The organism is Paracoccus beibuensis, assembly GCF_026162625.1.
Taxonomy (GTDB): domain Bacteria; phylum Pseudomonadota; class Alphaproteobacteria; order Rhodobacterales; family Rhodobacteraceae; genus Paracoccus; species Paracoccus beibuensis.
On the sequence record NZ_JAOTBD010000018.1, the window covers coordinates 1 to 55,861 of the forward strand.

Consider the following 55,861-nt stretch of genomic DNA (forward strand, 5'->3'; position numbering starts at 1 on the left):
TGTTCCTTGATCATTCCGATGATCTGCGCCTCGGTGAAGCGGCTCTTCCTCATGTCGTCTGCTCCTTCTTGATGAAGCAAACTCTACATCAGAGCGAGGGACGTTCCGGGGGGCAGGTCAGCGGGAATGGGGTTTCATCGGCGACCGGAAATTGCAGGGTTTCTGGCAAAAGCATACGAAACCCTGCAATTCAAAGCCAACAAAACCGCAGCTTCAGCACACAAAATCAATGCAGTAGAAGTTGTTCAGGCCGGACTAAAGAGAGCGGCCCTTTGCGGACGATCGAGAACGCGCCGACGCCGCGACCCGCCTTTTCGGAAGCGGCCGTTCAGTCCTTGGAGGAGAAATCCGCAGGCAAAAGTCGCTGGTGCGGACGCTTCTGGCCTTTGGCTTACGTCCAGGATGCCGCGCGAGCTGCCATTCCCGCGATCCCAGCCCTTCGGCAGCCAGCCGTGCAGCTAGTAAACGCGGAAGCCGAATTCAGCCCTCACTTCCTCACCTCGAAGGAGACATGGATTTCGTACTTATCTTCATCTCCAATCGTTGCTGGCCGATAGGGGGCAGGGTGCTGTAGTAGGTCGGATACGACTGGAAAATGGGTCGGATAAAAGTTCTTAAAAACAAACCTTGAGAAAGTATCCCAGCACATCGATAGCGCGAGGGGAATTCTCGATGACGAGGGCCCGATATGGACATGGCTTAGGGGGTGCCCCTCGCCGGCTTGCGTGGGATCAAGCTCAAACCTAAAGGGTGCTCTGATACAGAGCCTTTCTTTCAGTTCATCCTGCGAGAGTTCGCCGATGAAGTCTTCAAGAGGGTATAATTCGCCACCAACTTCAAGCTCGGATTTTTCAAATCGCACTGGGCAGGGTATATAGTAGAAGCGACTTTCAACAATCACGTCTTCTTCGAACGTCGCCGACACTTGAAGAATGCCGCCATCCATTAGGAGTAGAGAGAAATCGCCAGACCGAATGCAGTCTAGATACTCTTGCAAGTCCAGATCGTTTACGCGACGAAACTCCCTTGCGCCAGTCGACGCCCAACGCACTAAGTACGAATTTCTGCCGACTTGCCGCGTGACATGAGACGATATATTGAGCGCCAACCCCTCAGTGAGGCAGTGCGCACAAAAGCTATCCAAATTTCGGGCGAAGGCTGCTGCACTCATTACTTTTGGTCTCGAGGGGCGATCTTCATTAATGCCTGAAGAAAATCTTCTGGCAACGCGTCTGTTGAAAGCTCTCCTCGGCTAATTTGCTCAAGAACACCCGCGAAGTCAGAAATACTGCGACTTAGCTCTTTTTGCTCCGCTTCAGAACGGTCACGGTGTATGCGCCGCATCTTCGTGATATCAGCTGCGCTAGGGTATTCGAACGAGAGACGGAAATCGTCGCCCCGTATCCGCTCAAACTCAGCGGCGAGACGCTGGCTGCTGCTTCCAACACCACACACACGCACCCACGCGCGTGACCGCGTAATGGCCGTGAACAGCGTATTGCGCTTCTTCGCAAGTTCAAGACCAGTGAAGCACTCATGCGAGTTGACGACGTAAACCATCGCGGCCTCATTGCCTTTCGCACGGTAGATATGTGTTACGGCTATGCTATCGTCGACAAAAACTTCGTCTCTGCTGGAGTTGACACCAACCAGATGCGACTGAATTCCGCGTTCAAGCAGAGCCCGAAAGATAATGGAAAATTGGCTCTTTGATGTATAAGCGCTCGGAAGAATGATCAAGATGTCTCGGGCGAGCAGTTCGTCATGCTGAAGGTTTTTCTCTATCTCCGCAGCAATCCAAGCTGCTTGCTTTTCAGTGTCGTCGAAGCTCATAAACTGAACAGCGTCATCCGGCGCAATCAGAGCCTTTGCTGGATCTACGAAGAACGGGGGAGAGCATTCTGGCTTACGCTTAAGTGACACGTGTTGACCCAGCGCCAAATTGCCATTTGTGGCCTCATAGCCGATTTCTCTCCAGAGTTCCGGCTCGTCAAATATTTGAACTAGGCCTGAGACCGAACCGGGAGGAGACTCACGCGCGATGCCGAAGCCAAGGCCGTGTGCGACCGTCAGAGCCCATGGGGTGTTTCTGTAGCAGACTGGCAGGACGATATCCTGTGGTGGTCTATTTGGGTCTCTCCGAAGTGTGACCAACGGTTGGCCTTTGCTATCTTTACCGAACAGGGCTTCGGGAGATGGCATGCTGTATTCGCCCAGATTCTGAAGCTCGTCGTAGGCCCAAACAATGCGTTTTGGGCTCTTGCAAAGATCGTAGGCAATACGAAAGAACGATACCGGTAGATCTTGCGCTTCATCGATAAGCACCGCGTCGAAGAGCTCAGCAGGGCTGGAACGCTTTTGCATGATCGAAAGAAGTTCAGTGCAGGCTCCGTCGAAGCTTTCGCGACCATACTTCTGATCTGCGGCCTTCCAAGTCATTGGCTCGACGTCATATGCCCGAGCGGCCTGCGCATAGAACCCAGGTTCAGACCTGCTACCCCAGCAATGAAAGATCTGAATTTTCGACCAATCTGGCTCGTCTTTCTTGGTTTCATACATAAAACGTCGAACCAAGTCTTTAAATTGCTGCTGCAGCGAACGACTATAATAGGTTACCGCGATGTTCCAGTCTGGGTGACGTGCATGTAGATAGGCGGCCTTCAGCGCCAGGACGATAGTTTTCCCTGAGCCTGCCAACCCTCGAATCCTTTGCGGTCCTTCCGGATAAGCAATGGCCGACTTCTTTTGCCACGAGTCGAGGTTGGCGATTCCGGACTCGATCTTTTTTAGGATAGCTCCGCGCGAGTCCTGGCGGCCAACGTTTAGTCTCTTATTGTTTGGCTTGATGGTCGTTACACGCTGAATCGTGGCATTTAGCGCTCTTTCATGGGGTTCTGAAAGAGGGGCAAGGCCAGCAATAATGCCGTTCAAATTATCTGGGGTTGCGAATGGAACGAGATTTGGATCAAGGCCAGGGTCATTGGCAAAGTATGTTACTATCTGAGGCTTCAAAACAAGGTCGCGGCGATGCACGAGGTCTTTATTGTCAAAAAGTTTCGAACTGATGTTCCGATAAATCTCGTCTTGTCGATCAAGAAGCGTTTCTTGCCATTGATCAATAGGGGCACCCGCGCGAGGTGGCGCGCTTAGATCAAATAGCACAAGCCCGTGAGCCTTTGTTACCAAGAGGGCATCAGCACTTACCTGTCCGTCCGCGCTATCGAAAAGCGGATAGGCGAAGTAAAGAGTGCCGTCGAGTCCTGATCGGGAAAGGGTTTCGCGCAGGCTGGTTTCTGCCGCAGTTTGACCGGCCGATCCAAAAACTATATCCAGCATCCATATACTCCCCGGTTGGCAGGTTCTGGCGCTTTTTCACCAGTTACACTTGCGGAGGCGCGCCGCCCGCCTAGCATTCCCTCCCCTATAGCAATGCGTCTTCTGCCGGGCCAGAAGGAACGCTTGATTCTCACTCTTTGCCGACTGTGGGTGCCTAGAGGTTTTGGTCGGTCCTTGACTGAATACCTAGCGGCGAGGTTACCGCCCTCTGCGCCTGCGCCTGCGCCTGCGCCTGCGCCTGCGCCTGCGCCTGCGCCTGCGCCTGCGCCTGCGCCTGCGCCTGCGCCTGCGCCTGCCCCTAAGCGACGGGCGAAGCCCCACTTCCCCTCCACAGGACACGGATCCCCACACCAGCTTAAGATCAGTTCTGGGTATCGCTCCTGTGCCCGAAGGGCGGCTGTTACCAAATACGGCGGATGAGATGCTGCCGCGCTGTATGTCGGCTCTCCGCCCGTTGCGACGTTCAAGCTTTTAGATTACGCCAAGACTCGGAAGCCTCAGACCGTCTCAACGCTGACCCGCGCCCGTTCCCCGCCCAGGGCCGCGAAGGCCCGCTGGCGGCAAGTCAGGACCAGGATCTGCTGGTCCTGGGCCACGCGGTGCAGGGCGGTGAACATCGCCTCGATCCGGTCGTCGTCGCTGTGGACCAGGGCGTCGTCCAGGATCACCGGCACCTGGGTGCCCGCCCGCGCGAACAGCCGCGCAAAGGCCAGCCGGGTCAGGATCGCCACCTGTTCCCGCGTTCCCCCCGACAGGATGTCCAGGGCCTCGGGCTGGCCGTCGCGGGTCAGCACGGCGGGCAGCAGGGTCTGGTCGTCCATCTCCAGCGTGGCGCCGGGATGGATCACCGCCAGCAGAGGCTGCAATTCGCGCAGCACCGGCCCGAGATAGGCGTCCCGCGCCTGGCGCCGCGCCTCGTCAAGCGCCCGGCGCAGGCGGGTCAGCGACTGCACCTCGGCGGCATAGCGCGCGGCGCGGGCCTCGGCGTCGGAAAGCCTGCCGCGGACCTCGTCCAGGCGTTCCTCGATCCCTTCCTCGGCCAGGGTGCCGATGGATCCGTTCAGCATCGCCAGATCCTCGCGCAGGCGGTCGCGCTGCGCCTTGGCCTGGGCCGCGACCGACTGGGCGCGCGACAGGGCGGCGCGGGCCATATCCAGGTCGGGGGCGGCCCGTTCCAGCCGCGCGCATTCGGCCTGGGCATCGGCCAGCCCGGACTGGTGGCCCGTCCGGGCGTCGCGCAGATCGCGCAGCCGGGCCGTCAGCGCCGCCGGATCGCCGGCCTCGGCGGCCGCGGCCTCATGGGTGCGGCGGGCGGCGGCAAGCGTGGCGGCGGCGGCGGCCCGGGCCTCGGAGGCGGCGCGCAGAGCAGACTGGGCCTCGGCCGCGGCGGCGCGGGCCCCATCCTCGGTGGCGGTGGCGGTGGCAAGGTCCGCTTCAAGGGCGGCGGGGTCGCCCGCGTCCTCAGCGCCCGCACCGGCTTCCGCGACCGCCTGCGCATGGGCCTGGCGCAGCGCGTCAAGGCCGTCTGGCGCAAGTTGGGCCAGAAGGCCCTGGGCGCTGCGCAGGCTGTCGTCCAACCGCTGCGCCTCGACCAGGCAGGCGCGGGCCTGGGCCAGGTCCTCCGCCCCGCAGGCGGACAGCCGCTGGGCCAGCGTGGCCGCGGCCTTGTCCAGTTGCGCCCGGTCGCCGCCGGTCTGGATGCCGGGGTCGATGCGCATGGTGCCGATGCCGGGCAGATCGAAGTCGCGCGGGCCGGTCAGGCGATGCGGGCCCTCAGACAGGTCGGCCCCATCGGCGCGGACCCGCGCGGCGCCGCTATAGGCAAGGGACAGGCTGACCGATTGCGCGTCCAGGCGGGCTTCGGCCCGGTTCAGCTCGTCGGCGGCCTGTTCGGCGGCGGCAAGGGCCTGCGGCGTCACCACCAGCAACCCGCGCTGCGCCCGCTGTGCCTCGATCTCGGCGCGCAGGCGCTCGGCCTTGGCCAGGCTGCGGGCCAGGTGCGTGGCGCGGTCCTGCGCGGCGCGGGCAAGGCGCGCCCGCTGCGCCAAGGCCAGACGGTCGCGCAGGGCGCGGGTGGCGGCCTCGGCATCCCGAAGGGCGGCGGCGGTGTCGCCTTCGGCCTGGGACAGGGTGGCTGTGCGGCTGTCATGACGGGCCGCATCCTCGGTCGCCGCGGCCAGGGCCTGCGCCGCGCGGGCGGCGCGGTCCGACAGCGTTTCCAGCCGCTCGATCTCGGCACGGGCATTGTCGTCGGTGGCCTGTGCCAGGGCCAGGGCGCGCTGCGCCGCCCCTAGCCGGTCGGCATGGGCCTCGGCCTCGGCCAGGGCGGCGCGGGCAGCAGCCAGGGCCTTGGCGCGGCGCCGGTCCTCGGCCGGGTCGTCCAGGGCGGCAAGCTGGCGCTGCGCCTCGCTGCGGCGGGTCAGGTCGCCTGACAGCCGCGCGGCCTTGGCGGCAAGCTCGGCCTCCTCTGCGCGCAGGGCCTCGGCCTCGGCCTCGGCCCGGGCCCATTCGCCGCCCGCCTTGGCCTTGCCGGTCGCGGTCGCAAGCCTGCCAAGCGCGTCGCCGACCTTTGCCGCCACCCCGTCCAGCCGGCGCCCGCCGGTCATCATGTCGATCTCGCCCGCGACCGAGGACAAGAGATCCCGCCGCGCCGACAGCGCCCGTTCGCGGTCGGACTTGTCGCTGGCCGAACTGCCTTCGGGTTCCAGTCCCAGCAGGCCTTGGCGCACCCACAGAAGGCCCGACGGCCCCGACAGCCCCGCCCCCAGCATCCGGTCGATCCAGGCCTCGGCCTCGTCGTCCTGGGCCACGGTCCGCCCGTCGCGCGACACCCTGGCCGAGGCGCGGGTCAGCCACCGCTTTTCCACCCGATAGCGCCCGTCGGGCAACTCCAGATCCGCCGCCACCTCGGGCGCGCCGCCGACATGGGGTTGCAGCGCCTTGATCCCTGCGCGGGTGGCGCGGTGGCGTTCGAAGAACAGCGCGTGGATGGCGTCGAAGAAGGTGGACTTGCCGAATTCGTTGGGCTCGCACAGCACGGTGATGCCGTCGCCGATCCCCTCGATCCGGGCGATATGGCCGGCGAAGCGGCGCACGTTGGTCAGTTGCAGCGCGCGGATCTTCATGCCCCCACCTCTTGCGCGAGGGCGTAGAGCCGCGTCAGCGCGGATGCGGCCACCGCGCGTTCGGCGGCGCTGCGATCCCCGTCGCCCGCCTCGGCCAGCAGCGCCTCGGCCGCCTGGCGCAGCGCACCCGCGCGATCGATCCCGTCCAGGTCATCGGGCCGCGCCTCGGTCGCAAGGCCTGACAGGTCGTGGCCGAACCAGCCGAAGTCGGGGGCGGCCGCCTGCGCCGCCGCATCAAGCGCGGCCCGGTCGGACAGGGGCAGGCGGCCGGTGGCGACAAGCCGGACCAGCAGGTTGCGCCGCAGCCTCAGTGGGGGCAGGGCCGCGTCCAGCCGGGCCAGCGGATCGTCGCCGGGCAGCAGGTCCAGCGTGACGGTCTGCCAGCCCATGCTGCCGGTTTCGACCGGGCGAACCCGCACCGTCCCGTCCAGCGTCACCAGCAGCGCGCAGCAGGCCGCAGAGTGCTTGAAGCCGTCGGCCTCGGGCGTGCCGGAATACCAGGTGGACCCGTTCACTTCCATCCGGCCGTGCCAGTCGCCAAGCGCCAAGTAGTCAAGGCCGCACCTTTGCGCCCGGTCCGGCGCGATGATGCCCGCCACGCCGTCTTCGCCCGAGAAGTCGGCGATGGCGCCGTGCCCAAGGCCGATGCGGAGGCAGCCCTCGGGTGTGGGCGCGGCCATCGCCTCGGTCAGGTCGCGGCCGGGGCGGCGCTGCGTGCAGGGGGCAGGCAGGAGCATCACGCCGGGGGCCAGTTCGACCGGGTCGGGGCTGGTGATCGCGCGCAGGTTGGCCGGCCCGTCCTGGGCGATGCGCCGCCACAGTTCGGTGGCGGCCAGGCTGTCATGGTTGCCCGGCAGCATGATCCAGGTGATGTCGGCCTCGGCCGCCATGGCGCGCAAGGCATGGCGCAGCGTGTCGGGCGCGGGGGTCTCGGCGTCGAAGGTGTCTCCCGCCAGCAGCACTGCGCCGGCGCCCCCGTCCCGCGCCGCCTGCGCCAGCCGGGCGATCGCGCCGTGGCGGGCCTCGCGCAGGCGGTTGCGGATGGCTTCGGGATAGGTGCCGAAGGCCTTGCCCAGGTGCAGGTCGGACGAATGCAGGAAGCGGAACATCGGCGGCGGGATCCTTTGGGTCGGCACTGTCGCGGATCGAGAACAGAACACGCACGCTGCTGGTTCGGCAAGCCCAAAGAGGCGTTGCGCGCTTTGTCCTGGCAGCCTGTCGACCCGCCTGTCCTGCACCGCCTGCCACAGAGAGCCAGAGGTCTGGCGGACTGTCCGTGACGGGTCGAGGGCTGGAGGAGAGGCCTCCGGGGCCCGTCGCGGAGGACATTCCAATGTCTGGACCAAAGCGAGCCCGAGCGACAGATCCTGCAAGCGCCGGTCAATTCGGAGGGTCCCGTCGCTCCCGGGGAACTGTCCCACCATCTCGCGGGACACATCCTGAAGCGCGCGCTGACATCTACACGCGCGTTACCGCAGAAATCATTGCGGCCCTCGAGCATGGTGTCGGTGAGTGGCACGCCCCGTGGTTCCATGACGGTGCCCATGCCGCCCGCCCCACCAATGTCTCATCAGGCAAGCGTTACCGGGGCATCAACACCGTGGCCTTGTGGGTCGCGGCCATGACATCGGGCTACGGCGATGGCCTGTGGGGCACCTACCGGCAATGGCAGACTGCCGGTGCTCAGGTCCGCAAGGGTGAGCGCTCGACCACCGTGGTCCTGTGGAAGCAGATCGCCTCGCGCGAGGAGACAAAGGCAGAGGACGACGGCAAGGACGATGGCGGTCGCGCCCGGATGGTGGCGCGGGCCTTTTCGGTGTTCAACCTGGCCCAGGTGGACGGATACGAACGCCCTCTGACACCGTGCCTGCCCGAGAGCGAGCGTCTGGCACATGCGGAAGCCTTCATCGCCAACCTTGGGATAAGAACCGTGTTTGGCGGCTCAGAAGCCTTCTACCGTCCCTCCGTGGACACGGTGTTCATGCCCGAGTTTACGCAGTTCCGTGACGCTGCCTCGTTTTATGGGGTCTGGCTGCATGAGCATGGCCACGCGTCGGGGGCAAAACACAGGCTTGATCGCGATCTCTCGGGCCGGTTCGGTTCGGAGGCTTATGCGGCAGAGGAATGCTGTGTCGAGATCCTCAGCGGCCTCGTGCTTGCCGATCTCGGCATTGCCCATCATCCGCGGCCCGACCATGCCGCCTACATCGCCTCGTGGCTCAAGGTCATGGCTGCAGACCCCCGCGCGATCTTCACAGCTGCCGGCAAGGCGCAGCAGGCCGCCGACTGGATGCATGCGCAGCAGCCCGCTCTCACACCACCCGGCGCACCCGATGAACCGGAGGATGGCCACCCTTGGTCTCCCGTTGTCGTCGGCACCGTCTAGCAAGCTCGCCTGAAGACGTGTCAGCGCAACGTGGGCTTTTTGCCTACGATCAAACTGCCAAGTTCGGGAGCCATCGCCCTCTGGCAAACGTCTTAATTCTGACAGCGCGCCAGAGGCGGCTTGCGGAGAGCCAGAGGAGGGCTGGGGTGTTCGTGACGGGTTGAAAGCCAGGGAGAGAGGCTCCCCGGCGCCCGTCGTGGAGAACACGGCCATGGCTAAAGCCAATTCCCCCATCACCCTCGCGTCCGCGCGCGACATTCCCTTCGACAAGCTGGTCCTCAGCCAGTCCAATGTCCGGCGGATCAAGTCCGGCGTTTCGGTCGAGGAGCTTGCCGCATCCATTGCCCGGCGCGGCTTGCTCCAGTCCCTCCACGTGCGTCCCGTCCTGGACGAGGACGGCCAGCAGACCGGTCTTTTCGAGGTGCCCGCCGGCGGCCGACGCTTCCGGGCGCTTGAACTGCTGGTCAAGCAGAAGCGTCTGGCGAAGACCGCGCCCGTGCCCTGCATCGTCTCGGGGAGCGGGTCCGATACGGATGTGCTCGTGGCCGAACTGTCCTTGGCCGAGAACATCGAGCGGGCGCCGCTCCATCCGCTCGATCAATTCCGCGCCTTCCAGACCCTGCGGGAGACCGGCATGACAGAGGAAGCCATTGCCGCGGCCTTTTTCGTCGACGTGAAGGTCGTCAAGCAGCGCCTGCGGCTGGCCTCTGTCTCGCCCGCGCTGCTCGAGGTCTACGCCGAGGACGCCATGACGCTCGAGCAGTTGATGGCCTTCACCGTCTCGGAGGATCATGCCCGCCAGGAGCAGGTCTGGCAGGCCGTCAGGGACAGCTGGTCGAAGGAGCCCCACACCATCCGCCGGATGCTGACCGAGACCACGGTGCGGGCGTCCGACCGGCGGGCGCTCTTCGTGGGCATTCCCGCCTACGAGGCGGCCGGCGGCACGGTGCTGCGCGATCTCTTCGAGGGCGACGATGGGGGCTGGCTGCAGGACGTGGCCCTGCTCGACCAGCTGGTCGCGGAGAAGCTGAAGTGTGAGGCCAAGGCGATTGCCGCGGAAGGCTGGGCCTGGGTCGAGGTAGCCGCGAGCTTTCCCTATGGCCACGACCGCGGGCTTCGGCGGATTGCCGGCACCACCATCGACCTGACTGACGAGGAGCGCGCCGCGCGCGAGGCCCTGCGCGACGAGTACGACCTGCTCGAGGCCGAGCATGCGGAAGCCGAGGAACTGCCCGAAGATGTGGACCGGCGGCTGGGAGAGATCGAGGCGGCGCTCGAGGCTTATGAGCACAGGCCGGTGGTCTTCTCGCCCGAGCAGATGGCGCGCGCCGGGGTATTTGTCAGCATAGGCGCCGACGGCAGGTTGATGGTCGATCGTGGCCATGTCCGGCCCGACGATGAGGCCGGGCACGGGGCTGAGGACGGTGCGGCTGGGGGATTGCCCGATGCGACGGGCGGCGTCACGCCCCACGACGCCGGACAACTCGCCGCCATCACGATGGCGGGTGAGCCAGGCACCGGGGAGGATAGCTCCGAGGACACCGACACCCTCAAGCCCTTGCCCGAGAGCCTGGTGGTTGAGCTGACCGCATATCGCACCTTGGCGTTGCGCGACGCCCTGGCCGCGCACCCGCATGTCGCGCTGACAGCCCTTCTGCACCGGCTGGTGCTGGACTGTTTTGTCAGCCGCGGCTGCGGCGCGGCCTTGGAGGCCTGTGTCCGGACCGTCTACTTTCCCGTGCAGGCCCCGGGTCTGGCCGACAGCCTGCCCGCGCAACGGATCGCTGCGCGCCATGCGGTGTGGCAGGCCGACCTGCCCGATGCCGAGGATGACGACCGGCTCTGGTCCTGGCTCGAGAGCCTCGACGACGCAAGCCGACTGGCACTGCTGGCTTACTGCGTCAGCTTCGGGGTCAATGCGCTTGTCGAGCGGCCCGGCTTCAGCGGCGGCACGAGCGTGAGCCAGGGGGGGTCTCGAGCGGCGCCTCCGCGAGGCCGACCGGCTGGCCCGGGCGACAGAGCTCGATCTCGTGGAGGCGGGCTGGCGGCCCACGATCGAGAGCTATCTTGGCCGGGTGACCAAGCCGCGCATCCTTGCGGCAGTGCGCGAAGGCGTCGGGGAGGCAGCGGCGCAGCGCATCAATCACCTGAAGAAACCCGACATGGCGCGGGAAGCCGAGCGGCTCCTGGCGGAGACCGGCTGGCTGCCCGAGCCGCTGCGGCTGGGAGACGCCGACAGCGGAACCATCGGCGTCGAGGTTGCCGGGTCAGCTTGCCTGCCGACCGACCCGACCGGCGAGGCCAATAACGCGGAACCAGACGACGCGGACGATCCCGCACGGGAGCCTCCGTCCGGAGCAGGCGAAGACGGCACTGTCCGCGTGGAGGAGGCCAATCCGCAAGGCATGGCCGCCGAGTGAGGATGGGAGACGGGGCGGCATAGCCGCCCTGTCTCCCGCTCTCCCGGTTCACGACGGCTTGGTCGTGTCGCGCTGACCTGAGGCCGGAGCCGTGAACAGCACCCTCCCTTATCAAGAGGCAGAGCCCGGTGGGGGAGGGGACAAGCCCGGCGCGAGGAGGGAGAGCCGCGCCGTGGCGTTCCTGTCATTCCCCTCTCCCGGAGGACCTTTCCATGACCAATTCCGAACATGCCGGCAAGCCGGACCTCGACCTTGCTGCAAGCATCGCCCGTGTTCTTGCCGAACACGATGCTCATCAACAACGCGCAGCCGCGCTGCGCCCGGCCAACAAGGCCGCGCTCTTCGATGCCCTGGAGGCCGCCGGGATCACCACCGTCACGGTGACCTTCGACGGCTACGGCGACAGCGGCCAGATCGAGGATGTCACCGCGCAACGCGGCGAGACCATTGTCGACCTTCCCGCAGGCCAGGTTGCGCTGGCGTCCGCTACGTGGAACTCGGACGATGTGTCCACCGCCCAAGTGGAGATCGGGGCCGCCCTCGAGCAGCATTGCTATGACCTGCTCGAGCAAAGCCATCCCGGCTGGGAGAACAACGACGGCGCCTCTGGCGCGTTCGTCTTCGACGTGGCGGCCCGGGCGATCACCCTCGATCACAGTGAGCGCTATACCGCCACTGAAACCTACAGCCACGTGTTCTAAGGAGGAGACCATGGCACATCCTTATCATCACGCCCTCTCCTCGGTCCGCAGCTGGGGCGGCAGCATCGAGGAATACCTGGCCGTCCATGCCTGGTTCGATGGCAGCAAGGAGATCCTTGCCGACTTCCGGCACCGGGCGCTGCGCCATCATGCCGAGGGCATCTTCATGTCGGAACGGCTGTTCGGCACCACGCTCACCCTGGCCTCGGGGCGGCAGATCCCCACCCGGTGGATCGGCGAGCAGCATGTCCGCGAGGATCTGGGCCATATCCCCAGCTTCGCCGACTGGGCCAGGGCGATCCGCCCGGAGCCGTGGATGGGACGGAGCCAGGCGCTCGACCTGGTCGTCGATCCCGCCTTGGCCACACGAGGCGGAAGATCCTGATGTTTGCGGCCTCTCTGGCGGGTCACCGCCGGAGCGTCGATCAGGCCGACAGCCGGGCAGCAAGAGACAGAGGAAGGCTGGGAGAAGGCTGCGCCTGCCGGAGCTAGAGAGCGACATGGCAGGCGCATCCCCGTATCTCATAACCGGAGATCTCCGCCATGAGCCTCACCGCACCCTCATTCTCCTCTGCCATGCCCGTTCCCGAGGAGCGCCGCATGGCCTTTCTGCCTCGGCTGTTCGGCGCCCGTCTTCTCCTTGTCGGCGAACACACCGTCTTCGGCTTCATGGAAAGGCTGAGCCCGACGGACTACACCGGCGGCATGTGGGACTTCCTTGAGCGGGCAGGCGAGCCCCTTTATCTCGCCCCGACCTGCAGGCCGCGCTTCCATCTCGTCTGGGACGGTAACGGCTATGAAGGCGAGGTATCGGCTGACGCCGCGGGCATCATCGCCACGCTCTTTGCCTTCTCCCACCTGTCGTTCCGCCATGACGCCCCGGAACTCTCAGACGGCTTTGCCCGCCTTTACGCCCATGCCGCGGATCATCCCGAGGCCCGCGAGATTTTCCAGGCCATCGACTGAACCGTGCAAGCGCCCTGCTTTACGGCGGGGCGCTTGTTTCCTGCTGGCTTTCGCCATGGCGCCGCAGGAGGGCGGCTCAGACGGCAAGCGAGAGAAGCCTACCTCCTGGACACGCGCCGGGATCTAGGGCCGAGGAGAAGATGCGCATCAGGTCGTTATCCTTGGCAGAAGGCGGTCCGATCAGCAGGCGCGTGGCTACCAAAACGGCCCCTGTCGAGCGGCTTGGCTGCAATCTCGTGCTGTCTTGCCGAGCAGCCCACCTTGGGGTTACCGGATGATCATGGCCGTGCATGCAAGGCGGACCCCACGATGGAAGAGCGCACAACCCGCGATGAACGCCTGGATGACTTGGCGCAAACCCTGGCGGACATGCTCGGTGTCAACAAGACGGAAGCCATGCGCCTGGCTCTCCAAAACGAGATCGAGCGTCTGCGGTCCACACCCACCATTGATGACCAGATTGCGACCTTGCGCGAGACGGTGAAAAACTACGGCCGCAAATCGACGCGCATGGTGCACCCGTCAAAAAAGCGCTGAGGGTCATACCAACGCTTTCGTCTGACCGCCTTGCGCGCTGTGCGCACAGAGGCATCCGCTGTCACAGTTGACGCCGCTTCGTCACATGACTGCGGGTACTTGTCGCCGACCTGTGCCTTGAAGCCCAAGACCCTGCTTCCGCCAGCAGACCAGGGGATGGCCATCGGGGAAGGCTGTGAGGGTGTGCCGCCCGGCCGTGGTGCGGTGATGGAGACCGCCGGCAAAGACAGAGGGGGGTCGGGGCAGGAGGGTGAGCCGATGCGGTCGAGAGAGTCCCGCGAATTCGTGCTTTCTGCCCCCGGGAAAACGCCGCGACCGAGGGTCCGCGGTCCGGACCCCGGAGGCGGCAGATGCCCCAGCACACAGGAGATCCTCTGATGCCCCATCGTGACGCGTCCGATCTGGCGATCCGTCTTGGCCGCGAGGCCGAGGCGGTCTGCCGCCATTACCTGTCCTCTGGTCGAAAGACCGGCAACTACTGGCTGGTCGGCGATGTGAGAAACACTCCCGGTCGCTCGATGTTCGTGCGTCTGGCAGGCCCGGAAACCGGCGGGGGTGCTGCGGGCCGCTGGTCTGATGCCGCCACAGGCGAGCACGGCGATCTGCTCGATCTGATCCGCGCAGCGACGGGCCTTCTCGACTTCAAGGATGTGGCTGCCGAGGCACGCCGGTTTCTTGCGCTTCCCCATCCCGATCCGGCCTCGGTCCAGACAGCAGGTGGCGGGACATCCCGCAGGGCACCCGGCTCCCGACAGGCGGCACGGCGGCTCTTCGCCATGGCCGAGCCGATCGGCGGCACGCTCGCGGCAACCTATCTGGCCGGGAGGGCGATTACCTGCCTTTCCGGCACGGGTGCGCTGCGCTTCCACCCCCGGTGCTACTACCGGCCGGACGAGCATGGGCCAACGGAGACCCGGCCGGCGATGATTGCCGCTGTCACCGATCTCGCCGGCCGCCAGACGGGCGCGCATCGCACCTGGCTTGCTGCCGATGGGTTGGGCAAGGCCCCGATCGCCACGCCGCGCCGGGCCATGGGGGAGCTTCTCGGCCACGGCGTCCGCTTCGGGGTGGCCGATGATGTGTTGGCCGTGGGAGAGGGCATCGAGACTGTGCTGTCGCCCCGCCAGGTGCTGCCCGGCATGCCGATGCTGGCAGCCCTCTCGGCTGCCCATCTTGCTGCCGTGCTCTTTCCTCCCACGTTGCGCCGCCTGTATGTCCTGTGCGACCGTGACCCCGCCGGCGACAGGGCGCGCGACAGCCTCCTAGCTCGAGCGGCCAGCCTCGGCATCGAGGCGATTGCCCTTGTGCCCGTCGGAGGCGACTTCAATGAGGACCTGCGGCACTTCGGGCTGCAAGTCCTGCAGGCGGCGCTGAAGGACGCGCTGCATCCTGACGACCGGCACCGTTTCCTGAAGGGGTGAGGGCAGGCTCGGGGGTGCAGGGGTGCCAGCCTCTGCCCTTTGGCCGGGTCCCTCCCTGTCCCGGTCACCTCTCCTTCACGCGCGGAGATCCGCGTTCCGGGCCTTCGAGGGGGGCAATCGGCGCACAGCCGGCCCGTCGGGCAATGGCGGCGGCCGACTATTTTCCGCCGCGTCCTGCGGACGCTTTGCATCGCGAAGCAAAATAGCCGGCCTTGGCCATCAAGGCCCTCGCGAGGCGCGAGGGCTGCCCGTCCGTCCCGCCCGTGCGCGTCGATGCCCGCGAAGGCCGCGAGAAACGTGCGCCCCGCCCCATCGAAGGAGAACGCGATGACACAGGATCCCGACGACCAGGCCCCCGAGCCGGTCCACACCGCCTCCCAGACCGACCACGTCCTGACCGAACTCCAGCTTTACGGCTGGCGCCCCTTTCAGGACGAGCCCGACCCCCGGCCGCTTCCGGAGGCGGACACCGTCTCCAGCGCCGTGTCCGACATCTTCGACGCCCTGGTGGCGAGCCTCAGTGACACCCGGCTCGAGCCCGATCTCGAGGAACTGCTCTGGGGCACCGTCAATCTCTTCCACCGTGCCGCGGCCCGCGTCGAGCGCGAACTCGACAGCAACGAACAGGCGCAGCGCCGGCTGCAGCGCGAGCAGGACGGCAGCGAGGTGAAATCCGTCGAACTCGAACGCCTCACGGCCGAAGGGCAGACCTTGATCGAACGGCGCGCCGGCATGGAGCTCTTCCGCGACCTCGCCACCGAGGCCTTCGAGCACCACACCGGCAGTGCCTGGCGGCCACGCACGGGCTCGATGGTCAGCCATCGCCATCTCACGGCGGCAATGATCGACAGCCGCGACTTCCTGGCCGCCAAGCGCCGGGCCGAGACGGAGGTGATGCTGCCTGCCGGGCCAAAGGTGGCCCTGACCGGCGGGGTGGACTTCAACGATCACCGGCTGATCTGGGCCAGGCTCGATCAGGTCCATGCCAAGCACCCCGACATGGTCCTCCTGCATGGCGGCTCACCCAAGGGCGCGGAACTCATTGCCTCCCGCTGGGCCGATCACCGCAAGGTGCCCCAGATCGCCTTCCGTCCCGACTGGACGAAGCACGGCAAGGCCGCACCCTTCAAGCGCAATGACGCGCTGCTCGATGTCCTGCCGGTCGGTGTCCTGGTCTTCCCCGGCACCGGCATCCAGGAGAACCTCGCCGACAAGGCCCGCAAGCTGGGCATCCCGGTGATGAAGATCGAGGGCGGCGCGTAAGCGCCGCTTCCCCACATCTTTCCTCCACCAGGCAACCATCGGCCGTCACGGCCGGCAGCTGTCGCCTGGTCGGCCGGGGTCAGGCAAAGGGCGAGGCGGAGACTGCAGCGCCGTGCAGGGGGGATTCGGTCAAGCCGAACGCCCCCTGCAGGACAGCATAGCGCCTGGCCCGCACCGGTGTCGGAAGGGAAGGAAGAGGGGAACCGCCGGTTCCCCCGGCAACCACAAAATACGGCGCCTCAAGGGGGCACCCCCATCTTCCGCGCCGCCAGGTGGCGGCTTGTGCAGACGGGGCCCCCTACCCTTGGGGCTTGATTTTGCAGTTGCCGGGCCCCCCTCCCGCCCTCGCCGGGAGGCAGCCCAGGAAGGTGAGACGCGCCCAGAGGCGCGGCTCGCCTTCCTAGTCCGCTCCCATTCTTGAAGAAGGGCAAGGCCGGGAGGGGATCGCCAGATAAAAGGAGGGTATTCTCATGACGCGGTATCGATGCATCTCCTGCGAGGCCACCCAGATCACGGCAGGCATCCGTCCAGACGCTTGCCGCCATTGCGCGGGGCCGGTCTTCGATCTCGACCGCTACGAGGCCGCATTGGCCGAGGCACGGATCATCGGGGCACAGAACGACGCCTTCCGAGCAGCCCTTGGGCAGACCGAATGGCAGGGCGAGACTCTGCGCGGCCGGGTGGTTGTGACGTGCGGGATCGTTGCCCGGGGCCGTGACTTCGTGGACGCGGCCCTCGACCGGGTGCGCACGGACGCGTCCGTCGTGGACGATCATGGCACCGATGGCCTCCGCAGCTTCGGCATGCCGGATGTGCCGCACGGAGACGAGACCGTGCGCATCTACTGGAAGATCGACCTTTACGACACCGACGGGCTGATGGGACCGGAGCAGGAAAGCGATCCCGCGCAGACGATCCGTGTTCTCACCTTGTGTCTGCCCGACGAATACTGATCTCGCACGGGCGGCTTCGAAAGCGGGGCCGCCTGACTATCGCACATAGTTTGTCCGGGATTATAAGGCGTCAGGAGAGCTGGACTGCGACGTCCGAGCACCCGCTTTGACGCGCATCCTAAGGCCGCTCGCACCGGACCTGGGGACAGTGCCTTGCCGATGTCCCGAGAGCTTCTCAAGCCATTCGGCTCCACCTGATACAGGTCCCGCGGCGTGACAGTCATCCCAGCACTCCTGGGGTGAGAACAGGGTGCCGATGGTGCCGAGGGCGTCAGGTCAGACATCGCCTCGTTCCGAGACGTCCGCGAGTATTTCGTTTTTGTCAATTGCTGGCCCCTTATGAGCAGAAGGATCGTTGTTTCTCCTCATCCCCTGAGGGAGGGCAGCACATGACCGACGCGACACTCTCGCTAGACGGCCTTGAGCCGATCAGTGGCACCGTTGAAACCGGGGGCGACTATATCCGGTTCAGCGCAGACGCGGCTCTCGACGAAGGTCAGATCAACGGGCCTCATGAGGGGCAGCTTACCCTGGACGGTGCCGACGAACGGGTCGTCGTTGAGAGCTATCACGTCCTTGAGGGCGGCGGCTGCGAAATAACCCTTCGACGCATTACGCCAACTGCGTCCTGATAAGGGTCAGTCATATTGGCAGATGCAACCAAATGGCTCTTGGTCATGACCTCGGCTATTACTCTAACGTTGTAGTCAGCATTGGCAAAGGCGGGACCGCAGCAGGTTTACTCTGCCGGCCCCCTAAGAAATCTCTTGCTGCGCGGTTGAACCCTATGCCAAGCAATGGCTTGTTGCGCAGCGGAGAGGGACGATGGCACGCGGGACAGTCAAGTGGTTCAACACCGACAAGGGTTATGGCTTCATTGCGCCGGAGACCGGGGGCGGAGATGTGTTCGTCCATATCACGGCCGTTCAGCGCGCCGGGTTGGACACGCTGCGGGACGGGCAGAAAGTCTCCTTTGAGCTGGAGACCGGCCGCAACGGCAAGACGAGCGCGGTTGATCTGCAGGCCGTCTGAGACGCCAAGGGGGTCGCCGCCCTGCCGCAAACGTGCTGCGGGTGAAGGTTCTTTCACAGAATCTGCTGGCACCGTCCCGCCCTGTTAACGGCTCCTTAACCGGGTTTGCCTTATGCAAATAGCGCATAAGAGGATCGGGCATGAGCTACCGGATCACCACCTACAGCGCCTTGCAGGCCAACCTGTCGGCGGCCAACACGGCCGTAATGCTGTGCCGGGCCAACATTGGTCGAATGCCTTTGTCCGACCAGGAACGCGATGCAACGATCGACCGGATCAGAAAGCAGATCGGCGAATTGGAGACGCTCATCCTGGAGCTTGAAGGACCCGGTGGCAAGCACGCCGCGCCCTTCATCCGGACGCGCGTCAGAAAAGCACCTCCGCCCCGCCGAGCCAGCACCCTGTCGGACAACAGGACGTAACAGCGGATCCCGATATCAAGGACCCAGGCGAAGGCGCGCCCGTGCTTCACGGAAGGGTCCCGGAGATCTTTCCCGCCCCCGACACCGATGGCACCACGCCTCACGGATGGGGGATCTCTCAGCCGGGCGGGAACACTCTGAAACCAACCACACACACCCGCTCGGCTGATAACACCTTTATGTCTGCGCCGGGCTTCAGGGGATAGTTGTTCTTTCGGGCAGGGGGCAGTGCCGTTAGGCATCTGCTCCGGGCGGCTGCGACTTACCCGCTGTGACCTGTCGCCCACCCCTCTATTCAGCAGGGACCTGCCGGGGTAGAGCAGTGCGGTTACGCGAAGACGGCGAAGCCGAGAAGCGCAGCTTAGGTCGGCCTCAGCGGTGACCCAGCCATCGGGCTGACCACCTCCTGAGAAGAGGTCAGACGCTTGCGGGAGGTGTGGGGGTGATCTCCTCTCTGTGCGGGACAAAACCCGTGACAGATCCCCCAGAATGTGGCATGGTAAGAAGAGTAGGCGTGGCAGGAAATGCACGATGTCTACACCAGTGGACAGGAGCGCCCGATGGCCCTTCGAGACACGACCCAGACCCTGGCAGACACACCACGCCCTGGCGATGACGAGCGATTGACTGCAAAGCGGCGCGTCCGCTCCCAGCCTGCCGCAACGGCGAACACGAGCCGGCCCCACCATAGCCGGGAAACCGCCACCACGGAGGGCAAGCCCGTCTCGGCGCGGCTGTCGCCTGCCGAGAGGGAGGCGCTCGAAGCCCTGAAGGCGCGCCATGGCCTTGGCTCGACCTCGGACGCGCTTCGCGCCCTGGTGCGCTCTGCCTCGGGCCTGCTGGAGGCGGAGCCGGCAACGGCCAGCGGGCTTGAGGCGATCCGTGCCGAGCTGCACGGGATCGGCGTCGCCGTGAACGCGATCGCCCTGGCGGCGGGCCAGGGCCGGATCGATCCGGCTCATGAGCACTGGGCGGCACTCAGTACCCTGCGCCAGGCCCTGCCGGAGATGCGCTCCTATCTGCGGGCGGTGGTGGACGAGCAGCGCCGGCGCGGCATCCGGCTGTTTGCCGAGTTCAGGGAGGCCGAGCATGGCAAGCCTCGCGGATGACCTGATCGGCGAGATCCGGCTGCGCCGCCTCGGCGGCCGCGTGGCGCGGGACAGCGGGTTTGGCAAGGCGCGGGGACGCCGGTCGGGGGCAGGGGGGTCGTCCTTCTCGGCGCGAGCCCGCAATCTGTGGCGGGTCGGCCAGGGCTCGAACGCCGCGGTGCTGAAGAAGATCGCCCGCGGCGGCACGCAGACGCCGGTCCGGCTCAAGGCGCAGCTCCGGTATCTCTTCACGAAGTCCGAGGCCGTGTTCGGCAACACCATCGGGCTTGATCCCGACGCGGAGGGGCTGACGGCCGATCAGCGCCGCGCGATCGCGCTCGAGTGGTCGGACGGCTGGCGGGGCGAGCCCAAGAACGGCCACACCACGCATCTGCTCCTCTCCTTTCCTTATGATCTCTCGCCCAAGAAGGCCTTGCGGATTGCCGAGGCCTGGGCCTTCGAGATGTTCCAGTCAGGCACCCATATGCAGGATGAATGGGCCTATGTGGCGGCGCTGCATACCGACCGCTCGCATCCGCATGTGCATATCGTGGTGAACAACCGCGGGCTCGAGGAGGGCACCTGGTTCTTCATGGCGAAGGACCATGCCTTCAACCTCGCCATCATGAAGGAGCGCCTGGTCGAGATCGCGGGCGGAATGGGGGTGGAGCTTGATGCCTCCTCGCGGCTCGAGCGGGGCATCCTGACCTATGGGCCGAGCCGCGCCGAGATCGAGGGGGCCGCGCGCGAGCATCGCCCGGTGCGCGAGCGGGCGCTGCAGGGCCCGGCGCTTGAGGAGGGGCTGGCAGTGGTCACCCGCAGTGCGGCCACGCTCAGGACGCTGGCCGGGATCGCCAGCCTCGCCCGGCTGGAGGACGTCAAGATGGGCATGGAGCGGGCTGCCGCGATCCTCGAGACCGGCGGCATCGTGAGTTCGAAAACCCTGGAGGGTGAGATGATGGATGTGCAGAACACGGATAGCCCGCGGACCCGGCAGGATCTGGACCGGGTCTTCTCGGGCTGGCTCGACCGGGTCGAGGGCGAGATCGCCACGTTGGGACCCAAGGACCGGCGCAAGATGCGCCACGAACTGGCCAAGGTCACGACCGCGATCCTGCGCGATCTGGGCGATGCGCGCGGGGCCGAGCTGGTGCAGGAGCCGCCGCGCTCGACGCTTTACCGGACCGAACTGGACGGGGACGCCATTACCCGGGGCAGCGCGACACGGGTGCTGAGTGGAGAGACCACCCGCGAGATCCGCGCGGCAGTCGTGGCGGCGGCCGAGGCGGTGGGCATCGAGCGCGGCGCAATGGAGCGGCGGCTCGAGCATCGCGCCGCGAATGCCTGGCAGGAGCGGGAATGGGTCAAGGCGGATCTCAAGGCCGTCTCGGCCGCGCAAGGGCTCGATCTGGAGGACGCCAAGGGGCGCGCGCAGGCCGCAGATCTTCTGGACCGCTTCCATGCCCGGGCCACGACAATCCTGGACGGGGCCCTGGGGATCGGTGCGATCGAAAGGACCGCGCACCAGCAAGACGACGACCGCCTGGTCCGCACCCTGGAGACGCTGGCCACGGTGCACCACCGGCACGGCCGGGTGGAGTTCGAGCGGGAGGATCATGCCGAGCGCTTTGCCACCGACCTGAAGGAGCGCTACGGCGAGACGATCATGGCGCAGATCGCTTCAGGCGATGATCGGGCCTTGGCCTCCGACTTCCCCGAGCCGGTGCAGCGGCGCGAGATTGCCCGTGCCCTGGTGGCGGCGGCCGAGAGCCACGAAAGCATGGGGCTGTCCCGGCGGCAGGCCGAGCTGGCCCGGGAACGGCTCCTGGCGCGCGAACACAGCCGTGAGACACCGCAGCACGAGCTGCGCCGCAAGGATCACGATCTGGATCTCTGAAAGGGCGGCAAGCGGCGTTTGATCGGTCGGGACGTGCCTGACGACGCTGTCGCTGGCGCCACGACATGGGAGCCAAGAAAGTACCCGATGTTGCGGATCAAAAGTGTGACTTGATAACTGTTATGAATGCTGCCACTTTGGTTCCAGCATAAGGAGCAGGACATGCTGAGTGCCGAACTTGGACCGAAGCTTGAAGGCTATGTGGCGGAGCTTGTCGAAAGCGGCCGCTACAACTCGAAAAGTGAGGTCGTGCGCGAGGGCATCCGCCTGATCCAGGAGCGCGAGATGCGCCTGGCCGTGCTGGACCAGGCTCTGGCGCGTGGCATGGCCGATGCCGACGCAGGGCGGGTGCGGCCAGCTGCGGACGTGGCGGCCCGGCTGGAAGCCAGATACGAGGCATGGCCGCGCGGCACGGAATGATCGTCGAGATCACCGCCACGGCCGAGGCGGACCTGGAGGGGATCGGCGATTATATCGCGCGCGACAATCCTGCCCGCGCCGTGACCTTCATCCGGGAGCTTTACCAGTGCTGCATGGACTTGGCGGAGATGCCGCTGGCGTGGCCAATCGTGCCCCGCCATGAGCGCCACGGCATTCGGCGCCGGGTGCATGGGCGCTATCTGATCTTCTATCGCGTCACCCCTGAGCGGATCACGGTCCTGCATGTCGTGAACGGCGCCATGGACATCGAGGCGATCCTGTTCCCGGACGGGTGACGCCGCGGGGCACCAATCCCGAGCCGGATCGAAGCCCCGGGGACACCGGCATCGTGCCCTTGCTCACGACAAGTCGATCTCAACGGCAGCGGCCTTCGTTTCCCGCAGTTGGCGATCGAAATCGTCCATCCCGGCCTGGACTGCTGCAGCAACGTCATTGTCTACGACATCGGAGCCCGCCGGGACATCCGCCTCCTCCAGGACCGTCTGCGCCAGATGCCCGGTTGACGCCGCGGGCTCCCTTGCCGGATGGGGAGGTCGTCTCGAAGAATAGACGACCCGGGCATCGCGCAGCGCGGCCATTTCCGCCCGGAGGGTGTCGAGTTCGTCCCGCAGGGGATCGGGATAGGGCAGCGGTCCCTTCTGGGCGTCGACAAGGGCTTTGAACCGGGCGTCCTCATAATAGACGATCCGGTCAGCCAGAATGGGGTTCTGCCGCTCGGGGATCAGGATGACCTTGTCCGGGGCGAGCCTGCGGATCTCGTCGGGTGTCATCAGCGGACGCTCCTCGTTGCGCCGCGAGACCGACCGCTTCAACAAACCCTTGCCGTCCTGCGAGTAGCTGTCGCTCAGCGCCAGCCGGGTGGTCTTGCCCAGGGCCTCGGCCACCTCGCCGGCGGTCTTTTTCTCGTTGGGCGCGATATAGAGCTTCATCCCGGCGGCCGCCTCGATCGACAGCCGCTCGTTCTCGGAGTAGATGCTTTCCAGCCCCGGCACCGACTGGGTGATGATCGACACCCGCGCGCCATGACCGGCAAGCTGCTTCAGCGATTGCACGATGATCGGCATGGGGCCAAGCTGGTCGAACTCGTCGAGGATGATCTGCACGGGCCAGGGCTCCAGCTTCGGGTCAGGGATGCGCGCCCGCATGGTGGCGATCAGTTCGCCGAACATCAGCCGCAAGAGGGGCGCGAGTGTGGGGACGTCGTCCGAATTGGCGACAACATAGATCGCGTGCGGGCTGCGGCGGATGTCGTTCCAGGAAAAGTCGTTGACCGCCGTGACCTTGTCGATGCGCGGGTTCAGCCACAATCCCAGGCCCGCCCCGTCGAGGACCGAGACATAGGAGGACAGCGTCCGGTCCGAGTAGCCCGAGAAGTTCAGAAAGATCGTGGCCGAGGGAGCGTGGCGCGTCTCGCCCGCAAGCCTGCGAAAGGCGATCTCCTTGTTGGCGGTATCGAAAAGAAGACGGGCGATCGCGCCGATGCTGGCCGTGCCACGCTCGATGGCCAGCATCCCGGCGGCCACGAACAGCTGGCGCGCGCCTACGATGAAGTCCGACGCGCCGCCCTTCTCGGTCTTCGGGATCAGGAAATAGCTGGCGAGCTTCGAAAGTTCGGTAAAGCGTTGATCGGTGTCGGCGATGCGGGCGATCCGCTCAAGGGGATTGTAGCGGTGGGTCGGATGGTCGAAGTCGAAGGGCGCGATGCGAAACACCCGATCGCCCCCGCCCTGCCGGTGCCGGGCGGTCGCTTCGAAGATCTCGCCCTTGACGTCCATGATGACGCAGGAGCCGGGAAAAAGGAGTGTGTTCGGGATGACATAGCCTACCCCCTTGCCCGAGCGGGTCGGCGCGGCCACCAGGGCATGCGGAAACCTGTCATAGCTGCCGCAGACGAAGCGGCCCGTCCTGTGCGGTTGCCCGAACTTGCCGAACACCAAGCCCGAACCCAAGGGTTGCACGAGCCCGTTCCGCCGGACCTCGCGGCGGCTCTGGAAATGCGCCTTGCCGTAGGTTGTCAGCCGCCGGGAAACGGACAGGAACGCCGCCACAAGTCCCAGCAGCACCGTGCCCGCCAGAACGATCCCATAGGCCGATCGCCACGGCTCCCGTCCCGCCGCCCGCAGGCCCGGGAAATCGGTGAGGAGCACGAACGGATGCCCGGCGTTGGGGTTCATGCCTGATTGCCACTGCAGCCAAAGGCCGCCGATCATCAGGCCGACAAAGGCCCCGGTGATCAGCCCAACCGGAACGGCAACGCTCAGGCGGGTCATGGCCTTTCCCCATCGAGCCCCGGAAACCACGTCTCCAGGATGCCGCGATCAGTTCCGATCCGCCCGGTCTGCACGACGACATCGACGGACTGGAGAACATAGTCGCGGATCTCCGATAGCGTCAGCGGCATGCCTGCGCGCATCACTAGGAAGGCTAGCCTGTTGACGGCCTTGCGCGCGCTTGTGGCATGGATGGTGGTGACGCTGCCCTCGTGACCGGTGTTGATGGCCTCGAGGAAGGTGACCGCCTCGGTCCCACGGAGTTCGCCCAGGATGATCCGGTCGGGGCGCAGGCGCAGGGTCATTTCCAGGAGTCTGTCGGTCGAGCGCGCGGAGGCCTCATTCCGTTCGGCGATCAGGCTGACGGTGTTCTCCTGGCCGGGAAGCAGTTCGGATGCATCCTCGATCAGGGCCAGGCGATGCTCGTCTTTTACCATCCACAGGAGCCGCCGCGCCAGTTCGGTCTTGCCCGAGGAGGTGCCCCCCGAGATCACGAGGTTCATGCGCGCCTCGACGCAGGCCCGCAGGAAGGTGTCGGGATCCTCATCTTCGAGCGCCATCCGGCGGATCGCGCGCAAGAGTTCCAGCCGCTCTGCTTCCAGCGACACGGTCTGGTCGCGCAAAAAGTGGAAGGGCCGGGGGGCAGTGCCGGCTTCCCTGCGGCGGAACACCCGAACCGAGATCACCGTGCCCCCCGCCGAGGCGGGCGGGATGATGGCTTGGCAGCGCAGGGCTGCTCCGGTAACCTCGACAGTGGTCGAGATCGCGGGCTGGTTGTCGGTCAGGGTCAGGCGCTGCTTGTTGGCGATCAGACCCGCCAGATCCCTGACCTCGACGGGCGGGAGGATGATCCCGGCCAAGGACATATGACTGTCGCCTGCACGCTCGACCCAGACCCGGCCGTCGGCGTTGATGGCGATCTCGATGGTGGCCTCGTCGCCGATCAAGGGCTGCAGGATGCCAAGCCGGGTTTCCAGGTGGCCCACCTCCGTCATGGGAGCATTTCCAGGTCGGCGTTCACCATGACCATGATCACGGCGCCCTGATCGACGCTGATCGTGGCAGGGATGTCGATGTAGTCCTTGATCACCCCGCCGATCGCATCGCTGGCGTTGCTGCCAATGTTTTCCGCAGTGTCGCGGGCGATCCCGTCGTCGCTGCCCTCCTCGACGGCGGCCGCGAGCACCGCAGGGGCGGCGCCGATGATCGACACGGCTGCCGCCGCCGAAAAGCGTGCCAGGGTGCGGGTGTTGACCCGGCCCGTCACCCCTGCTCGGCCCACGCGGTCCGTCCCGTAGGCGGCAAGGTCGACCGACTGCCCGTCCGGCGTCACCACCCGGTCCCAGGCCACCATGATCCGCCGCTGGCCTTTCTCGATGGACGAGCTGTAGCGGCCAAACAGCCGCGAGCCGCGCGGGATCAGGACATTGGCCATGTCCATCGACCAGACGTCATAGCTGACCGTGGCCGCGACATTGCCTTCAAGCTGGCTGGAGATGGCGTTGGCAAGCGTGGCCTCGATGAGCGTGCCCTGGACCACGGTTCGCGAGGGTTCGGAAATGACCTCCGACTGGACGGCCTCGGAGCGGCCCGCGCGCCGGAAGCGCTCGGCGGCGTCAGACCGCTCGTCGGTGCCGCCCGCCCCGCTGTCTTCCCCTGTCCCGCTGCCGCCGCCGGCACGATAAGCGACCATCGCCGACTGCGTGCGGGCTTGCAGCAGGGCTTCTTCCTCGGCACGGCGCGCTTCCATCTCGGTTCGGCGCCGCTCAAGCTCTGCCAGCTGCTGCGCTTCCAGATCGGCCTGCACCTGCGTCTGGTTGGCCAGTTCGGCAGCAAGGTCCAGATCGGATTGCAGGCGCAGGTTCTCGCGGGTCAGCTCATCGAGCGCCTGGTCCTTGCCGGCCATGTCGACCTTCAGCTGGTCCAGCTCCGCGCGCAATGCCTCGAGATCGGCGGCGGAGGTTTCCGGGTTGGCTCTGGCTGCGGCCAACTCGGCCCGGACCGCCGCGAGTTCAGCCCTGGCCCGCTCCAGGGCCGCGCGCGCTGCCGCCGCATCAGCCGGGGCCTGCGGATCGGCAACCGTTCGTACCTCGGTGCGCGTGTCCGGCAGCGCTTGCGCAGGGTTTGGCTCGTTCTCGGTCAGCGTGAAGCCGTCAAGTCCGCTGTCGTCTTGGAACTCGCGAACCTCCGAGGTCGGCAGGGGAGACGGAGCCGGATCTCCCGATGGGACCACCGTCGCCACATAGGCGCCCCCGGCAAGTCCCGCCGCCAGCATCCCCGCAGGCAGCGCCAAGCGCCGCCACAGGGGCGGCCTGGCTGCCGGTGGCTGCATCCGGCGCAGCCGTTCCTGCAGGGGATCGGCTTCTGCCATCAGCGCGTCCTCTGCCCGGCACCAGGCTTCGTGCCCTCCACGCAGACATGGGCGTCGCCATGGCGCAGTACCCAGCGTTCCGAGCGCGCGCCGACGGTGATGACGGTGCCGTTCACACTGGTGTTGACGCTGTACTCCCGGCCCCTTGCATCGGCCCGGAAGACCGACGGGATCGGCGCGCCCGGCGGGATCTGGAACAGTGTGCGCTTGCCGTCATCCGAGATCCCGATCGGCGCGAACTCCGCGGCACCCCTGCGACTCAGGACGCGGTAGGTCATCGGCACCTCCGCCGGGATTGCCGCTGCCGCGGCCGCCCCGCGGGAACGAGACCCGCCGCTGCCCGGCACGGTGAACTTCACCGACCAGTGGGGCGTGGCCCGCGAGGACTCCACGGCATGGATGAAGTAGAAGCGCCGGTTGGTCTCAACCGTCAGATTGGTGCTGACGCCGTCGAGGACGGGCTTGACGGTAAAGACGTTGGAGCCTTCAAGCTTCTCGACTTGAAAGGCCTCGCTGTCGCCGATGGCAATCGAGCGGATCGTCTCGCCATCCCCAAGTTCGACCAGAGTGACGTTCCGGACCCGGGTGTTGATGGTATAAACCTGCCCCTCCTGAAAGGTGGCATAGGTCAGGCGGCTGTCATTTCCACCCGCGCGGGGGCGCGCTTCCGCATAGGCCAGGGCGGGCAGGGACAGCGCGAGCAGCGCGACGATGGTGACGGAGCGGATCATGGCCGGACCTCCATATCCTGAGCCTCAAAGCTTTCCGCCGTGATGCGGTAATCAGTGACGGTGAAGCCGAAGGGGTTCTCCCAGACGAGTTCCACCGCACTCGCGGTCGTGGGCTCGAAGGCATAGCGGACCGTGGCATAGAACTTGCCGATCCTGTCCGGCTCGCCGGGCTTCTCGAGGCGCTTGGTAAAGCGGACCTGGGCGGTGTTCTCGGCGACCGGCGTGATCGAGAGCACATCCACGACGACCTTGCCGCTCGCGCCATAGATCAGCGGCGGATAGTTTGGGTTCGTCTTGTTCCATTGTGCCTTCAGCGCCGCCTGCACGCGGGTCGCGGACATGCGGTAGACGCGCAGGATGCGGGCCTCGTTGTCGGCCTCGTCATAGGTCTCGCGGTTCTTGACGTAGTTGTAGAGGAGCGACTGCTCGACAGCGGCACCCTGCTCGACACCGGCCGCCTCGATCCGCACCGCGCGCTCAGCCAGACCGGTGTCCTTGTCCACGATGGTTACGAAAGCCTGTGTTTCCTTCAGGGGCAGCGTCAGCCCTGCGACGGCGACCCCGCCAAGGCCCACCAAAACCCCGCCGATGGCCACACCCCATGCCAACCGCTCGCGCCGGCGGACACCGAAGATCAGTTCGGTTTCCAGGATCGTCCTGCTGTCAGCCTCGCCGTCCTTCATGGTCTTCTCCAGAACTTGGATGCCTCATTGGCTGCTGTCACCCTTGCCCCGCATGATGTTGATGCCGCGCAGCTTGGCGCGCAGATCGGCGCCCTTCTCGGCCCATGCTCGGTCCCGAGCACGGGCGGCAAGCATCGGCGTCTTGCCCGTGACAACCCCGGATAGAAGGGCCTCCCCACGGGCCTTGAGCGCCTCTCCTCCCCTGCGTATCCCGGCTCCGGCCGCAGTTGCAGGAAGCAGCACCGGACGCCCGACCAGCCGCACCGCCTCGGGGGCGAAGTTGGCCAGATTGAAGTTGCCGGTGATGTTGGCCGCCGCAGTCGGGATCGCCAGCAGTGCGAAGATGCCCACAAAGGCGACGCACATAAAACCGAGGATCATGGAAAAATCCCGCACCTCGGCTTGCGGTCTGAACTGCGCTTCGGCCATTGCGACAACCGCGCCAATCACTGCAGCTGCCGCAATGGGGTAAAGCAGGTATCCTACGAACGAGGTGAGCCAAGCTTCGAAGAGGCTCTTGGTGCGCTCGAACAGCGTGGCAATCATCGCTAGCGGTGCCACACCCAATAAGAACGCGATCATGATCTTCGAGAAGCCGACGATCAGCACATAGGCCGCCATCAGGATCGACAAGATGATGAACAGGAACCCGGCGATCACGCCCCGGGCGATGGCACTTTGAGCCGCCGCGGCCCCGTCCGCCACATCCGACATCTGCACCGCGAACTTGTCCATGGCCGCCTCGGGCGTGGCTGCCCCGCCGTGAAAGAAGCTAAGGGCAAGATTGCCCGCGCCTGAAGAGAGCGCATCATAGATCGTGCCGAAGTTCGCCCAGGAGCGGGCAAACAGGAAGACCAGCACGATCCTTGACACGACCTGCCAAGCATCGCGCATGGACAGCCGATAAGCCCCAAGCGCCATGTTGACCCCGACCAAGGCGATCAGGAGCGTGGTCACGATCGTCAGCATGGGGTCGAGAGCATCGGCAGTCGACGTGAAGTATGTCTCGCCAACGTCGAGGACTGCTGCGTCCAGGTCGCCGAGAATGGTTTCCACCAAGGCCATCAGTATTCTCCACACATGGCGTCGACGATCTTGATCTGTCGTTCGTAGGCTTCGTAGAGGCCGCGGGTGTGGTCAGGCGTAAGGACATCCACGTCCAATTCCTTGCGCAACCGATCCTCGAACCTGACCACCGTCTCGTGTGGGATGATTTTTCCGGCACAGGTGCAGTCCTGTGTTGCGATGACATTCGTCGTTGAAAGATAAACCGCAATGTCTCGGTAGGCGCGATCGCCAGGCTTATTGGATCGGCGCAGATTGGCATTCATCTCCGGTGTAGGCTCGCAGGTCCGGTTCGGTTGGTTCTGATCTGCGCTTGGCACCCGTTCGACACTCGACACGTCAACATCGGATGACAGGTCGAGGTTCAGGAAATCCTCCTCGGCTTTCCGTTCCGCCTCGCTCATTTCGGCCTGTTGGTCCAAGAGTTCCTGCAGTTCCGGCTCGGGGAGGTCAGGAGGCGCTCCGGAGGTTTGCGCCAGGCCCATCGTGCCAATGCCCAGGATCACCAGCCCGCTCAGCAATGCCGTCCGTCTCATGGTCAGTCCTCCAGCTTCATGCGCAGGTACCTTTCCTCGTCGGCCGCGGTTGCCGCGTCCATGACGCCCATGTTACCCTGACCGACCGTCTGGATCGCCTCCATCGACCAGACATTGGCAAGCGCAATGCCAAGCTCGGCGGTGACCCGCGTGTTGAGATCGATGGCTTCCTTCAGCCCGGCCGTGTCAGGGATGGTCTGCACGAGACCATCGAGCCGCGTCAGGCTGTCCGTCGCCGCCTGTGCCGAGCTTTCCGCGGCCACGCTCATGAAGGCATTGACGTTGGCGGACTGCCCGATCCTGGCCGCTGTGTGGTCCTCGCTGCTGGCCAGCGTGTCGACGCGCTCCCGCGTGAGGCCCGCGGTTGCAAAGGTGCCGTCCACATGACCCGTGACGGTGCGCCCGCTGCCCAGGACATCGCCCGAGGCCAGCACGCGGGTCCAGTCGCCCATGCGCGCGGCCTCGACCGAGGTAGTCAGGTCCGAGAACCCAGGCAGGATGTCTCGGAGGAAGCTCTCGGGATCGACGCCGAGGTCGGCCAGGGTGAGCCCATCGCGCAAGGCGCGGATCTGGTCCTGCAGCAGCACGATCTGCTGGAGAAGCTGTGTCGTCTGCTCGTCGAGCTTGAGGTTCTGGGCGATCTGCTCCTTCAGCTGCAGCTTTGCCTCGGTCAGCTGTTCGGCGAGCTTGGCCAGGCTTGTTGCGTCAATGGTGGGCACGCCTTGTCCGCCGGCGGGCAGGGCCAGGACGCCGGACAGGGCGCCGAGTGCGAGTGCTTTCGAGATCCGTCTCATCCGTCGATCCTCATGTTCAGGTAATCCTCGTCCCGCGCATAGGCTTCGAGGAGCAGCGCGGTGCGGGCGGCCTCGACCTTGCGCTCCACCGCCTGCAGCCGGGTCAGGATCACCGCCATGCGCGCCACCTCGGCGCGGGCATAGGTGTTGAGATCCATGGCGGCCTTCGCGGACCGGGTCGCCTCGACCTGCCGCAGGATGTCCTGCAGCCGGGTCATGGAGCCCGCCATGGTGTTCAGGCTGACCGCGGCATAGCCCCCGGCCGCGTCCGAGACGTTGGAGGCCTCGGCAATCACCATGTCGCGCGGATCAAGCGTGCCGACGGCCTGCGGATCGCCGCCCATGCGCGCCGCATAGCGGTTGTAGTAGCCGGTGATCTTCGCGACGTAGGTCCGGGTCTCCGCGTAGGGCGGGATGCCGCCATATCTCGAGACGGCGCCGGGTCCGGCATTGTAGGCGGCAAGCGCCAGCGGCATGGTCCCGAACCTGCCGAGCCCCTTCAGGAGATAGCGCGCGCCGCCATCAAGCTGGGTGCGGGGATCCTGGCGGCTGCCATCGTCAGGAATGCCCAGCTCGGTGAAGGTGCCCGGCATGATCTGGGTCAGCCCGAATGCGCCCACAGGGCTGCGGGCGCCGATGGAGAAGTTCGACTCCTGCTTGACGAGCGCCTGCAGCCAGCAGCGGAACTCGACCGCATCGATGCCCGACCGCGCCAGCGCCGGGTGTCCGGCATGCGCCCGCGCGGTGTCGGAGATCATCTGCTCGATCGTGAGGGGGGCATCGCCCATGATGCGGGCGGCATAAGGGTTGTTGTCGGGGGCGGCGTAGAGTTCCGCGGCACCCGTGAAGGCACCATCGCCCGAGACCCCCGCGGCTTCGAGGCCCGGCACGAAGCGGGAAGTCTCGGACAGCAGATCGAGCGTCTCCTGCGCCGCCGCCAGCTGATCGCCCCGCGCGCCGACCTGTCGGAGCCGCTCTTCGTTCTTGGCCTGCAGCTCCTCTGTCCTGGCCGCCTCCTCGCGCAGGCCGAGCACCTCTAGGGCTACCTTTTTCGCATCGATCACCGGCACGCCTTGCCCCGCCACGCCTGCGGGGATCACCACAAGGGCGATCAGGATGCAGGCGGGAGCGGAAACGCGGGCCTGCATCGCACCTCCTCCTACCGGCAGTCGCTTGTGGCCAGGAAGGCCATGCCCGACCAGCAGTTGGTCTTGCGGATCGGCGGGTCGCCGCAGCCCGCGAGCAGGGCGGCCAAGCCCGCGAGCATCAGGAGCTTACGCATCGTGGGTCCTCCAGAAATGCGGCCGCGTGGCATAGTCGGCGCCAAAGGCTCGGTGGCCAGCCTCGCCCCCACCAAGCGCCGTGAGGAGGGAGCCGAGCGGCGAGAGATCGACGTCCAGGATCGTGGAGCCGTCACCGTGGCGCCACAGCGCCTGGCGCTCGGCCGTGCGTCCCGTCAGGATGAAGTGCAACTCGTTGTCGGTGAAGCCGAAGCCCTCGTAGTCCGCGACATCGGCAGCCCGGTTGGGGAAGATCATCTGGTTCGGCAGGGCCTGGATGATCGCGCCGGAGTGGCTGTCGCGGATCTGGGATGGGAACTGCGTGAGCAGGACGACCACGACATTGAGCTTGCGCACGGTGACCAGCCACTTCGGCAGCCAGCAGGCAAAGAACGTGTCGTCAAAGACCGTGGAGGCCTCGTCGATCACGAGAAGGGTCGGGCGCTTCTCCTCGAAGAGAAGCTCAAGGCGTCGGAAGATGTAGGACAGCACCGCCGTGCGTTCCGTGGCCATGGACAGGATTTCGGTCAGGTCGATCCCCGTCACGGGCGCGGTGAGATCGATCACCGGCTGATCGGCGTCCCCGAAGACCCACGCATAGCGCCCTTCGGGTGCCCATTCGGCAAGTTTCATGGCCAGGTCGCGGTTATCCCCCACATCGCCGATCAGGTCCCCGAAATGAGCGAAGGTCCTGAGCGCCTCCGGCGCCTGGCCGTTCTGGCGAACGGCCCCTTTGAGCGCCTCGGCCTGCTGCGGCGTAAGCCGGGGGCCGTCGCACTCGACTAGCCGGGCCAGCCAGCCCAGAAGCCAGGCCTCGCCGCGGGGGCCGAGCTCCGTCAGAAGCGGATTGAGCCCGGTGGGCTGACCCGCGCGAATGGCCGCATACCGGCCCCCAAGCGCCGTGATCGCCATGCGCAGTGCCTGGTCCTTGTCAAAGAGGATCATCCGGGCACCCGTTCGCTGTGCCTGCGCGACCAGAAACGCCATCAGCGAGGACTTGCCGCTGCCCGAGGGGCCAAGACACAGCGTGTGTCCGATGGTGGGCTCCGCCTTGGGATCGCCAGGCGCATGGAAGCTGAAGCGATGCGCGGCACCCGTTACCGTCTGAAACACCGTGAGCGGCGTGTGCCAGGGCACGGCCTCTGCCCGGGTGCCCGCGCTTGCCATGTGGAAGGACGCCATGTCGGCGAAGTTGATCGACTTGGTGAGCGGGTTCCAGATCTCGTAGTCCCGGTTGCCGGGATGGGCCGCAAAGTAGGTGGCGGCCATTGTGTCGTTGCAGCGCACCAGCTTGATCCTGGCCTGTTCGGCCACGCCGCGGACCTGGGACACTCTGGCCTCCAGCGCGGCAGGGCTATCGGCGAAGACCGTGATCGTCAGCTGGTGCTCGCCGAAGCCGCAGCGGCCCGACTCCACATCGTCATAGGTCTCGTGCAGGTCGGCGGCAATGGAGCCGACCAGATCGCCCGCGGCCTCCATCTGCTGGATGCGGCGCTTGGCCAGTTCGCTGACCTTGTTCATGGCAACGGGTGTATAGGAGTGCGAGATCACCGTGTCGGTGCCGGCGTCAAGGGCATCGAGCATGCCGGGCCAGGTCTGCTGGGCATTGCGCCAGACCGACAGGACGGCCGCATGGCGCGGTCCGTCGAAGCCGTCGCGGAACTCGGCCACCGGTCCCCTGAAGCGGAGGGATATGAGCGAGACATCCTCGGCGATCAGCGTGTGCAGCCCGCGATACTCGGGCCGGTAAAACCCGGTGCCGATGGCGGCGTAGAAGCCGAGAAGCGTGCCGTCGCTGATCCTGAGGCGATGGCCCTTCAGCGGCAGGCTGGTCTCCAGGATCGAGACGACCTCGCGGAGCTCTCCAAGGCGTTCCGCGGTGTTGCGGTCGAGAAGCCGCCCGGCGGCCTTCGCAAAAAGCGGCACCCTGAGCGGCACCCGTTTGTTGCGCACCACCGTCAGCACCAGCATGAACTCGCGCAGGGCACGGCCGGACAAATGGCCGCGCCATGCTGTCTCCACGTCCTGCGCGAAGCCCTCGCCATAAAGGGGCTTCAGGCTGAGCGCGGCGGGCCGCATCAGCCGGTGGATGTAGAAGCTGAACCGGTCATCAAGCCCGTCGAGGATGGCCGCGAAGCTGCGGGCCAGATCGAGGATGTCTCGGTCGGAGGCGGTGATCCCGTCGATGCCGCCGATCTCCAGGCTCATCATCAGCGCGTTCTCGCGGGTGCGCACCGTGTGATCGTCGATCTCCAGCGCATAGGGCATCTCCGCATAGACCTGCGGCGATCTCGGCACATGGCGCCGCGCGCGTTCGCTGACAGGAAGAGATCGGGCGCTAAACATAATGGCGGCCTGCCCTTCGTTTCCTGCGGGAGAGGGGCGGCGGGGTCTTCCTCATCACCACCACCACGGCCTTGTGGCCGTTCGGGTTGATCGCGGTGATCAGGCGGGCAAGGCCGTACCAGAGAGGTGCGGTCAGCAGCCAGGAGGCGGCCTTGACCCAGATGAAGGGCAGCATCACAAGCGCGCCAACCGCCATCGTGTAGGGCATCGGTAGCCCCAGGAGCTTGGCCTGGCGCGACAACCCGAGAATGACGGCATGGCGCTCCATCAGCTGAAGACCGCCTTCAGGTCCGCGACAAAGCCCGGCGCGCCGAAGACCAGGAGGGCGCCGACGGCAATCATCAGCACCCACATCCAGCTGATCTTGTTGAAGGCGGCCGCGAAGCCGGCCAGAACAATGGCCACCGTAAAGAACACGGTGGCGATGTTGCCGCGGATCCAGGTGACGAAGTCGTTGCCGACCGTGTCGGCTTTCGAGAAGTCCACGCCGGATTGCGCCAGGGCTTCGCCAGCCAGAGCGGTCACCAGGAGCGCGGCGAGGAGGAAGAACATCAGGAAACGGATCGAAGCCATGAGGGTGGCCTTTCCTAGTTTCGGAGGAGGCGGTCTCGTTCCGCCAGCACGCGGATCACGTAGTCGCGGGTTTCCCGGTAGGGCGGAACACCCCTGTATCTTTGGACGGCGCCAGGCCCGGCATTGTAGGCGGCAAGCGCCAGGAGCGGAGAGCGGAACACCTGCAACTGCAGGAGCAGGTAGCGGGCGCCGCCGTCGAGGTTCTGCATCGGGTCGTGCGGGTTCACGCCGAGCTTGGCGGCCGTACCCGGCATCAGTTGGGCGTAGCCTATGGCACCCTTGGAACTCCGGGCGCGCGGGTTGAAGCGCGACTCCTGCCAGACCAGGGCCTGAAACAGAGCGGCCCACTCCCGGGGCGGAATATCATTCTGCGTCAGGGCAGGGTGGTGCTGGTAGCGGAGCGCCACGGCTCGTGTGGCAGCAATGCCGGATGAGCGACTGGCAGAGGCAGGCAGGGCAGATCGCGATGCATCCTGCGGAGCCAAGAGCATCATGGTACTGCCGGAGTTGGCCGCTCCCTTTTCGAGGGCCGCCCCTTCTCGCATTTGCAGGTTGATGCGACGGCCATCAGCATCGAAGCGCTGTACAGAACTGGAACCCGGGATATCGATCTGCCTTCCGCTTGCATCAAAGCGGATGACGTCGGCTGCGGCGGGCGAGACAAGTCCAATCAGACTGATGAAGATTGCTGTCCTGAGAGACCTGTGTTGCCCGCGTTTGACGGAGGTCGCAGGATCCGTGACGAGAACAGAAGCAAAATTCCCGCGGTCTGGACGATATCTATTCTGAAACGCGGACGCCCTTGAGGCGCCTTGATTGCCTGAGCTAGAGCCGCGCGACCATGGTGATGCCTTTGGCTCCAGGAATGACTGTGGCGGTGATGCCCAAATCCATCTGGGCGTTGAACAATCCGGTGGTGGTCTTGATTTCTTTGTACGCGTAATCTGACGGATCAAGCTTACGACCAGATTGCTCAGCCCGCCGCCGTTCGCGGTACAGGTCCCTCTGAGTGACGACCACACCGAAACGACCTGTTTCCGGCTCGAAGGCCACCAAGTACCAAGAACCTCGAACCGTGTTTTGTGCCGGTACAGGATCTTCGGCACAAACAACGTGAAGCTCCCAACCGTCCCGCAGTTTTTCTCTGCACATGTCAAGGGTGAGCACCTCGTTGCTAACCTGGACTTGGTTGGTCATGCGACGCGCTCCCCAAAGGCAGTCTGACGCGTCTACGCCAGACTATCAAAATACGTATTCACAAGGCAAGTAGGTAAAACATTGATTTCCACCCCGGCTGCCGAGTCTTTGTTATCCGTGTTGGCCAAGACTCTTCAAGCTATGGCAACTCGATCGATGTGATCGTCTTCCGCTCAACTTTAGCTGATATTTGAGCAGCTTGATGCCGGGGAGATTTCGCCAGAACGAAACTGTTCGAGGCAACCTGAGACTGCCCATTTCGCGTCCGCCGGTGACTCTACCCGCGCATGCTGCCAGCAGCGGCTTCCAGCCAGTTTAGCCACCACGAACCATGACGGTCCCGACGAAGGTGTCTGCTGCCAAGCCTGCCCCAGCAGACATATCGACGAACAACCAGGCGTCGTTGCGCATCTTAGCGCTGGTGATCATTGCCACCCTCTCACCGCGCTCGCGATGACGGAGAGGACCTATGCAAGAAAACGAAAGTCCAAATCCTTCAGGGGTAACGACGGAGTAATGCCCTTAATTTCAATCCGGATAAAATAACATAAGGGGGGATTGATAAAGAATAATGGCCGCAGTTTGCTTCCAGGATATCCAGCGTGGCTCCGGCGTCTTTCAGCCGGTCGACAAACCGCTTCGACAGTTCAGGTAACACAACCTTGTCTCTCAAGGCCAGAACAATCAAAATGTCCAAATCTGGCCGAGCTAGCTTGTCGGTGTAGTTCTCCAGGTTCAATGGACCCCAAGCCCTGTTTAGATCACGTAAATTGATCTTGGACTCCAAGCTCTCCCGGATCGATTGTGTTGCACGACCGGTCCAAACCATATCGGCAAGACTTCCTGCCGTCAAAAACAACGCAGCTTTCTTGACGGTGATATCGTGCGCTGCGATCAGTCCTGCTACCCAAGAGCCTAAACTTATTCCGAGTACGGATATCCCCTTGTAACCCTCGGCCCTGAGCCATCGTATGAGCTTCCTGCCATCCAGTACTGCTTGCTTTACGGACCGGATCGTTCTGCCGAGATTGGCACTAAGCATATAGTCGGCATGAAAGGAGGCCGGACGCTTGCGTTCGAGGTGATAGGGCAGGGCGATCTCAACAACCGTTACACCTTGCCGAGAAAAAAACTTTGCTAGCAGATCATTCCGGGATCGTGCATTCCAATGATGGAACACGACCAACGCCTGATCCAAAGACCTGCCGGTTGTAATCTTAGCGAACGCCGTATTGTTCTCGTTAGTCTCCGTGGCGATATCTGAGGGGAAACTGATCCATCCATTTCGAGCTTCGATGGATATATCAGGTCCAATCGGTTCATCGAAGTACGAAGGGTCTGCAACGGCTTGATCGGCAAGGTCACAAAAGTCTGCAACACTGGCGACGCTGCCGGCCCTTGGGAAGGCCAATTCGGAAGCAAGGACAAAGTCCGTTGCCTTCTTTCCTTCCTCTCCGCGCTGCGCTCGGCGTTCATCCCAACGATCAAGCCAGCTGTGGTACATGGGGATCGTCCTCTCGCTCATCTTCCCAGCCGAAAAGCTGGATTGATCAAACTGTATATCGCGAGAAGCCCGCCGAGGCTTAGCAAGATGGAAAAGCCGGTGAAGACATCGATGAGCAGGTAGGTAGCTACAAGCAGCCCCACAACCCCAAACATCATTCCCAAACGCACACCAGGCTGGCCGAAGGTATCACCTTGCCGCTTTTCATGTGAAGCGTCAGCATTATTGAGCGCTTTTGCCTTGGCAAAAATCGAGCGAACTCGAGCGGCTCCATGCAGGAAGACTGCACACGTCGTCAATGCGACGAGAAGGCTGCTATAAAGTGTGGGTCTACTGTAGGAGAGGCGATCAGTGCTTGCTTGTTGTCCGATCACGGCCGACATCAGGTCGTCAACAAACCACGTGACGATGGTCTCTGCCCGCGACAACATGAACATGTTTTGAAGCTTCATGCAGATTGCAATGAGAAGCCCTAAAATGGTGCATCGGTATATGCCAAGCATCACTCTGGTGCAGGCCTCAAGAAGTTCTTTCTGATTGTCGGCAGTTGACCAGAGTTCTGACGTCTGTCCGATCTTTGATAAATCATGAGCCAGCGTGAAGAGTAAAATCAGGCCTGCGAAGAAAATAAAGAAGCATATACCCATATAGAGGTATGCAGCGCCAGTGAAGACGATTGCCTCTGGAACCGATATAATGTCTGGACGAAGAATTGCTATACGGCCCCAGTCCACACCAAAGTTGCCCGGATCGCTCGTCAGCAGCGGGACCAAGCACTCGTTGATCCATTGCGCTACAGAGGCAATGAGCAAACAAACAAGAAGACTTGCCCAGTATGGATATGAATAATCTTCAACGCGGCGCATCCAGTCACGGGTACACTGGTCTTTTCGTCCCCGTGTAAACTTCACGCGCCCTTCTTCTTTCCAGTAGGCGATTAATTCACCCGCGAACATGAGATACAGGGGAAGGATCACCAGGAAGAGAATTGTCCAATTCGGCGCCCACAGAAACCCCACCTGCTTGGTCCCTTCGTTCGGTTGGTCATAGATAACGCTATGAATATCGACAACGTACGACAGGAAGCCCAGTGCCACGGCGCCCGCAAACACCGTTGCCGGCAAATCCAGCAAGGATCGGCGACTGAAGAGTGCCTCGGATCGACTTGCCAGGCTGAAGCGTCGAAACGATCCAGCAGGGATGTTCTCGCTTGATGTCTCTGGCGGCGGGGCTGCCTCGTTACGGGAGGACGCAGATGGAGCCGTATCTGTGTTCTCCAAGGCACTGAGCCCATCTCCGCCGGTCTGCTTCCGTCTCCTGGCTGTCAGCCGTGATTGCGCCGTGCTGAGTTCTACCTGCCAATCGCCGGTCGCGACCGGATCATCACATCCTAGAATTCTCGCCAGCCATCGGATGTTGCTAGGGCTGATGCCCTTGTCGTTCTCCTGAAACCAAAGCTGCACCGTTCTCAGATCCACCCCATCCCGATTGCCCTCGATCTGTGAGATTGCTTCTGCAAGAAGCTCGGGCGTCCATGGGCCAGCGGGAAACCCATCGTTGTCCGCTGGCCGACCCGCACCGACGGCAGCTATTCGGGCGAAGAGTTCCTTGAAGTCACTCCCGTCTTTCGGGGGTGGCAGAAAAAACTTATTGTTCTTTTTGAAAGGAGTGGCGGGTTCCATTTCGTTTCGTTTCGCCTGATTTCATATCCTCTCGTGACTTCTTTCCTTATGGAAGCACAGCTACCGGGGGTGCAGAAAGGGTTTTGTCAGTTCGAGCGTGAACGAGACCTGACACAAGCCCCTCTTTTGCGGGCCGAGAGATTGCCCACTGGGTGGAGGGATAGATGATGCATCAGGATCAGACGACAAAACGGGAAGCGGTCCTCACGAAAACGGTTGTCGAGGGTCAGACAACCCGTGCGCTTTATCGCTGGAACACGGGTGAGTTTTCCCAGATTTCTGTTCCCGAAAACTTCTTCTTCGATCCATCGAGGGCCATCCGCCCGCGGACGTACTCGCAATCGCCGGTTGCCACGCAGGCACAGGTGGAGTAATCATAATACCGATCTGCATGGCAGATAGGTGTAATGACATGGCTGGCTGGCGCAGGATACGCGACATCGTCACGGGCGGGCTGATCATCGCAGTCCCGGCGCTCATGCCCTCTTCTGCCCTCGCCTATCCCATCGATTGCGCCATCTTGCTCTGCATGGCTGGCGGCTTTCCGGCATCGGCCGAATGCTCGGCGGCCAAAGCCGAGGTCATACGTCGCATCACCCCCTGGCCTGTCGAGCCGCCGTTGCAACTCTGGCGATGTCCCCTGGGGATCAGTCCCGGCCTGCCGGTTGGAGGCGAGGGAACCTTGCCGCCGGAGATCGCAGCATATCGTGACGCGATCGAGGTCTGGCACCTTGCCAAGCACGTGACGAGTGGCAGTGGAGGCCGGGACATGGTTCTGACGACCGTACGAGGCACCTACGATGCGTCTGGTCGCCTTGTGCGGCAAAGCGTTGACGAGGAGGACTGGCCTGCATGGCTGGACCCCGCAGTTCGGGCCAGAACCGGGAGCACGCTGCTAAATGAGTACGGTCCAAGCTTTCGGGCCGTCGTGCTGCGCATGCGGGATCACACCGGTGCATACTCCACGGAGTGGGTCAGCTACTGATGCCTGTATCGCCGTGGAGCATGCCACGACAATGAGAAGGGACAACGAGGTCATACAAACGATCACTGAGACATAGAAAACCCCCGCGCGGGGTCCGCACGAGGGAAGGTTCGATAACACAGGTTTGCAGACCTGTATCAGCTCTACTTGTTAGGAGCGATCGTGATTGAATCCGTCCCAAAAATCAAGCGTGAAAACGCATCCGTGCGAACGAATGCGTTTTGGCTGCGGCTCCCGTGCTCCCAGTTCTTGAGGAGCAAATGGCACGAACGTTCACAGCAAAGGCCCATCCTTATCGCGATCTCCCAGCCTACCCAATCCTGCCATTTGGATGGCAGCGCGACGCTTTCATTCACCTTGTGGAGCGGGTCGCCCCGCATCTCGGCGTTGGCCGGGCAGCGGCCCATACGTGGACCCGGCTGGCTGCCATGACCCGGCCGACAGATTGGGTAGAGCCCGACCGAGAGCCCAGCGTTTATTCCGCTGCGTCCGAACTGGCAAAATTGCTTGCTCTTTCCGAGGCACGGTTGCGCGCACATACGGCACGGCTCGAACAGGCAGGGCTTCTCGAGCGAAGGACAGCCGCAAATGGCAGCCGATCCCGCTACGCCGGAACCGGACTGTTCTTCAGTGGTATCATTGCCCGGTTTTCCGATTTGCTTGCTCTCGATGCGCAGCTGACCACAGCACGGCACAAGGCCATCTATCTTCGGGGTCAACGCAGTACTCATTGGCGCTGTCTCCGCCGGGCTCTGGAGCAGCTCCGCGACCTTGCCTCCCAGGATGCCCGTGTCCAAGCCATGGAGGATGCCTGGGCTGCATGGCCTCGTGCCGACCGGCTGCATGCCATGACGCTGGACGCGCTTGCCGCCCACGAGAGGGAAGCGGATACCCTGACGCGGGCCGCCCTCGATCTGCTCGAAACGCTCCAAAAATCAGTCGACCAACCGCTCGAAAACGAGCGGTCCCATCTACAAGATACAAGCGAAGATTTTTCCTTGTCTTGTGATGCCCGCGCCGAGGACAGACTGCCTATGGCTGAGCCGGCGTTCGCCCAACCTTCTCGCCTGTCACGGGTGAGCGGCAGACCAGACGCCGCGGACGCACGTAAGAGTGGAACGAACGCTGCCGGACGCGAATGGCTTATCAAGCTCGGCCCGGAGCGCTTGTTCCGGCTCGCCTCACCCGAGATGCAGTTCTACCTTTCCGGGCGGGCCGATCCCGAGCGCCTGAGGTTTCACGACTTCATCTGGACGGCTGAGCGGCGTGTGCTGGAACTGAGCATTCACCCCTCCGCCTGGTCCGATGCCTGCACGGCCATGGGCGAGGACGGCGCAACGGTGGCCATGTTGATCCTTGACGCGCGCCGGGACGATCCCGTGGCGCCGATCATCAGCCCCGGCGGCTATCTGCGGGGCATGACACGGGCCTGGCTGCAGGGTCACCTGAACATGATGGGCAGTCTGATCGGCCTCAGTGAACGTCGGCGCCGGGAGGAGGCGTTGTGACGCATCATCGCTTCATCACCGCCGCCCTGCTGTCGGGGCTTTCGATCCTCCCTACCGCAACGGCGCAGGCTCCGGTCTGCGTGCCACCCGAGGAGCCCTGGGTTCCGGAGCGAGACGCGGATATCCAGGCCTATGTCGATCTGGTGGCGGCTGATTTCGAGCGGTACTTCTCGGCATTGACCCAGCATTTCCAGTGCCTGGATCAGGCATGGCAGGATAGCCTCGCGCGGGGCCGCGCCGTTTCCGCCGCGCGCGAGACCTTCGTGCAGCGTGCGACAGCGCTTGGCCTCCGGGCGCGTCTCGGGGTCGATCCGCAGCCGCCGTCAGACGGGAGGCCGAAATGAGCAAAGCGGCTTGGCTCGCCCTGCTTGTCCTCATGGCGGCAATGCTCGTGCTGGGCGCGCAGGAACACATGACCCCTGCGACTCGTGTGACAGGCCCTGCGCGGGTGATCGATGGCGACACGCTTGTCATCGGCGGGCGGCGGATCCGCATCCTCGGCATAGATGCCCCGGAACGGGACCAGACCTGCCACGACGCTGCCGGGGAGACATGGACCTGCGGCGGGGCTGCCAGACAAGCCCTAGCGGCGCGCATCGCTCGGCAGCCGGTATCCTGCCATGTCGCGGGTCCGGACCGCTACGGCCGCGATCTGGCACGCTGCTCAACAGGCGGCACCAATCTGGCCGCGTGGCTGGTCCGCGAGGGATGGGCCGTTCCCGCGGGCGAGGAGCAGGGCCGGTACAGGGCGGCCGCGCGTGAGGCGGAGGCCAGGGGGGCAGGCATGTGGCGCGGCAGCTTCATGCGGCCGGCGGACTGGCGCAGGGCAGGGGACCGGCCGCACAGGGAGGGAGCGGACGATGAGCGCTGAGGGCAGGTGCTACCGGCTGGGGCATGTCCGCTTTTGCGACGATGCGCCCGAGCTGCAAGGGATCCTCGCCCGGGCGCATGACGGTCATGCCCGCCCACTCTGCCAGTGCTGCGAGGCCGAACCGCCCATGTATGTGGCCTTGATCAATGGTGTGTTTCACCTCAAGCGTATGCCCGGCACCGGACATACGCATGACCTTGCCTGCCCGTCCTTCGATCCACCCCCGGAACTCTCCGGGCTGGGGCCACTCTCCGGACAGGCCATCGTCACGGACGAGGCAGGCGACACGATGCTCAGGCTCGGCTTTTCGCTGTCCCTGCGCGGCAGCAGGCCGTCCGCGCCCACGGGTGAGGATGAAGCGGACACCGTATCGGTGACCGCCAGCCCGCGCAGGCTGCGGCTCCTTGCCCTTTTGCACTATCTTTGGGACGCTGCGGGACTGACGACATGGCGCAAGGCTTACGGGCGGCGCAGCTGGTGGATCGTGCACCGCGAGCTCTGCCTTGCGGCGGCCCGAGCCCGGACCCGGTCTGGGCCGCTGTCGGACATTCTCTTTGTTCCGCCTCCCTACGTCCTCGAGGACAAGGAGCGCCTGGCAGGCGAACGGCGGCGCTTTCTCCACAGGCTGCGGCCTGTGGCGGGCAAGCCCACGGGGCTCGGCCTGCTGGTGGCCGAGCTCAAGGCTCAGGAGCCCGCGCAATACGGCCGCAAGCTCCGCTTCAAGCATCTGCCAGACTTTTCCGTTTTCGTCGACAGCGACACGGCCAAGCGGTTCGACAGGGCTGCTGCCCGAAAGGTGCGGCTCGTCGAGGCCACGCCGAACAGTCACCTGATGGCCATCGCGACCTTTGCCGTGAAAGGCAGTTATGCCGAGATCCGGGAGATTGCCATGATGGCGGTCGATGCACGGTGGATCCCCTTTGCGGGCGAGCGCGATCATGCGTTGCTCCAAGCCTTGGCCGAGCGGGATTTCGTCCGCTGCCTGCCCTACAACCTGCCGGCGGATGCGCCCATTGCCACCGCCGTTCTGCTCGATGGCGACGGACCGATCGCGCTCTATGTGCCGGCACCGGACATGTCGGCGGATCGCGAGGAGGATCTGCGCCGGATCGCGGCAGAGGGTCTTTATCCGGCCTGGCACTGGCCAGCGGGGGTTTTCGACATGCCGGAGCTCCCGCGGCGCGTGGACCATGGCGCACGGACCTGATCCACGCCCTCGGGCAAACATCGATCACACTCCGCCTGCTTGGTGGTACGGTGGTTCTGTCGCGTGTCGCATGGCCCGCAGGCCAAGTGGTGTGCGTGATCCATCAGCGAGACGAATCCCTGCTGGCGGATTGATTCCGATTTGTCATTGGACCTGCCGGGATGTTGGGCAGAGACTCTTTGCCATGATGCTAGAAACAGGCCGCAGCGCTTCCTCGGACGGTAATCCGGGCGACGACTGGGACCCGGACCGGGCTCCAGGCGTGGCCTTGTGCCGAAGCCCTGCGGCCTTGCCAGAGGTTTCTCTGCAGCAGGCCTCATACCCTTGCTGCACGCCACCCCCATGACACAGGGAGGACACGTCCATGCCCAACTTCACCGCGCATCAACATCCGGCCCTGGCGGTCGGCTGTCCCACCTGCGGCAAGGCACCCGATGAATGGTGCTGCGGCGCCAACGGCCAGCTGTCGCGCGATCTGCACAGGGCGCGCCAGGCGGAGGCCGACCGTGAGTTCGTCGAGCAGTATGGCGATCTTGCCGCCATCGTTCCTGCCGCGACCGGTTGGCTGATCGACCCGCATGGACGCGAGCGGGATTGAGGACTTCAAGAGACGCGGTGGCATTGTGATAAGGATGCGCCGCCCGCTCGGCTTGCAGAGAGCCTCATACGCTCCTTGTGCTAGGGATCGGTCCGTTGAGAAGCCGAAGGCCCAGGATACCGTCAGCGCGCCTGGCCCGCAGTCAGCCACTCGTTGAGCTTTGACCAGCGGCGGCGTCCCGAAGCATTCTTGACCGCGATCGCCACGGCGCGCATCTGGCCCACGAGCACCACCAGCTTTCGGCCCCGGGTCACACCGGTATAAAGGAGGTTGCGCTGCAGCATGGTGTAATGCTGGGTCATCACCGGGATGACCACGGCGGGGTACTCTGATCCCTGGCTCTTGTGGATGGTGGCGGCATAGGCCGGCACCAGTGTGTCGAGTTCGCCAAAGGCAAAGGTGACGGTGCGGCCGTCGAAGTCGACCGCGACCTCGCCTTCATCCGCATCGACATCGGCGATGGTGCCGATATCGCCGTTATAGACGTCCTTGTCATAGTCGTTCTCGACCTGCATGACCTTGTCGCCCGGCGCGAAGGTCCAGCCGAACCGCTCGATCTTCTTGTCGCCGACAGGGTTCAGCGCCTTCTGCAGCTCGATGTTGAGCGAGCGGGCGCCGACACCGCCCCGGTTCATGGGACACAGGACCTGGATGTCCTTGATCGGATCGAAGCCGAACCGCCGTGGGATGCGCCGGCTGACCAGCTCCACGATGCGGGCCACGGCTTCTTCGGGATCGCCGGTCGGCACGAAGTAGAAGTCCGAAGCCGTGTCAGGGCGCGCGAGGTCCGGCATCCGGCCGGCATTGATGGCATGCGCGGTGGTGATGATCCTGCTTTGTGCGGCTTGGCGGAAGACCTCGGTCAGGCGCACCACCGGCACGGCTCCCGAGCCGATGATGTCGGCCAGCACCTGGCCGGGGCCGACCGAGGGCAACTGGTCGATGTCGCCTACCATCAGGAGTGCTGCGGTTGTGGGCACGGCCTTCATGAGCGACTGCATGAGCGGCACGTCGACCATGGAGCTTTCGTCCACCACCAGCAGATCGCAGTCGAGTGGGCTGTCCTCGTTGCGCTTGAAGGCGAAGGCCTTGGGATCGAACTCCAGCAGGCGGTGGATGGTCCGGGCCTCCAGCCCGGTGGTCTCGGTCATCCGCTTGGCGGCGCGGCCGGTGGGCGCTGCGAGCAGGAGCTTCACACCCTTGGCCGCGAGGATGCGCAGGATGGCGTTGACGATGGTGGTCTTGCCCACACCGGGTCCGCCGGTGATCACGGTGACCTTGGAGCGGAGCGCCAGGCGGATCGCCTCGGCCTGGCTCGGGGCCAGGCTGAGGCCGGTCTTCTCCTCGACCCAGGGCAGGGCACGATCGGCATCAATGGCGGACCAGGGCAGGGGGCCGGTGCCGAGGCGCCCGAGGTGGCCGGCAATGGCGCGCTCGGCCCCATAAAGCCCGGTCAGGAAGATGCAGTCTGCCTCGCCCACCCGGTCCGCGGTCACAGAACCTTCCGCAAGCTCATCGCCGATGGCGCTCTCGATGAGGGCCGGGGGCACCTCGAGAAGCTTTTCGGCAAGGGCTGTCAGTTCGGCCCGCGGCAGTCCGCAATGGCCGTCGCCCATGGCCTCGCTCAGGGCAAAGGACACGCCTGCCCGGATGCGGATGGCGGCCGTCCTCTCGATCCCGAGCTTTTCGGCGATGATGTCTGCAGTGCGAAAGCCGATGCCGCGGATGTCGCGGGCCAGACGATAGGGGTTCTCGCTCATCACCTGCACGGCGTCCGTGCCGTAGGTCTTGAAGATCCGCACCGCGCGTGCCGTGCCCACCCCGTGCCCATGGAGAAAGACCATGATCTCGCGGATGACCTTCTGGTCCGCCCAGCCGGCGGCGATCCTCGCGGCCCGGACAGGACCGATGCCGCCCACGTCGCGCAGGCGCTCGGGCTCGGCCTCGATGACATCGAAGACATCGGTGCCGAAGGCCTTCACCAGCCGCCGGGCATAACCCGGCCCGATGCCCCGGATCATGCCGGAGCCGAGGTATTTCTCGATGCCCTCGACGGACGAGGGCGCCGAGGCCTTGAGACACTGCGCCTTGAACTGCAGGCCATGGGTGCGGTCGTTGAGCCAGACACCCGAGGCGGTGATCCATTCGCCCGCCGAGATCATCGCGGCATGGCCCACCACGGTGACCAGGTCCCGGTGCCCGCGCGCCTTGACCCTGAGCACGCAAAAGCCGCTCTCGGGACTGTGGAAGGTCACCCGCTCGACCGGACCGGCCAGAACCTCTGTCGGATTGTGGGTATCCGGGGTCATCACCTGCGCCATCCACAATCCTCACCAAACAAGAGCGCGGCGCCGTGGCCTGACCCGACGTTGCACTGCGTCTGGTCTTCATCGCGGGCCTTGCCGGAGCAGCGCATTCGACATCTTTCCGCATCTTCGACCATGTTGTGCCAGCAGATATATGCCAGCCAGGTCCTGAACCAAGTTCCGAACTGTTGCGGGCGAACGGATCAGACATCCGCGATCCGCACCCCACCCTTCACATCCTCCCGTCGTCAAAGGGGAGGGCACAACCAGGGTCAGCCTTCCGGGAGCCCTTCCCGATGAAGACCTCAGGTGTTTCCCTTAAGGCAGCTGCCCACCTGACAGTTTCGTCAGGCGTGTTTCTCTTGAAAGACGTCAAGTCCTCCCTTCAAAGCTGATCGCCGCGGGGCGTGTTGTGATCATCGGCATCCAGCAAAGAGAATGGGCAAGCAGCGCCTGCTCTTGAAGCACAAAATGACTCTCAACGGATGTATCCGACAAGCCTCACGCCTTCCGCCGCGAGAGAGAGGCCCGCAGCTTCAGTCCTTCCCTTGCAGATGCTGCATGGCAGCATCCCCAAAGGATCGGTTGTGCGAATGCAGCGTTAGCGCCATCTTTGGTGCATCGAAATAGCGCAAGGCCAATCCGGGCAGGGCGCAGATGCAAGAACAAAGACGCTGAAAAGGAAACCCGCCATGGCTACGATTGCCCAGACCCACAACGCCGCTGCCACCTCTGGCATCGCTGGCCGTCTGATGGCCGCGATCCAGCACATGCAGGAAAACCGCGCCCGCCGCGTGATCTATCGCCAGACCGTGCGTGAACTGAACGCCCTGACCAACCGCGACTTGGCGGACCTGGGCATCAGCCGCGCGATGATCACCCGCCTGGCTCACGAAGCCGCCTGGGGCACGAAGTAAGATATAGACCTTTCCGGCCTGTTCTCCTCCCTAGGGCCGGGACTGGCGGCATTCTTCTGCCAGAGGATGCCGCCCCTACATAGCCGCTCCATTTGCGGCACCCGATGCGACGGACCTTTCCTCCTCCCCATGGTCCGATCGTTGGCGGCAACGGCCTCTCCTCCTCCCTGGTCTTGCCGCACCCATACGCGGCCCCTCCCTCCTCCCTGGGCCAGCGTTCCGCGGCAGCACCCCCTCCTCCCTGGGTGCTGCCGCTTTTCCATGATGGATACCGATGCTGGAGCAACGCCTCCGAACCGACCGGGATACTCGTCGTCCACTGAGAGGGTGGGTCTTATCCTCATCACCTGATTGGTCCTTCTCTGTCTGACCTTGAGGTCAGCTTTACCGGAGACACTTCATCAGCCTTGCCTTGCTGCTCCTGTCCTTCGGGCTTCTGGATGGATGCGAACGGAACCGGAACATGGGACGCGTGTTTCCTTGCAGCATCCTGAGAAAGGCAGTGCCCCATGGCCGATGACAACCCGAAATCCCACCCGACCGACAATGCCGAGAAAGATCCGGACACCTGGGTCAGCGGCGAAGACCCAATGACCGGCGCACAGGCGTCCTATCTCAAGACGCTGAGCGAACAGGCCAACGATCCCGACGCCTTTGACGACACCATCAGCAAGGCAGAGGCCTCAAAGCGCATCGATGCGCTGAAAGCCAAGCTTGGGTTGGATCAGTAGGGCTTTGCTGTCGGGAAGGGGAAGCGACATCCCAAAGGCCATGAGTTCGGGCAACTATGGTTTCGTTAGGCAATGGGGTGCCGATGCTCCGTATGCGCCGTCTCTGACCCATTGATTTTGCGCATTCCTGGCTTGGGTGGTCTCTGCCACCTGTCCGTCGAAGCAGACGGAGAGGCGATATGGCAGATGGTGGAGAAGGTTTTGTCGGTCAGTGCGAGGTTGTTGAGCCTCGGCGCGGGAACCGGCGGTGGCCAGACGAGGTGAAGGCTCGGATCGTGGCAGAAAGCCTCGCTCCTGGAGCACGGGTGGTGGATGTCGCGGCACGCCATGGTCTTGTCCCGCACCAGCTTTCGGATTGGCGGCGCCGAGCTCGCCAGGGGCTTCTTGCGCTTCCGGCTGATCTGCTGGAGGGGCTGTCGCTGCCGTCCGAGGTTTCTGGCGAGCCGGTCTTTGTTCCTCTGGCCATTGCGGCCGAACCGACGAGATCGGCGAAGCTGCCGGAGAGAGCCGCGATCGTGGCGGGTGTCATGAGCGTCGAGATCGGTGGCGATGTGGTGCTGCGTGTGCCGAGCGAAGTTCCCGTCGAGCGGGCCGCGGCCCTGATCCGTGCCTTGTGCGGTGCAGCATGATCGTCGCGGGCCAACGGCTGCCGATCCTGATCGCGACGAAGCCGGTGGACTTCCGCTGCGGGCATAATGCTTTGGCGCTGATGGTGCAGACCGAATTGAAGCTGGATCCGTATTCGGGTGTGACGGTGGTGTTCCGCTCGAAGCGAGGAGACAGGCTGAAGATCCTGGTATGGGATGGCACAGGCCTCGTGCTGATCTACAAGGTTCTGGAAGTTTCAAAATTCTGCTGGCCCCGGGTTCAGGACGGGGTGATGCAGCTGTCACGAGCGCAATATGAGGCCCTGTTCGAAGGAGCCGAGTGGCTCAGGATCAGCACGCCGAAAGTGCTTCCACCGACTGCGGCAGGATGACTCAGCAGGCGGCTTTGGCATTGTTTTTATGGGCTTTCTGCACCGGATCGGGTAAGAAGGCGCATGTCGCAATCCTTCGATCTCAGCCGGTTCCCGAACTTGCCGCCCGAGGTGGTGCAGGCCTTTGCCGCCCAGCAGGCGGCGTTGGAGGCAGCGCAGTTCGAGGTCGTGGTTGAGCGTGCGGCGCGTCAGCATGAGCAAGCGGTGGTGGCTGAGAAAGAGGCCTTCATTACCGAGTTGAAGGCGCTGATCGAGCGGCTGGAAGGCCAGGTTCAGGACTACCGGCGCACGAAGTTCGGGCCGAAGTCGGAAAAGCTGGACCCGGCCCAACTGGAACTGGCGCTGGAAGATCTGGAAACGGCCGTCGCCGAGACGCAGGCCCGGATCGCCGCTGTCGAGGACAGGATCGCGGCCAGCGAACCGGACCCCGAGAAGAGAACGCCCCGGGCGCCCCGCAAGGGGCGGGCCCTGCCCGAGGGCCTGCCGCGCGACCTGCGCGTGATCGAGCCCGACAGCATCGCCTGTCCCTGCGGCTGCGGCGACATGGTCCGGATCGGCGAGGACCGGTCCGAGCGGCTGGATTACATCCCGGCGCGCTATCAGGTGATCGTCACGGTGCGCCCCCGATACGCCTGTCCCAAGGGGCGCACAGGCGTCGTCCAGGCCAAGGCGCCCGCGCATCTGCTGGAGGGCAGTTGGCCCACCGAGGCGCTTCTGGCGCAGATTGCCGTCGCCAAATATTCCGAGCACATGCCGCTGAACCGGCAGGCCGTGGTGATGGCCCGTCACGGCGTGCCGATCGACCGCTCGGTGCTGGCTGACTGGATGGGTCGGACCGGCGCGCTGATCGCCCCTGTGGTCGAGCATATGGCCAAGCGCCTGATCGCGGACAGCACCCGGCTTTATGTCGACGAGACCACCGCCCCGGTGCTCGATCCCGGGCGCGGCAGGACGAAAACCGGCTATCTCTGGGCGGTGCTGCGCGATGATCGTGGCTGGAACGGCCCGGCGCCGCCGGGGGTGGTGTTCCATTATCGGCCGGGGCGGAATGGCGAGTATGCCGCCGAGATCCTGGAAGGCTTCAACGGCACGATCCAGGTCGATGCCTATGGCGGCTATACCCACTTGGCCACGCCGAAACGCACGGGCGGTGATCCACTCCGCTTGGCCTTCTGCTGGGCGCATGGGCGGCGCAAGCTGATCAAGGCCAAGCCCAAGAAGGGCTCGCCCATCGTCGATGAAGCGCTGCTCCGCATTGCGGCGGTCTACAAGGTCGAGGACAGCATCCGCGGCGCCAATCCCGATGGGCGCCGGGCTGTCCGCCAGGACCTGTCCTGCCCCTTGGTGGACGAGTTCTTCGCCTGGTTGGAGGCGCAGGCCGCACGGGTCTCGCGCAAGTCTGACCTCGGCGTGGCGATGAGCTACATGCTGAAGCGTCAGGACGGCTTCCGGCTGTTTCTTGACGATGGATGCGTCGACATCGACTCCAACCTGGTTGAAAATGCCATCCGCAGCCCGGCCATGAATCGCCGAAATGCGCTTTTTGCGGGTCACGATGAGGGTGGCAGGAGTTGGGCCAACTACGCCAGCCTGATCGGCACCTGCAAGATGAACGGCGTCGAACCCTATGCCTATCTGCGCGATCTGTTCACCCGTCTCGCCCACGGCCACTTGGCCAAGGACATCGACGTTTTGATGCCCTGGGCCTATGCAAAGCAGACCATCGCCTCACAATGACCTCGTCGGGGACTCCCTGGTGAGCTCACAGCACGACATCCAGGCAGCAGACCGCAGCGCAGCAATCAGAAAATCAATGGGGCGCAAACGCCGCTTACGATGCTCCTGGGCTCGGCACCCCATTTCCGAACGTATCATGCAACACGGTTCTGGTGCGGATTCGGATGATCTGGTGCAGTGCCCTTTTGCCTATCTGACGCTGGGCGAAGCACGCATGATGATGTGAGCGCGGTAGGCCACGGCGCTCTGTGCCCTCAGAAGCTGTAGCCGACCCTTATTCCGAAGCCCCATGCGTGGCTGCCGTCGATCGCGGCGCGGGCTGTATCAGGCGTGCCGGTCTCGGGTCTGGCATCCCCCAGCTTGGTATAACTGATGCCGGTCGTGATCCTGATCCTGTCCTGCGTGTAGATGGCCGCCAGACTGATGCCCTTCTGGCCGTTTACCGGCGCCAGTGGCGAGACAAGGTCATTGCCGGACTTCTCGTAGGTGACGCTTGCCACGCCAGACCAGGTCTCGGTGAATGTACGGCCTACGCCGATGGTGAAGGTGGTGGTGTCGTCGAGATCCACAAGGCCGCTGCCGGTCACCTGAAGGAGCTTCTCAGGGTCCACGCGGAAGCTTGACCAATCCACCCAGCGGATGGAGCCGAAGACAAGGGTGTTGGGATCGATGCCGGTCTGGAACGCGAGGTTCCAGGATTTCGGCGTCTTAACGGTCAGCCGGGAACGCCCGTCCAGAAGCGGCAAGGCCGGCGCGGGGCCGGGTCCGTCGGGGTCCACAAGAGGACCGGTCTCAGAGATGTCGAAGTCATGCTCGATTACCGCATTATAGGTCAGGGACACACGGGCGGCGATGTCCGGTCTTTCCCATGACACTCCGGCGAGCCACCCATAGGCGATATCCCTCTCCACATCGACACGGTAGCCGCTGATGGGGCCAAACGCCGCGCCGGCCAAAGTCACGCGTCCGTCCGTGCGCGCTCCGCGGAGACCCGCGTGAACCCCGAAGCCGCTTTCCGGAACAGCAAAGCGGATGATGCCGGTCAGGTCGGTGTTGTTGATGACCACGCCGGTGCCACCAAGATTGATGGAGCCGCTGGTGGGATAAGCGAGATCGGCCCCAAACGGCTGGTCCAGGATGATGGCGGCTGACCAGGCATCATTAAATTGGTGCTTATAGGCAAAGCCGAAGGTGTCGTAGGAAGACGCAATATTGCCAGTGCGCTCACCACCGGAATAGAGGCCAAGCGGCAGGTCTGTTCCTGTGATGCCGGGCGAGACGTGGCCATAGCTCAGCTCGAAATAATGGCTCGGCTCAAAAAGAGGACCCAGAAACTGGCTGCTCCGCTCGACACCCCCAGCATGGAGGGTGGTGCTGCAAAGGAGCCAGGCGGCTGTGCCGATACTTGCGGTCTTCATGAAGGCCTCGCGTCAAGGCTCGGGTATCATCACGGCAACGTCTGCAAGCGGCCGCTACGAAAACATTAGCATAGGGAGAGCCGTCCATGGATATGAAACCTCCTGCTAATGATCCCACGACGACGTCAAGGCGCCGCCCCTATCGAGCTGGCGCAGGCGGCAGCAGCTTGGAGAAGTCAGGATCACCCCGCCGGGAAGTTTCCAGGACACTGCTGCAAGGCTACGATCACTGCCCGCTTCAGGCGGCGCGGCTCACAACAACAGCGGTGCCCGGCAAGAAGGCAGGAGAGATACCGCCTTGCAGAACCAAGGGCACCTGTGGAGCAAGAGCGGCAAGCTGTGCTCTGGCAAGATCGCCGAGCGCGTGCCAGCACCCGCTATCTGGCTCGTCGATCCGATTGAAGGCGTTCGTTGGTCCTGCTGTCACACCGATCTCCTTGCTGAAGGGTCTTGTCGGAAACACGGCGCGCCTCAACGCACGCCAAAAAGGCAAGCTATCCGTTGCGTCCAAGTTGGAGGAGGCCTTGGGCCGACCTCACCGACATCTCCATTATGTTCTTGATATGTTCTCGCCGTGGAACAAAGCAAGACGTATTTTGCTCTTCTGGAGCAAAGCTGACGCATCAGCGCGGCAATGCATTCTCAAGCGCCGTTTCCGGGCTGGCTTGCGCGGCGCAATCCATTGGCAAACATGCATCGTCGTGCCACGGTGAGGCTCACGTGCCCCATCAGCTAGTTTTGCCAATCAGGGTCACGAAACACATGCTTGGCAGCACAAGGACTCGCCATGAACGAAGACCACCATCAGAAAGTCCGGCAACGCGCACATGCCTTGTGGGAGCAAGCCGGTCGTCCGCACGGCCAGGACGCCGAGCACTGGGTTCAGGCGGAACGCGAAATCGCTGCGGAAGGTGACACACAGCCTTCCGCCCCGCTGGGCAAGGCCACCGGTCGTCGGGGTCGCAAGCCAAGCCTGAACGCGGAACAGACGGCAGCCGATGCTCCGAACGTCAAGCCGGCACGAGCTGCGAGGTCAGCAGAGGGGGTCTCGACGGAGGCACCGAAGGCAACCCGGAACCGCAAGCCGAAGGCCGTGCCTGAGGCTGGCGCGGAAGCGGTGAAGGTCGCACGGGGACGCAGGTCCAAGGCGGCATCCCGGGAGGCTGCTGCTGACGAGGAGAATGCCCTGAAGACGGCGCCGAGCCCTATGCCAAAGGGGACCGCAGGAGACACCGACACGGCTGGATGATACGATGATCGGGGAGGGGCGCAGGCATCGATTGCGACCTTCTCCGGCTTTGTTTCCGGTTTCGCCTGCCCGTTGTTGAAAAATCTGGAACAGTCGTCGTGATGTCGATCTGGAGGGCCGTGGCTTTCTGGGTCGAAATGGAAAGGACTGCCATCATCGGTCCAGCCAGCCAAAATGCCTGCCTTGGCGCGTGGCAGAGGAAGAGCGTGCAACCATCTGCGCCGTGCGACGAGCCACGGGCTTTCCTCTGGATGAGCTGACCTTCGTGCTGCGTCACTTCCTGCCCCATCTCAACCGAGACAACATCTATCGTGTCCTGAAGGCTGAAGGCCTGAACCGCCGGCCCTCATAGCCTTCAACCTTGCCTGCCAAAGGATATGGGCGCTTCCGGGACTATGAGTGCGATACTCCCGCATATGTGCAGCACGAGGACCGCCGCATGCCAAAAGATGCCGAGCCTAATCCAGACTGATGGCACCTTTGCGGATGCTCTTTCTGTGCCGGAGAAAGAAACGCACCATTTCACGGGAGGCGTCAGGGCCTGAAGGATCCACAAAGCGCCCTGCCGGCGATCCGCCAGACCAGGCGTGGCCTGACCCTTCGATCAGCCAGTGCTCGACGAGTGGTCGTCCTTGTCCTATGCGATGGGTGCTCTTCACATAGCTGCGCCCGCCTTTGACTTGCCGTTTGAGATGTGTCCCCCGGACGCCGGCAAAGGGTTCGAGCGCGCGGATGGCGACGAAACGCCCGTTGCGCGCATGCACAATGCGATCATCGCTTCCATGAAAGATAATGGTGGGCATAGGAACCGTGCACCGAGCGCCGGGATTTCCCTGTGCCATCGCCATCAAGGCGGAAGCCTTGTTCTGAGCAGCACCAACGGGAAGTCCGGAATGGACACCGACTGCGGCAAAGATATCAGGGTAGGCTCTTGCCAGAACCAGGGCCGCTGATCCTCCGGCCGACAGTCCAGCGACATAGAGCCTGGCCGGATCGACTGGATGCCGTTTCAGGACGTTCCGGATGAGGCTTGCAAGAATAGCTGGCTCCCCTGCCTGTCGGCCTTGATCGCCGGGCTGAAACCAGTTCCAGCATCGCTTCGGATGCGCCTCTCGGGTCTGAGCAGGATAGACGACCAGTAACCTGAACTCCTCGGCCAAGGCGTTCATGCGCGTGCCCGTGGCAAAATCATCTGGGGTCTGGCCACACCCATGCAGCATGACCAGCAGTGGCATAGGTTCCGGGGATTTGGCGGCCGAGGCGGGCGTGTAGATCTTGTAATCCCGCTGCCCGAACTCACAGCTGTGGGTGGCGGTCCGGAACGATGCACGAGCTGGCATGATGACCTTGCGGGGCCGGGCTGCAACAGCTGCCGGGGACCTGGCTGTCGCCGCGCGTCTGGAAACCTTGGGCACTTCTTTTTTTCCAGGTGCAGAACGAGTCTGCGTCAACGCCAACTCCGCCGTCCGCACGGCAGATGTGAAGATGGCGGAGACCATGTCAGTTGCGGCGATGGCACCTGGCTTCAGATATACGGTCTTGAATGGGAAACGCGGTCGCTTCGACACGCCAAGGATCCTTTCTGCAAACGGCACTGTCTTTGGACGTCACATGCGCCCACCCTTCCCACAAGCTGCAAAACAGAACTGCCGTCGCAAGGCCGGTATGCGGGAACCAAATGCACAGACCCCATAGTCGTTTGGCAACGGCAGAAAAACGACAGAAGCTTGCTGAGGTGGAGGTATTGGCTGGTCGCTGCGATGGGCGTGCGCCATTCGAGGTGTCAACGAAGTCGTGACGAAGATCCTGTATCTCGGTTTTTTCAGGGCTCGAGGCCGTGACCGATGAGCTCCCTTCAGGTCGGTTGACATTGCGTTAGAGGAATTCGCCCTGAGCCGCAACCGGCAGCATCCCGAAGAGTTGTCAGGTATGGGTCCTTTCCGCCACCTGGGTCACAGACTTCATCGACTTCTGCTGCGCGGCACACCTGAGGCTGACGGCAGGACAATCCACGCCCCTTCGACGATCAGCACCGTCCCAGACACAGTCGCCGAGGCGGCACGTATGGTTGTTCCATACATTGCGGATGCATATGGCAAGTCTGGCCGCAGCAATGCGGCGGGCCTTGCTAAAGCCCTTGAGATCCTGGAGGCGCTTGAGAATGCCGGGCAGGATAAGTGAAGCCAGTCTTTCAGGCATCGCCGGCATGATCCACGTTAAGACAACAATAGTGCTCGAAAAACCGCTTTAGCTGTCGGAACTGTCGCAAACTTTGGCAGGGGAGCGCCAGAAGGATATGCTGGGTCAAAGAACTGATGTTTCGGGAGGATGAGCT

At 64.2% G+C, this 55,861-nt stretch carries 53 protein-coding genes and 2 pseudogenes; 31 read left to right on the plus strand and 24 right to left on the minus strand.

All coding sequences use genetic code 11. The features are described 5' to 3' along the window. Positions 1 to 487: 487 nt before the first annotated feature. From OC159_RS11955 to OC159_RS11970, 4 genes are all read right to left on the minus strand, one after another. Positions 488 to 1,171, minus strand: a complete 684-nt coding sequence (locus tag OC159_RS11955; protein ID WP_265501404.1) for a DUF2290 domain-containing protein — start codon at positions 1,169 to 1,171, stop codon at positions 488 to 490. Continuing rightward, positions 1,171 to 3,336, minus strand: coding sequence for a DEAD/DEAH box helicase (locus OC159_RS11960; RefSeq protein WP_265501405.1), 2,166 nt, complete (start codon positions 3,334 to 3,336; stop codon positions 1,171 to 1,173). Before OC159_RS11960 ends, OC159_RS11955 begins: the two co-directional genes overlap by 1 nt. Before the next feature lie 497 nt (positions 3,337 to 3,833). Further along, positions 3,834 to 6,461, minus strand: coding sequence for an AAA family ATPase (locus OC159_RS11965; RefSeq protein WP_265501407.1), 2,628 nt, complete (start codon positions 6,459 to 6,461; stop codon positions 3,834 to 3,836). Continuing rightward, the gene (locus OC159_RS11970; RefSeq protein ID WP_265501408.1) at positions 6,458 to 7,570 is read right to left on the minus strand and encodes a metallophosphoesterase family protein; all 1,113 of its coding nucleotides are present in this window, start codon (positions 7,568 to 7,570) and stop codon (positions 6,458 to 6,460) included. The genes OC159_RS11965 and OC159_RS11970 overlap by 4 nt, the downstream gene beginning before the upstream one ends. 224 nt (positions 7,571 to 7,794) lie before the next feature. Here OC159_RS11970 and OC159_RS11975 point away from each other — a divergent pair, with 224 nt between their 5' ends. The 16 genes and pseudogenes from OC159_RS11975 (at position 7,795) to OC159_RS12050 (ending at position 22,263) form a co-directional block, all read left to right on the plus strand. After that, positions 7,795 to 8,847, plus strand: coding sequence for an ArdC family protein (locus OC159_RS11975; protein WP_265501409.1), 1,053 nt, complete (start codon positions 7,795 to 7,797; stop codon positions 8,845 to 8,847). A 211-nt stretch (positions 8,848 to 9,058) separates the two neighbouring features. Next, positions 9,059 to 11,267 (plus strand): annotated as a pseudogene (locus OC159_RS11980) (ParB/RepB/Spo0J family partition protein). Positions 11,268 to 11,479: 212 nt separating this feature from the next. Further along, positions 11,480 to 11,968 carry a DUF6878 family protein gene (locus OC159_RS11985; protein WP_265501410.1) on the plus strand — a complete coding sequence of 163 codons (489 nt, stop codon included), beginning with the start codon at positions 11,480 to 11,482 and terminating at the stop codon, positions 11,966 to 11,968. Positions 11,969 to 11,978: 10 nt separating this feature from the next. Then, positions 11,979 to 12,353 carry a DUF6915 family protein gene (locus OC159_RS11990; RefSeq protein WP_265501412.1) on the plus strand — a complete coding sequence of 125 codons (375 nt, stop codon included), beginning with the start codon at positions 11,979 to 11,981 and terminating at the stop codon, positions 12,351 to 12,353. A gap of 215 nt (positions 12,354 to 12,568) precedes the next feature. After that, entirely contained in the window at positions 12,569 to 12,934 is a 366-nt protein-coding gene (locus tag OC159_RS11995; RefSeq protein WP_265501414.1) for an antirestriction protein, read from the plus strand. A gap of 309 nt (positions 12,935 to 13,243) precedes the next feature. Further along, entirely contained in the window at positions 13,244 to 13,471 is a 228-nt protein-coding gene (locus OC159_RS12000) for a type II toxin-antitoxin system VapB family antitoxin (RefSeq protein ID WP_265501416.1), read from the plus strand. Between the two features lie 377 nt (positions 13,472 to 13,848). Next, positions 13,849 to 14,892 (plus strand): DUF7146 domain-containing protein, encoded by a 1,044-nt coding sequence (locus OC159_RS12005; protein WP_265501418.1) that lies wholly within the window; start codon positions 13,849 to 13,851, stop codon positions 14,890 to 14,892. Positions 14,893 to 15,219: 327 nt separating this feature from the next. Continuing rightward, positions 15,220 to 16,155, plus strand: coding sequence for a DUF2493 domain-containing protein (locus OC159_RS12010; RefSeq protein WP_167623727.1), 936 nt, complete (start codon positions 15,220 to 15,222; stop codon positions 16,153 to 16,155). A gap of 470 nt (positions 16,156 to 16,625) precedes the next feature. Next, positions 16,626 to 17,108 carry a DUF3768 domain-containing protein gene (locus OC159_RS12015; RefSeq protein ID WP_265501420.1) on the plus strand — a complete coding sequence of 161 codons (483 nt, stop codon included), beginning with the start codon at positions 16,626 to 16,628 and terminating at the stop codon, positions 17,106 to 17,108. 389 nt (positions 17,109 to 17,497) lie between these two features. Further along, on the plus strand, positions 17,498 to 17,740 hold the full coding sequence (locus OC159_RS12020; RefSeq protein WP_167623729.1) for a hypothetical protein: 243 nt from the start codon (positions 17,498 to 17,500) through the stop codon (positions 17,738 to 17,740). Positions 17,741 to 17,933: 193 nt separating this feature from the next. Beyond that, positions 17,934 to 18,140 (plus strand): cold-shock protein, encoded by a 207-nt coding sequence (locus tag OC159_RS12025; RefSeq protein WP_167623730.1) that lies wholly within the window; start codon positions 17,934 to 17,936, stop codon positions 18,138 to 18,140. Positions 18,141 to 18,280: 140 nt separating this feature from the next. Further along, entirely contained in the window at positions 18,281 to 18,562 is a 282-nt protein-coding gene (locus OC159_RS12030) for a hypothetical protein (protein WP_265501421.1), read from the plus strand. A 560-nt stretch (positions 18,563 to 19,122) separates the two neighbouring features. After that, entirely contained in the window at positions 19,123 to 19,671 is a 549-nt protein-coding gene (locus tag OC159_RS12035) for a DNA mobilization endonuclease VirD1/MobC family subunit (RefSeq protein ID WP_265501422.1), read from the plus strand. Beyond that, positions 19,652 to 21,547, plus strand: coding sequence for a relaxase/mobilization nuclease domain-containing protein (locus OC159_RS12040; protein WP_265501424.1), 1,896 nt, complete (start codon positions 19,652 to 19,654; stop codon positions 21,545 to 21,547). Before OC159_RS12035 ends, OC159_RS12040 begins: the two co-directional genes overlap by 20 nt. A gap of 162 nt (positions 21,548 to 21,709) precedes the next feature. Beyond that, positions 21,710 to 21,967: a type II toxin-antitoxin system ParD family antitoxin gene (locus OC159_RS12045; protein WP_167623734.1), complete on the plus strand. Its 258-nt coding sequence runs from the start codon at positions 21,710 to 21,712 to the stop codon at positions 21,965 to 21,967. Beyond that, positions 21,946 to 22,263, plus strand: a complete 318-nt coding sequence (locus OC159_RS12050; RefSeq protein ID WP_265501426.1) for a type II toxin-antitoxin system RelE/ParE family toxin — start codon at positions 21,946 to 21,948, stop codon at positions 22,261 to 22,263. The genes OC159_RS12045 and OC159_RS12050 overlap by 22 nt, the downstream gene beginning before the upstream one ends. 63 nt (positions 22,264 to 22,326) lie before the next feature. On the opposite strand, the gene OC159_RS12055 is transcribed toward OC159_RS12050, so the two are convergent. From OC159_RS12055 to OC159_RS12135, 17 genes are all read right to left on the minus strand, one after another. After that, positions 22,327 to 24,258, minus strand: a complete 1,932-nt coding sequence (locus tag OC159_RS12055) for a type IV secretory system conjugative DNA transfer family protein (RefSeq protein ID WP_265501427.1) — start codon at positions 24,256 to 24,258, stop codon at positions 22,327 to 22,329. Continuing rightward, the gene (locus OC159_RS12060) at positions 24,255 to 25,253 is read right to left on the minus strand and encodes an ATPase, T2SS/T4P/T4SS family (protein ID WP_167623737.1); all 999 of its coding nucleotides are present in this window, start codon (positions 25,251 to 25,253) and stop codon (positions 24,255 to 24,257) included. The genes OC159_RS12055 and OC159_RS12060 overlap by 4 nt, the downstream gene beginning before the upstream one ends. Beyond that, positions 25,250 to 26,629 carry a TrbI/VirB10 family protein gene (locus OC159_RS12065; RefSeq protein ID WP_167623738.1) on the minus strand — a complete coding sequence of 460 codons (1,380 nt, stop codon included), beginning with the start codon at positions 26,627 to 26,629 and terminating at the stop codon, positions 25,250 to 25,252. Before OC159_RS12065 ends, OC159_RS12060 begins: the two co-directional genes overlap by 4 nt. Then, positions 26,629 to 27,360: a TrbG/VirB9 family P-type conjugative transfer protein gene (locus tag OC159_RS12070; protein WP_265501428.1), complete on the minus strand. Its 732-nt coding sequence runs from the start codon at positions 27,358 to 27,360 to the stop codon at positions 26,629 to 26,631. The genes OC159_RS12065 and OC159_RS12070 overlap by 1 nt, the downstream gene beginning before the upstream one ends. Then, a complete protein-coding gene (locus OC159_RS12075) occupies positions 27,357 to 28,043 on the minus strand; it encodes a virB8 family protein (RefSeq protein WP_265501429.1) in 687 nt (228 codons plus the stop codon). Before OC159_RS12075 ends, OC159_RS12070 begins: the two co-directional genes overlap by 4 nt. A 24-nt stretch (positions 28,044 to 28,067) precedes the next feature. Beyond that, positions 28,068 to 29,108: a type IV secretion system protein gene (locus tag OC159_RS12080; protein WP_265501430.1), complete on the minus strand. Its 1,041-nt coding sequence runs from the start codon at positions 29,106 to 29,108 to the stop codon at positions 28,068 to 28,070. Then, on the minus strand, positions 29,108 to 29,644 hold the full coding sequence (locus OC159_RS12085) for a hypothetical protein (protein WP_167623742.1): 537 nt from the start codon (positions 29,642 to 29,644) through the stop codon (positions 29,108 to 29,110). The genes OC159_RS12080 and OC159_RS12085 overlap by 1 nt, the downstream gene beginning before the upstream one ends. 2 nt (positions 29,645 to 29,646) lie before the next feature. Next, complete coding sequence (locus OC159_RS12090; protein WP_265501431.1) at positions 29,647 to 30,438, minus strand: type IV secretion system protein; 792 nt, start codon at positions 30,436 to 30,438, stop codon at positions 29,647 to 29,649. Then, positions 30,435 to 31,586, minus strand: coding sequence for a lytic transglycosylase domain-containing protein (locus tag OC159_RS12095; RefSeq protein WP_265501432.1), 1,152 nt, complete (start codon positions 31,584 to 31,586; stop codon positions 30,435 to 30,437). The genes OC159_RS12090 and OC159_RS12095 overlap by 4 nt, the downstream gene beginning before the upstream one ends. A gap of 11 nt (positions 31,587 to 31,597) precedes the next feature. After that, entirely contained in the window at positions 31,598 to 31,720 is a 123-nt protein-coding gene (locus OC159_RS12100; RefSeq protein WP_255432416.1) for a lipoprotein, read from the minus strand. Continuing rightward, entirely contained in the window at positions 31,713 to 34,064 is a 2,352-nt protein-coding gene (locus OC159_RS12105; protein WP_265501434.1) for a VirB4 family type IV secretion/conjugal transfer ATPase, read from the minus strand. Before OC159_RS12105 ends, OC159_RS12100 begins: the two co-directional genes overlap by 8 nt. Beyond that, positions 34,057 to 34,332, minus strand: a complete 276-nt coding sequence (locus OC159_RS12110) for a VirB3 family type IV secretion system protein (protein ID WP_265501435.1) — start codon at positions 34,330 to 34,332, stop codon at positions 34,057 to 34,059. The genes OC159_RS12105 and OC159_RS12110 overlap by 8 nt, the downstream gene beginning before the upstream one ends. Further along, positions 34,332 to 34,637, minus strand: a complete 306-nt coding sequence (locus tag OC159_RS12115; protein WP_167623748.1) for a TrbC/VirB2 family protein — start codon at positions 34,635 to 34,637, stop codon at positions 34,332 to 34,334. Before OC159_RS12115 ends, OC159_RS12110 begins: the two co-directional genes overlap by 1 nt. A 14-nt stretch (positions 34,638 to 34,651) precedes the next feature. Further along, on the minus strand, positions 34,652 to 35,044 hold the full coding sequence (locus OC159_RS12120; RefSeq protein ID WP_240544805.1) for a lytic transglycosylase domain-containing protein: 393 nt from the start codon (positions 35,042 to 35,044) through the stop codon (positions 34,652 to 34,654). Between the two features lie 418 nt (positions 35,045 to 35,462). Further along, positions 35,463 to 35,834, minus strand: a complete 372-nt coding sequence (locus OC159_RS12125) for a hypothetical protein (RefSeq protein ID WP_265501436.1) — start codon at positions 35,832 to 35,834, stop codon at positions 35,463 to 35,465. Between the two features lie 496 nt (positions 35,835 to 36,330). Beyond that, a complete protein-coding gene (locus tag OC159_RS12130) occupies positions 36,331 to 37,338 on the minus strand; it encodes an alpha/beta hydrolase family protein (protein WP_265501437.1) in 1,008 nt (335 codons plus the stop codon). A 17-nt stretch (positions 37,339 to 37,355) separates the two neighbouring features. Then, positions 37,356 to 39,020 carry an RcgA family putative transporter gene (locus tag OC159_RS12135; protein ID WP_265501438.1) on the minus strand — a complete coding sequence of 555 codons (1,665 nt, stop codon included), beginning with the start codon at positions 39,018 to 39,020 and terminating at the stop codon, positions 37,356 to 37,358. A gap of 164 nt (positions 39,021 to 39,184) precedes the next feature. On the opposite strand from OC159_RS12135, the gene OC159_RS12140 reads away from it, so the two are divergent. The 7 genes from OC159_RS12140 (at position 39,185) to OC159_RS12170 (ending at position 44,189) form a co-directional block, all read left to right on the plus strand. Continuing rightward, a complete protein-coding gene (locus OC159_RS12140) occupies positions 39,185 to 39,394 on the plus strand; it encodes a hypothetical protein (protein WP_167623752.1) in 210 nt (69 codons plus the stop codon). A gap of 104 nt (positions 39,395 to 39,498) precedes the next feature. After that, positions 39,499 to 40,005: a hypothetical protein gene (locus OC159_RS12145; protein ID WP_370528972.1), complete on the plus strand. Its 507-nt coding sequence runs from the start codon at positions 39,499 to 39,501 to the stop codon at positions 40,003 to 40,005. Positions 40,006 to 40,265: 260 nt separating this feature from the next. Then, entirely contained in the window at positions 40,266 to 41,513 is a 1,248-nt protein-coding gene (repC, locus tag OC159_RS12150; RefSeq protein WP_167623753.1) for a replication initiation protein RepC, read from the plus strand. Further along, on the plus strand, positions 41,510 to 41,857 hold the full coding sequence (locus OC159_RS12155) for a hypothetical protein (RefSeq protein WP_265501440.1): 348 nt from the start codon (positions 41,510 to 41,512) through the stop codon (positions 41,855 to 41,857). The genes repC and OC159_RS12155 overlap by 4 nt, the downstream gene beginning before the upstream one ends. Positions 41,858 to 41,925: 68 nt before the next feature. Next, a complete protein-coding gene (locus OC159_RS12160) occupies positions 41,926 to 42,384 on the plus strand; it encodes a thermonuclease family protein (protein WP_240544806.1) in 459 nt (152 codons plus the stop codon). Beyond that, a complete protein-coding gene (locus OC159_RS12165; RefSeq protein WP_167623755.1) occupies positions 42,374 to 43,591 on the plus strand; it encodes a DUF1173 family protein in 1,218 nt (405 codons plus the stop codon). Before OC159_RS12160 ends, OC159_RS12165 begins: the two co-directional genes overlap by 11 nt. Positions 43,592 to 43,955: 364 nt before the next feature. After that, positions 43,956 to 44,189, plus strand: coding sequence for a zinc finger domain-containing protein (locus OC159_RS12170; RefSeq protein ID WP_167623756.1), 234 nt, complete (start codon positions 43,956 to 43,958; stop codon positions 44,187 to 44,189). A 122-nt stretch (positions 44,190 to 44,311) separates the two neighbouring features. Here the strand turns inward: OC159_RS12170 and recD2 are convergent, their stop codons facing one another. After that, positions 44,312 to 46,498, minus strand: coding sequence for an SF1B family DNA helicase RecD2 (recD2, locus tag OC159_RS12175; protein ID WP_265501442.1), 2,187 nt, complete (start codon positions 46,496 to 46,498; stop codon positions 44,312 to 44,314). Positions 46,499 to 47,187: 689 nt separating this feature from the next. Between recD2 and OC159_RS12180 the strand changes: the two genes are divergently transcribed. The 6 genes from OC159_RS12180 to OC159_RS12205 all read left to right on the plus strand — a co-directional run bounded on the left by OC159_RS12180 (position 47,188) and on the right by OC159_RS12205 (position 51,085). Beyond that, positions 47,188 to 47,412: a DUF1127 domain-containing protein gene (locus OC159_RS12180; RefSeq protein WP_265501443.1), complete on the plus strand. Its 225-nt coding sequence runs from the start codon at positions 47,188 to 47,190 to the stop codon at positions 47,410 to 47,412. A 509-nt stretch (positions 47,413 to 47,921) separates the two neighbouring features. Next, positions 47,922 to 48,143, plus strand: a complete 222-nt coding sequence (locus OC159_RS12185; protein ID WP_265501445.1) for a DUF3072 domain-containing protein — start codon at positions 47,922 to 47,924, stop codon at positions 48,141 to 48,143. 179 nt (positions 48,144 to 48,322) lie between these two features. Further along, positions 48,323 to 48,772, plus strand: coding sequence for an IS66-like element accessory protein TnpA (gene tnpA / locus OC159_RS12190; RefSeq protein WP_265501446.1), 450 nt, complete (start codon positions 48,323 to 48,325; stop codon positions 48,770 to 48,772). Further along, positions 48,769 to 49,122, plus strand: a complete 354-nt coding sequence (tnpB, locus tag OC159_RS12195) for an IS66 family insertion sequence element accessory protein TnpB (RefSeq protein WP_221828616.1) — start codon at positions 48,769 to 48,771, stop codon at positions 49,120 to 49,122. The genes tnpA and tnpB overlap by 4 nt, the downstream gene beginning before the upstream one ends. Positions 49,123 to 49,185: 63 nt before the next feature. Continuing rightward, a complete protein-coding gene (tnpC, locus tag OC159_RS12200; protein ID WP_265501447.1) occupies positions 49,186 to 50,859 on the plus strand; it encodes an IS66 family transposase in 1,674 nt (557 codons plus the stop codon). 19 nt (positions 50,860 to 50,878) lie between these two features. Next, positions 50,879 to 51,085 carry a hypothetical protein gene (locus OC159_RS12205; RefSeq protein ID WP_265501448.1) on the plus strand — a complete coding sequence of 69 codons (207 nt, stop codon included), beginning with the start codon at positions 50,879 to 50,881 and terminating at the stop codon, positions 51,083 to 51,085. Positions 51,086 to 51,113: 28 nt separating this feature from the next. On the opposite strand, the gene OC159_RS12210 is transcribed toward OC159_RS12205, so the two are convergent. Further along, on the minus strand, positions 51,114 to 52,277 hold the full coding sequence (locus tag OC159_RS12210; protein ID WP_265501450.1) for an OmpP1/FadL family transporter: 1,164 nt from the start codon (positions 52,275 to 52,277) through the stop codon (positions 51,114 to 51,116). A gap of 787 nt (positions 52,278 to 53,064) precedes the next feature. Between OC159_RS12210 and OC159_RS12215 the strand changes: the two genes are divergently transcribed. Together OC159_RS12215 and OC159_RS20185 are read left to right on the plus strand one after the other, a co-directional pair. Beyond that, positions 53,065 to 53,526 (plus strand): DUF2934 domain-containing protein, encoded by a 462-nt coding sequence (locus OC159_RS12215; protein WP_265501451.1) that lies wholly within the window; start codon positions 53,065 to 53,067, stop codon positions 53,524 to 53,526. A 133-nt stretch (positions 53,527 to 53,659) separates the two neighbouring features. Continuing rightward, positions 53,660 to 53,974, plus strand: a pseudogene (locus tag OC159_RS20185) (IS481 family transposase); the annotation flags it as partial. A gap of 10 nt (positions 53,975 to 53,984) precedes the next feature. Here OC159_RS20185 and OC159_RS12225 read toward each other — a convergent pair. Beyond that, positions 53,985 to 55,094 (minus strand): extracellular catalytic domain type 1 short-chain-length polyhydroxyalkanoate depolymerase, encoded by a 1,110-nt coding sequence (locus OC159_RS12225; protein ID WP_265501452.1) that lies wholly within the window; start codon positions 55,092 to 55,094, stop codon positions 53,985 to 53,987. Between the last annotated feature and the right edge of the window lie 767 nt (positions 55,095 to 55,861).

Coding starts and splice junctions, on each gene's coding strand:
- OC159_RS12165 (WP_167623755.1), top strand. CDS start 42,374: ATGAGCGCTGAGGGCAGGTGCTACCGGCTGGGGCATGTCCGCTTTTGC.
- OC159_RS12060 (WP_167623737.1), bottom strand. CDS start 25,253: ATGACGGAGGTGGGCCACCTGGAAACCCGGCTTGGCATCCTGCAGCCC.
- OC159_RS12045 (WP_167623734.1), top strand. CDS start 21,710: ATGCTGAGTGCCGAACTTGGACCGAAGCTTGAAGGCTATGTGGCGGAG.
- OC159_RS12100 (WP_255432416.1), bottom strand. CDS start 31,720: ATGCGTAAGCTCCTGATGCTCGCGGGCTTGGCCGCCCTGCTCGCGGGC.
- OC159_RS12185 (WP_265501445.1), top strand. CDS start 47,922: ATGGCCGATGACAACCCGAAATCCCACCCGACCGACAATGCCGAGAAA.
- OC159_RS12170 (WP_167623756.1), top strand. CDS start 43,956: ATGCCCAACTTCACCGCGCATCAACATCCGGCCCTGGCGGTCGGCTGT.
- OC159_RS11970 (WP_265501408.1), bottom strand. CDS start 7,570: ATGTTCCGCTTCCTGCATTCGTCCGACCTGCACCTGGGCAAGGCCTTC.
- OC159_RS12040 (WP_265501424.1), top strand. CDS start 19,652: ATGGCAAGCCTCGCGGATGACCTGATCGGCGAGATCCGGCTGCGCCGC.
- OC159_RS12080 (WP_265501430.1), bottom strand. CDS start 29,108: ATGGCCTTGGTGGAAACCATTCTCGGCGACCTGGACGCAGCAGTCCTC.
- repC (WP_167623753.1), top strand. CDS start 40,266: ATGGCACGAACGTTCACAGCAAAGGCCCATCCTTATCGCGATCTCCCA.
- OC159_RS11965 (WP_265501407.1), bottom strand. CDS start 6,461: ATGAAGATCCGCGCGCTGCAACTGACCAACGTGCGCCGCTTCGCCGGC.
- OC159_RS12000 (WP_265501416.1), top strand. CDS start 13,244: ATGGAAGAGCGCACAACCCGCGATGAACGCCTGGATGACTTGGCGCAA.
- recD2 (WP_265501442.1), bottom strand. CDS start 46,498: ATGACCCCGGATACCCACAATCCGACAGAGGTTCTGGCCGGTCCGGTC.
- OC159_RS12085 (WP_167623742.1), bottom strand. CDS start 29,644: ATGAGACGGACGGCATTGCTGAGCGGGCTGGTGATCCTGGGCATTGGC.
- OC159_RS12110 (WP_265501435.1), bottom strand. CDS start 34,332: ATGGAGCGCCATGCCGTCATTCTCGGGTTGTCGCGCCAGGCCAAGCTC.
- OC159_RS12145 (WP_370528972.1), top strand. CDS start 39,499: ATGCCCTCTTCTGCCCTCGCCTATCCCATCGATTGCGCCATCTTGCTC.
- OC159_RS12210 (WP_265501450.1), bottom strand. CDS start 52,277: ATGAAGACCGCAAGTATCGGCACAGCCGCCTGGCTCCTTTGCAGCACC.
- OC159_RS12035 (WP_265501422.1), top strand. CDS start 19,123: ATGGCCCTTCGAGACACGACCCAGACCCTGGCAGACACACCACGCCCT.
- OC159_RS12015 (WP_265501420.1), top strand. CDS start 16,626: ATGACGCGGTATCGATGCATCTCCTGCGAGGCCACCCAGATCACGGCA.
- OC159_RS12020 (WP_167623729.1), top strand. CDS start 17,498: ATGACCGACGCGACACTCTCGCTAGACGGCCTTGAGCCGATCAGTGGC.
- tnpA (WP_265501446.1), top strand. CDS start 48,323: ATGGCAGATGGTGGAGAAGGTTTTGTCGGTCAGTGCGAGGTTGTTGAG.
- OC159_RS12130 (WP_265501437.1), bottom strand. CDS start 37,338: ATGTACCACAGCTGGCTTGATCGTTGGGATGAACGCCGAGCGCAGCGC.
- OC159_RS11955 (WP_265501404.1), bottom strand. CDS start 1,171: ATGAGTGCAGCAGCCTTCGCCCGAAATTTGGATAGCTTTTGTGCGCAC.
- OC159_RS12090 (WP_265501431.1), bottom strand. CDS start 30,438: ATGAGACGGATCTCGAAAGCACTCGCACTCGGCGCCCTGTCCGGCGTC.
- tnpB (WP_221828616.1), top strand. CDS start 48,769: ATGATCGTCGCGGGCCAACGGCTGCCGATCCTGATCGCGACGAAGCCG.
- OC159_RS11975 (WP_265501409.1), top strand. CDS start 7,795: ATGTCTGGACCAAAGCGAGCCCGAGCGACAGATCCTGCAAGCGCCGGT.
- OC159_RS12095 (WP_265501432.1), bottom strand. CDS start 31,586: ATGCAGGCCCGCGTTTCCGCTCCCGCCTGCATCCTGATCGCCCTTGTG.
- OC159_RS12050 (WP_265501426.1), top strand. CDS start 21,946: ATGGCCGCGCGGCACGGAATGATCGTCGAGATCACCGCCACGGCCGAG.
- OC159_RS12180 (WP_265501443.1), top strand. CDS start 47,188: ATGGCTACGATTGCCCAGACCCACAACGCCGCTGCCACCTCTGGCATC.
- OC159_RS12215 (WP_265501451.1), top strand. CDS start 53,065: ATGAACGAAGACCACCATCAGAAAGTCCGGCAACGCGCACATGCCTTG.
- OC159_RS11995 (WP_265501414.1), top strand. CDS start 12,569: ATGGCCTTTCTGCCTCGGCTGTTCGGCGCCCGTCTTCTCCTTGTCGGC.
- OC159_RS12135 (WP_265501438.1), bottom strand. CDS start 39,020: ATGGAACCCGCCACTCCTTTCAAAAAGAACAATAAGTTTTTTCTGCCA.
- OC159_RS12115 (WP_167623748.1), bottom strand. CDS start 34,637: ATGGCTTCGATCCGTTTCCTGATGTTCTTCCTCCTCGCCGCGCTCCTG.
- OC159_RS12125 (WP_265501436.1), bottom strand. CDS start 35,834: ATGACCAACCAAGTCCAGGTTAGCAACGAGGTGCTCACCCTTGACATG.
- OC159_RS12010 (WP_167623727.1), top strand. CDS start 15,220: ATGACACAGGATCCCGACGACCAGGCCCCCGAGCCGGTCCACACCGCC.
- OC159_RS12140 (WP_167623752.1), top strand. CDS start 39,185: ATGATGCATCAGGATCAGACGACAAAACGGGAAGCGGTCCTCACGAAA.
- OC159_RS11985 (WP_265501410.1), top strand. CDS start 11,480: ATGACCAATTCCGAACATGCCGGCAAGCCGGACCTCGACCTTGCTGCA.
- OC159_RS12105 (WP_265501434.1), bottom strand. CDS start 34,064: ATGTTTAGCGCCCGATCTCTTCCTGTCAGCGAACGCGCGCGGCGCCAT.
- OC159_RS12160 (WP_240544806.1), top strand. CDS start 41,926: ATGACCCCTGCGACTCGTGTGACAGGCCCTGCGCGGGTGATCGATGGC.
- OC159_RS12030 (WP_265501421.1), top strand. CDS start 18,281: ATGAGCTACCGGATCACCACCTACAGCGCCTTGCAGGCCAACCTGTCG.
- OC159_RS11990 (WP_265501412.1), top strand. CDS start 11,979: ATGGCACATCCTTATCATCACGCCCTCTCCTCGGTCCGCAGCTGGGGC.
- OC159_RS12005 (WP_265501418.1), top strand. CDS start 13,849: ATGCCCCATCGTGACGCGTCCGATCTGGCGATCCGTCTTGGCCGCGAG.
- tnpC (WP_265501447.1), top strand. CDS start 49,186: ATGTCGCAATCCTTCGATCTCAGCCGGTTCCCGAACTTGCCGCCCGAG.
- OC159_RS12055 (WP_265501427.1), bottom strand. CDS start 24,258: ATGACCCGCCTGAGCGTTGCCGTTCCGGTTGGGCTGATCACCGGGGCC.
- OC159_RS12070 (WP_265501428.1), bottom strand. CDS start 27,360: ATGATCCGCTCCGTCACCATCGTCGCGCTGCTCGCGCTGTCCCTGCCC.
- OC159_RS12075 (WP_265501429.1), bottom strand. CDS start 28,043: ATGAAGGACGGCGAGGCTGACAGCAGGACGATCCTGGAAACCGAACTG.
- OC159_RS12025 (WP_167623730.1), top strand. CDS start 17,934: ATGGCACGCGGGACAGTCAAGTGGTTCAACACCGACAAGGGTTATGGC.
- OC159_RS11960 (WP_265501405.1), bottom strand. CDS start 3,336: ATGCTGGATATAGTTTTTGGATCGGCCGGTCAAACTGCGGCAGAAACC.
- OC159_RS12065 (WP_167623738.1), bottom strand. CDS start 26,629: ATGGCAGAAGCCGATCCCCTGCAGGAACGGCTGCGCCGGATGCAGCCA.